Origin of the sequence: Actinophytocola xanthii, from assembly GCF_001921205.1 — a bacterium.
In the GTDB taxonomy this organism is placed as follows: Bacteria; Actinomycetota; Actinomycetes; order Mycobacteriales; family Pseudonocardiaceae; genus Actinophytocola; species Actinophytocola xanthii.
The window spans coordinates 1-57,671 of record NZ_MSIE01000050.1; the positions used below are offsets into that span (position 1 = coordinate 1).

Annotated in this window: 42 protein-coding genes (1 of these 42 running past the window's edge); 8 read left to right on the forward strand and 34 right to left on the reverse strand. The window is 72.3% G+C overall.

Annotated features, from left to right (window positions below):
* From BU204_RS40905 to BU204_RS25665, 9 genes are all read right to left on the reverse strand, one after another.
* The coding region (locus BU204_RS40905) for a type I polyketide synthase (protein ID WP_075128310.1) at window positions 1–7,692 on the reverse strand (7,692 nt) is incomplete at its 3' end.
* Between the two features lie 438 nt (window positions 7,693–8,130).
* Entirely contained in the window at window positions 8,131–8,712 is a 582-nt protein-coding gene (locus tag BU204_RS25630; protein ID WP_075128311.1) for an RICIN domain-containing protein, read from the reverse strand.
* A gap of 179 nt (window positions 8,713–8,891) precedes the next feature.
* A complete protein-coding gene (locus tag BU204_RS40245; protein WP_075128312.1) occupies window positions 8,892–9,278 on the reverse strand; it encodes a DUF6545 domain-containing protein in 387 nt (128 codons plus the stop codon).
* Window positions 9,266–10,057, reverse strand: coding sequence for an MAB_1171c family putative transporter (locus BU204_RS25640; RefSeq protein WP_075128313.1), 792 nt, complete (start codon window positions 10,055–10,057; stop codon window positions 9,266–9,268). Before BU204_RS25640 ends, BU204_RS40245 begins: the two co-directional genes overlap by 13 nt.
* Before the next feature lies 1 nt (window position 10,058).
* Window positions 10,059–10,556: an ImmA/IrrE family metallo-endopeptidase gene (locus BU204_RS25645; protein ID WP_158073512.1), complete on the reverse strand. Its 498-nt coding sequence runs from the start codon at window positions 10,554–10,556 to the stop codon at window positions 10,059–10,061.
* Window positions 10,557–10,627: 71 nt separating this feature from the next.
* Window positions 10,628–11,083 (reverse strand): helix-turn-helix domain-containing protein, encoded by a 456-nt coding sequence (locus BU204_RS25650; RefSeq protein ID WP_075128315.1) that lies wholly within the window; start codon window positions 11,081–11,083, stop codon window positions 10,628–10,630.
* A 171-nt stretch (window positions 11,084–11,254) separates the two neighbouring features.
* Window positions 11,255–12,523 (reverse strand): methylaspartate mutase, encoded by a 1,269-nt coding sequence (locus BU204_RS25655; protein ID WP_075128316.1) that lies wholly within the window; start codon window positions 12,521–12,523, stop codon window positions 11,255–11,257.
* The gene (locus BU204_RS25660) at window positions 12,510–12,989 is read right to left on the reverse strand and encodes a cobalamin-dependent protein (protein WP_075128317.1); all 480 of its coding nucleotides are present in this window, start codon (window positions 12,987–12,989) and stop codon (window positions 12,510–12,512) included. Before BU204_RS25660 ends, BU204_RS25655 begins: the two co-directional genes overlap by 14 nt.
* Window positions 12,983–14,209: a cytochrome P450 gene (locus tag BU204_RS25665; protein ID WP_143229736.1), complete on the reverse strand. Its 1,227-nt coding sequence runs from the start codon at window positions 14,207–14,209 to the stop codon at window positions 12,983–12,985. The genes BU204_RS25660 and BU204_RS25665 overlap by 7 nt, the downstream gene beginning before the upstream one ends.
* Before the next feature lie 46 nt (window positions 14,210–14,255).
* On the opposite strand from BU204_RS25665, the gene BU204_RS25670 reads away from it, so the two are divergent.
* Complete coding sequence (locus BU204_RS25670) at window positions 14,256–15,614, forward strand: hypothetical protein (protein WP_143229737.1); 1,359 nt, start codon at window positions 14,256–14,258, stop codon at window positions 15,612–15,614.
* Here BU204_RS25670 and BU204_RS25675 read toward each other — a convergent pair.
* The 14 genes from BU204_RS25675 to BU204_RS25740 are packed head-to-tail and all read right to left on the reverse strand — an operon-like array spanning window position 15,611 to window position 34,187.
* Window positions 15,611–16,825 (reverse strand): ATP-grasp domain-containing protein, encoded by a 1,215-nt coding sequence (locus BU204_RS25675; RefSeq protein WP_075128320.1) that lies wholly within the window; start codon window positions 16,823–16,825, stop codon window positions 15,611–15,613. The two genes, BU204_RS25670 and BU204_RS25675, sit on opposite strands and share 4 nt — an antisense overlap.
* Window positions 16,822–17,919: an amidohydrolase family protein gene (locus tag BU204_RS25680; protein ID WP_075128321.1), complete on the reverse strand. Its 1,098-nt coding sequence runs from the start codon at window positions 17,917–17,919 to the stop codon at window positions 16,822–16,824. Before BU204_RS25680 ends, BU204_RS25675 begins: the two co-directional genes overlap by 4 nt.
* Window positions 17,916–18,311, reverse strand: coding sequence for a tautomerase family protein (locus BU204_RS25685; RefSeq protein WP_075128322.1), 396 nt, complete (start codon window positions 18,309–18,311; stop codon window positions 17,916–17,918). The genes BU204_RS25680 and BU204_RS25685 overlap by 4 nt, the downstream gene beginning before the upstream one ends.
* Before the next feature lie 4 nt (window positions 18,312–18,315).
* On the reverse strand, window positions 18,316–20,394 hold the full coding sequence (locus tag BU204_RS25690; protein WP_075128323.1) for an AMP-binding protein: 2,079 nt from the start codon (window positions 20,392–20,394) through the stop codon (window positions 18,316–18,318).
* A complete protein-coding gene (locus BU204_RS25695; protein ID WP_075128324.1) occupies window positions 20,391–22,337 on the reverse strand; it encodes an FAD/NAD(P)-binding protein in 1,947 nt (648 codons plus the stop codon). The genes BU204_RS25690 and BU204_RS25695 overlap by 4 nt, the downstream gene beginning before the upstream one ends.
* Entirely contained in the window at window positions 22,334–23,878 is a 1,545-nt protein-coding gene (locus BU204_RS25700; protein WP_075128325.1) for a PLP-dependent aminotransferase family protein, read from the reverse strand. The genes BU204_RS25695 and BU204_RS25700 overlap by 4 nt, the downstream gene beginning before the upstream one ends.
* A complete protein-coding gene (locus BU204_RS25705; protein ID WP_075128326.1) occupies window positions 23,875–25,194 on the reverse strand; it encodes a glutamate synthase-related protein in 1,320 nt (439 codons plus the stop codon). The genes BU204_RS25700 and BU204_RS25705 overlap by 4 nt, the downstream gene beginning before the upstream one ends.
* 42 nt (window positions 25,195–25,236) lie before the next feature.
* A complete protein-coding gene (locus BU204_RS25710) occupies window positions 25,237–26,352 on the reverse strand; it encodes a scyllo-inosamine-4-phosphate amidinotransferase (RefSeq protein ID WP_075128327.1) in 1,116 nt (371 codons plus the stop codon).
* Between the two features lie 28 nt (window positions 26,353–26,380).
* Window positions 26,381–27,358 (reverse strand): phosphotransferase, encoded by a 978-nt coding sequence (locus BU204_RS25715; RefSeq protein WP_075128328.1) that lies wholly within the window; start codon window positions 27,356–27,358, stop codon window positions 26,381–26,383.
* Between the two features lie 10 nt (window positions 27,359–27,368).
* Complete coding sequence (gene sbnB / locus BU204_RS25720; RefSeq protein WP_075128329.1) at window positions 27,369–28,382, reverse strand: 2,3-diaminopropionate biosynthesis protein SbnB; 1,014 nt, start codon at window positions 28,380–28,382, stop codon at window positions 27,369–27,371.
* On the reverse strand, window positions 28,379–29,368 hold the full coding sequence (gene sbnA, locus BU204_RS25725; protein ID WP_075128360.1) for a 2,3-diaminopropionate biosynthesis protein SbnA: 990 nt from the start codon (window positions 29,366–29,368) through the stop codon (window positions 28,379–28,381). The genes sbnB and sbnA overlap by 4 nt, the downstream gene beginning before the upstream one ends.
* A complete protein-coding gene (locus BU204_RS25730; RefSeq protein WP_075128330.1) occupies window positions 29,365–31,797 on the reverse strand; it encodes a lantibiotic dehydratase in 2,433 nt (810 codons plus the stop codon). The genes sbnA and BU204_RS25730 overlap by 4 nt, the downstream gene beginning before the upstream one ends.
* Window positions 31,797–33,266: a pyridoxal phosphate-dependent aminotransferase gene (locus tag BU204_RS25735; protein WP_075128331.1), complete on the reverse strand. Its 1,470-nt coding sequence runs from the start codon at window positions 33,264–33,266 to the stop codon at window positions 31,797–31,799. Before BU204_RS25735 ends, BU204_RS25730 begins: the two co-directional genes overlap by 1 nt.
* On the reverse strand, window positions 33,267–34,187 hold the full coding sequence (locus tag BU204_RS25740; protein WP_075128332.1) for a TauD/TfdA family dioxygenase: 921 nt from the start codon (window positions 34,185–34,187) through the stop codon (window positions 33,267–33,269).
* 198 nt (window positions 34,188–34,385) lie between these two features.
* On the opposite strand from BU204_RS25740, the gene gntA reads away from it, so the two are divergent.
* Window positions 34,386–35,123: a guanitoxin biosynthesis heme-dependent pre-guanitoxin N-hydroxylase GntA gene (gene gntA, locus BU204_RS25745; RefSeq protein WP_075128333.1), complete on the forward strand. Its 738-nt coding sequence runs from the start codon at window positions 34,386–34,388 to the stop codon at window positions 35,121–35,123.
* Here the strand turns inward: gntA and BU204_RS38540 are convergent.
* Both BU204_RS38540 and BU204_RS25755 read right to left on the reverse strand, forming a co-directional pair.
* A complete protein-coding gene (locus BU204_RS38540; protein ID WP_158073513.1) occupies window positions 35,065–36,273 on the reverse strand; it encodes an MFS transporter in 1,209 nt (402 codons plus the stop codon). The genes gntA and BU204_RS38540 overlap by 59 nt on opposite strands.
* Before the next feature lie 143 nt (window positions 36,274–36,416).
* On the reverse strand, window positions 36,417–37,355 hold the full coding sequence (locus BU204_RS25755; RefSeq protein ID WP_143229740.1) for a ParB/RepB/Spo0J family partition protein: 939 nt from the start codon (window positions 37,353–37,355) through the stop codon (window positions 36,417–36,419).
* 377 nt (window positions 37,356–37,732) lie between these two features.
* Between BU204_RS25755 and BU204_RS25760 the strand changes: the two genes are divergently transcribed.
* From BU204_RS25760 to BU204_RS25785, 6 genes are all read left to right on the forward strand, one after another.
* Window positions 37,733–38,608, forward strand: coding sequence for an LLM class flavin-dependent oxidoreductase (locus BU204_RS25760; protein ID WP_075128335.1), 876 nt, complete (start codon window positions 37,733–37,735; stop codon window positions 38,606–38,608).
* A 177-nt stretch (window positions 38,609–38,785) separates the two neighbouring features.
* Entirely contained in the window at window positions 38,786–39,733 is a 948-nt protein-coding gene (locus BU204_RS25765) for a phytanoyl-CoA dioxygenase family protein (protein ID WP_075128336.1), read from the forward strand.
* Between the two features lie 23 nt (window positions 39,734–39,756).
* Entirely contained in the window at window positions 39,757–41,367 is a 1,611-nt protein-coding gene (locus tag BU204_RS25770) for a condensation domain-containing protein (protein WP_075128337.1), read from the forward strand.
* Window positions 41,364–43,151 (forward strand): ABC transporter ATP-binding protein, encoded by a 1,788-nt coding sequence (locus BU204_RS25775; RefSeq protein ID WP_075128338.1) that lies wholly within the window; start codon window positions 41,364–41,366, stop codon window positions 43,149–43,151. The genes BU204_RS25770 and BU204_RS25775 overlap by 4 nt, the downstream gene beginning before the upstream one ends.
* Window positions 43,148–44,950: an ATP-binding cassette domain-containing protein gene (locus tag BU204_RS25780; RefSeq protein ID WP_075128339.1), complete on the forward strand. Its 1,803-nt coding sequence runs from the start codon at window positions 43,148–43,150 to the stop codon at window positions 44,948–44,950. The genes BU204_RS25775 and BU204_RS25780 overlap by 4 nt, the downstream gene beginning before the upstream one ends.
* Window positions 44,951–45,129: 179 nt before the next feature.
* A complete protein-coding gene (locus BU204_RS25785) occupies window positions 45,130–45,918 on the forward strand; it encodes an AfsR/SARP family transcriptional regulator (RefSeq protein ID WP_075128340.1) in 789 nt (262 codons plus the stop codon).
* A gap of 5 nt (window positions 45,919–45,923) precedes the next feature.
* Here BU204_RS25785 and BU204_RS25790 read toward each other — a convergent pair whose 3' ends face one another.
* The 9 genes from BU204_RS25790 to BU204_RS25830 all read right to left on the reverse strand — a co-directional run.
* The gene (locus BU204_RS25790) at window positions 45,924–46,157 is read right to left on the reverse strand and encodes an MbtH family protein (protein WP_075128341.1); all 234 of its coding nucleotides are present in this window, start codon (window positions 46,155–46,157) and stop codon (window positions 45,924–45,926) included.
* A 2-nt stretch (window positions 46,158–46,159) separates the two neighbouring features.
* Window positions 46,160–47,704, reverse strand: a complete 1,545-nt coding sequence (locus BU204_RS25795; protein WP_158073514.1) for an amino acid adenylation domain-containing protein — start codon at window positions 47,702–47,704, stop codon at window positions 46,160–46,162.
* Window positions 47,698–49,809, reverse strand: coding sequence for a penicillin acylase family protein (locus BU204_RS25800; protein WP_075128343.1), 2,112 nt, complete (start codon window positions 49,807–49,809; stop codon window positions 47,698–47,700). The genes BU204_RS25795 and BU204_RS25800 overlap by 7 nt, the downstream gene beginning before the upstream one ends.
* On the reverse strand, window positions 49,806–51,383 hold the full coding sequence (locus BU204_RS25805; protein ID WP_075128344.1) for a condensation domain-containing protein: 1,578 nt from the start codon (window positions 51,381–51,383) through the stop codon (window positions 49,806–49,808). The genes BU204_RS25800 and BU204_RS25805 overlap by 4 nt, the downstream gene beginning before the upstream one ends.
* Window positions 51,380–52,120, reverse strand: coding sequence for a thioesterase II family protein (locus tag BU204_RS25810; RefSeq protein ID WP_075128345.1), 741 nt, complete (start codon window positions 52,118–52,120; stop codon window positions 51,380–51,382). The genes BU204_RS25805 and BU204_RS25810 overlap by 4 nt, the downstream gene beginning before the upstream one ends.
* A 7-nt stretch (window positions 52,121–52,127) precedes the next feature.
* Entirely contained in the window at window positions 52,128–53,462 is a 1,335-nt protein-coding gene (locus BU204_RS25815) for a condensation domain-containing protein (RefSeq protein WP_075128346.1), read from the reverse strand.
* A gap of 7 nt (window positions 53,463–53,469) precedes the next feature.
* Complete coding sequence (locus BU204_RS25820) at window positions 53,470–55,131, reverse strand: condensation domain-containing protein (protein ID WP_158073515.1); 1,662 nt, start codon at window positions 55,129–55,131, stop codon at window positions 53,470–53,472.
* A 90-nt stretch (window positions 55,132–55,221) separates the two neighbouring features.
* Window positions 55,222–56,436, reverse strand: coding sequence for a cytochrome P450 (locus tag BU204_RS25825; protein ID WP_075128348.1), 1,215 nt, complete (start codon window positions 56,434–56,436; stop codon window positions 55,222–55,224).
* On the reverse strand, window positions 56,433–57,671 hold the 3' portion of the coding sequence (locus BU204_RS25830; RefSeq protein WP_075128349.1) for a non-ribosomal peptide synthetase. Its footprint extends 546 nt past the window's final position; only the last 1,239 of its 1,785 coding nucleotides appear in the window; its start codon lies beyond the right edge, outside the window; it ends in the stop codon at window positions 56,433–56,435. Before BU204_RS25830 ends, BU204_RS25825 begins: the two co-directional genes overlap by 4 nt.

Below are 57,671 nucleotides of genomic sequence, written 5' to 3' on the forward strand. Positions count from 1 at the left end.
CCCCGTCCCATCGGCCCCGGCCGCGAACGCCTTACACCGCCCGTCCGCGGCCAACCCGCGCTGGCGGCTGAACTCCACGAACACGCCGGGGGTGGCCATGACCGTGACGCCGCCGGCCAGCGCCAGCGAGCACTCGCCCTGCCGCAGCGCCTGGGCCGCCAGGTGCACGGCCACCAGCGACGACGAGCAACCGGTGTCGACGGTGATCGCGGTGCCCTCGAAGCCGTAGGTGTAGGCGATCCGGCCGGACAGGACGCTCCCGGTGCCGCCGGTCAGCAGGTAGCCCTCGTAGTCGGCCGGTGCCTCGTGCAGCCGGGGCCCGTAGTCCTGGGTCATGGCGCCGACGAACACCCCCGTGTCGCTGCCCCGCAACGACACCGGATCAATCCCCGCCCGCTCCAACACCTCCCACGACGACTCCAACAACAACCGCTGCTGCGGATCCATCGCCACCGCCTCACGCGGCGACACCCCGAAGAACTCCGCATCAAAACGATCAGCGTCGTACAGGAACCCGCCGTCGCGGGTGTAGGTGCGGCCCGGCGTGCCCGGCTCGGGGTCGCAGAGGACGTCGAGGTTCCACCCCCGGTCGGTGGGGAACGGTCCGACCGCGTCGACCTCGTCCAGGACGAGCCGCCACAGGTCCTCCGGCGAGCGCACCCCGCCGGGCAGCCGGCAGCTCATCGCGACGATCGCGACCGGCTCGTCGAGGGGCCGGTTCGCCACGCTGGCCGCAGGGACGGGTCGGGGGCGGCCGGTGACCCGATCGCGGAGGTGCGCGGCCACGGCGGCGGGGGTGGGGTGGTCGAACAGGAGCGTGGCGGGCAGCGGCAGCTCGGTCACGGCTCGCAGGCGGTTCCGCAGCTCGACGGCGGTCATCGAGTCGAACCCCGCGGCGCGGAACGCGCGGCCGGGGTCGACGTCGGCGGCGCTGCCGTGGCCGAGCACGGCGGCGGTCTCGGCCAGCACGAGCGCGGACAGGGCCCGGTCGCGCTCGTCCGCGGGCAGGGCAGTCATCCGCTGGACGAACGCGGACTCCGTCCCGTCCTCGTCGCGCTCGTTCCCGGCCTCGTCCGACAGCGCGGCCAGCAGCGGGCTGGGACGGGTCGCGGTGAACGTCGCCACGAACCGGTCCCGGTCCAGGTCGGCGAGCACGACGTCGGTGTCGCCGCGACCCACCGCGTCGGCGAGCGCGGCCAGCGCGCGCCGCGGTGCCATCGGTACGACCCCGACCCGCCGCGGGTCCAGGGCCGTGCCGCCGGCCATGCCGGCGCCGGCCCAGGCGCCCCAGGCGACGGCGGTCGCCGGCAGGCCGAGGGTGCGCCGCCGTCTGGCAAGCGCGTCGAGCGCGGCGTTGGCCGCACCGTAGGCTCCCTGCCCGCTCGCCCCCCACACCCCGGAGCCGGAGGAGAACAGGACGAATGCCTCCAGGGCGCGGTCGGCCGTGAGCTCGTGCAGGTTCACCGCACCGACCGCCTTGGCCCGCGACGCCGCCGCCAGCCGGGCGGGGTCGAGGTCGGCGACAGCGCACTCGTCGAGCACGCCGGCCGCGTGCACGACGGCGGTGAGGTCGGGCAGGTCGGCGAGCAGCGCGGCGAGCGCCTCGCGGTCGGCGATGTCGCACCGGGCGAGCGTGACCGTGCCGCCCAGCTCCTCGGCCAGCTCGACGGCGCCGGGGGCGTCGGCGCCGCGCCGCCCGGCCAGGACCACGCGGGTCGCGCCGGCATGTGCGAGCCAGCGGGCGAGGTGGGTGCCGAGCGCCCCGGTGCCACCGGTGACCAGGACGGTGCCGCGGGGAGCCCAGGGAGTGGCCGGCCCCGGGTCGGGATCGGGCACGAGCCGCCGCCCGTGGATCCCGTCCGGACCGATCGCGACCTGGTCCGCGCCGTCCAGGCCGGCCAGCACGGCGGCGAGTCGGCCGGCCGCGGCGGTGTCCAGCCGGTGGGGCAGGTCGACCAGGCCGCGCAGGCGCTCGGGTTGTTCGAGTGCGAGGGCTCGACCGAGACCCCACACCATGGCCTGCTCGGGGTCGGTGTCGACGCCCTGGGTGACCAGCCACAGCGGCGCGTCGGTGGCGCGGGCGAGCGCGACGGTGCCCGCCACGTCGAGCAGCGAGAGCATGCCGGCGACCGCGCCGGTGTCCAGCGGGCTCTCCGTGTCCCATTCGGCGGAGCGCACGTCCACGCCGGCCGCGGCGAGCGCCTCGGCCAGCGGCGGGTGGGGACGGCCGGCGGGCGCGACGACCAACCAGCTGCCGGTGGGCGTGGACCGCCGGTCGGGTAGCGGTGCCCACTCGACGCGGTACCGCAGCCGGCCGAGGTCGGGGAGGACGGCGGTTGGCGTCGGGTCGAGCCAGAACCGCGTGCCCTGGAACGGGTAGGTGGGCAGCGGGACGGTCCGGGCGTGCGGGAACAACGGCGACCAGTCCACGGGCACCCCCGCGACGTGCGCGGCGGCCAGCGCGGCGCTGAACCGGTCGGGGCCGCCGTCGTCGCGGCGCAGCGTGGCCAGGACCGGCACGTCCCGCCCGGCGTCGTCGACCGTGTCCTGCAGCGCACCGGTCAGCACCGGGTGTGGGCTCACCTCGAGGAAGGCGCCCCGACCCAGCACGGCACGGGCGGCGGGGGCGAAGCCGACGGTCTCCCGCAGGTTCCGGTACCAGTACTCCGCGTCCAGCGTGGACTCCAACTCGCCGGTCACCGTGGAGTGGAAGGGGACCTCGGGTTCCCGCGACGTGACTCCGGCCAGGTCCGCCAGCAGCCGGTCACGCACGCGTTCGACCTGCGCCGAGTGCGAGGCGTAGTCCACGGGGAGCCGCTTGGCCTCGGGCACTCGGGCCAGTACGGCCTCGATCGCCGTCAGGTCCCCGGACACGACGGTGGACCGTGGGCCGTTCACCGCGGCGACGGAGAGCCCCTCGATCGGGGGCACCTCCTCGGCCGGCAACGGCACCGACACCATCCCGCCCAGCCCTGACAGCTCCCGCAACGCTCGGCTGCGCAGAGCGACAACCCGCGCACCGTCCTGGAGCGACAACGCACCCGCGACACACGCCGCGGCGATCTCGCCCTGGCTGTGGCCGATGACGGCCGCCGGCTCCACCCCGTGGTGGCGCCACACCTCGGCAAGCGAGACCATCACCGCCCACAACGCCGGCTGCACGACATCCACCCGCGCCAACGCGGTCTCGTCGCGCAGCACCTCACGCAGGTCCCAGACCACATAGGAGGACAAGGCGGCAACGCACTCGTCGAACCGGGCGGCGAACACCGTATTTCCCAACAGCTCCACGGCCATACCCACCCACTGCGACCCCTGGCCCGGGAACACGAACACCACGTCCCGCGCGGTCTCGGCCGCGGTCCCGGTCAGCAGGGCCGGGTCGGGTCGGTCCTCGACGAGGGCGGTCAGGCCGGCACGGAACCCGGCGACGTCGCGGGCGAGCACGGTGGCGCGGCGGGCGAGGTGGGCACGGGTGGTGGCCAGGGAGTGGGCTAGGTCGTCGGCTCGGCCGTCCACGTCGAGCAGGCGACGAGCGGTGGCGCGCAACGCCTCCGCGGTGTGCGCGGAGAGCACCCACGGCAGCGTGGCCGGCGCGGGCTCGGGTCGCCGCGGTACGGGCTGGGGCTGGGGCTGCTCGAGCACGACGTGGGCGTTGGTGCCGCTGATCCCGAACGAGGACACAGCGGCCCGCCGCGGACGGTCAACCTCCGGCCACGAACGACGCTCAACCAACAACTCCACCGCACCAACAGACCAATCCACATGCGACGACGGAGCATCCACATGCAACGTCCTCGGCAACACCCCCTCCCGCATCGCCATCACAACCTTGATCACACCCGCCACCCCAGCAGCAGCCTGAGCATGACCAATATTCGACTTCACCGAGCCCAGCCACAACGGCTCGTCCCGACCCTGCCCATACGTCGCCAGCACCGCGTTGGCCTCGATCGGGTCCCCGAGGGTGGTCCCCGTGCCGTGTGCCTCCAGCATGTCCACGTCGGCGGGTGACAGGCCGGCGACGGCCAACGCGCGGCGGATGACCCGCTCCTGCGCGGGCCCGTTGGGGGCGGTGAGCCCGTTGGAGGCGCCGTCGGAGTTCACCGCCGAGCCGCGCAGGACGGCCAGCACCTCGTGGCCGTTGCGCCGCGCGTCGGACAACCGCTCCAGCAACAACACACCGACACCCTCGGCCCACCCCGTCCCATCGGCCCCGGCCGCGAACGCCTTACACCGCCCGTCAGCGGCCAACCCGCGCTGGCGGTCGAACTCGTGGAACACGCCCGGCGAGGACAGCACGGTCACGCCGGCGGCCATCGCGAGGCGGCACTCACCCGCGCGCAGTGCCTGCGCCGCCAGGTGTACGGCCACCAGCGACGAGGAACACGCGGTGTCCACGGTGACGGCCGGGCCACGCAGTCCCAGGGTGTAGGCGATCCGGCCGGACGCGACGCTCACCGAGGTACCGGTGAGCAGGTAGCCCGAGGTCCCGTCGGCGGCCTCGTGCAGCCGGGGCCCGTAGTCCTGGGTCATGGCGCCGACGAACACCCCCGTGTCGCTGCCCCGCAACGACACCGGATCAATCCCCGCCCGCTCCAACACCTCCCACGACGACTCCAACAACAACCGCTGCTGCGGATCCATCGCCACCGCCTCACGCGGCGACACCCCGAAGAACTCCGCATCAAAACGATCAGCGTCGTACAGGAAACCGCCGTGGTGCCCGCCCGGGTCCCAGCCCCGGTCGGTGGGCGGCGCCCCGACCGCGTCCACCTCGTCCGCCACGAGCTGCCACAGCTCCTCCGGCGAACGCACCCCGCCCGGGTACCGGCAGCTCATCGCGACGATCGCGACCGGCTCGTCCGCGGCCGCGGCCACCACCTCCTCCCGCTCCCCCGGCTCGGCCAGGAACGCCGCGAGCGCCTCCGGGGAGGAGTGGTCGAACAGGACGGTGCTGGGCAGTCGACGCCTCGTGGCCGTGCCGATCCGGTTGCGCAGCTCGACGGCGAGCAGCGAGTTCACGCCGAGGTCGCGGAAGGTCGCCGAGGCCGGCACGGCGTCCGGTCCGGCCAACCCGACCGCGAGCGCGGTCTCGGCACGCACGACGTCCAGTGCCGAACGGTCGAGCCGGGAGACGGCCGGGGCGGACGCGGCGCCGTCGAGCCAGAACCGGGTGCGCTGGAAGGGGTAGGTCGGCAGCGGCACTCGCGGGGCGCCGCCGTGCACCGACGACCAGCTGACCGGGACCCCGGCGACCCACGCCTGCGCTAGCGACCGGACGAACCGGGCGTGCCCCTCGCCGCGGCGCAGGGTGCCGAAAACCACGGCGTCGGCACCGGCCTCGTCCACGATCTCCTGCACGCCGACCGCGAGCACCGGATGCGGGCTGATCTCCACGACCACCCTCGGGCCGGTCAGCAGCCCGCGGAGCGCGCCGGCGAAGTCGACCGGCCGGCGCAGGTTCTGGTACCAGTACTCGGCGTCCAGCACGTCGGCGGGCCAGTCCGGCACCGTCGAGCGGATCGGCACCGTCGCCGGACGGGGTCGAACCGGGGCCAGGTCGCGCAGCAGCCGGTCGCGGACCGGCTCGACCAGGGCGCAGTGCGAAGCATAGTCGACCAACACCCGCCGGGCGCCCTCCACCAGCCCGAGCACCTCGTCCAGGGCGGCCGGGGCGCCGGCGACCACGGTCGACCGCGGGCCGTTGACCGCGGCCACGGTCACCCCCGGCAGGTCGGGGAGCTCCGCAGCGGGCAACGGCACCGAGACCAGCCCGCCGCTGCCGGCGAGCGTGGCCAGCGCCTTGCCCCGCTGCGCCACCACGCGAGCGCCGTCCTCGAGGGACAGCGCGCCCGCGACGCACGCGGCGGCGATCTCGCCCTGGCTGTGTCCGACGACCACGTCGGGCACCACGCCGTGGGCCCGCCACAGCTCGGCGAGCGAGACCAGCACCGCCCACAGCGCCGGCTGCACCACCTCCACCCGGCTCAGCGCGTCCTCGTCTCCGAGCACCGCGATCAAATCGAAGTCCACATAGGACGACAAGGCGGTGGCACACTCAGCCATCCGCCGGGCGAACGCCGGTTCCGCGGCCAGGAGGTCCAGCGCCATCCCAGCCCACTGCGAGCCCTGTCCGGGGAAGACGAACACCACCTCGGGTGCGCCGAGCGCCGTCCCGGCCACCACCTCACCCACACTCTCCCCGCGCCCGAACCGGGCGGCGCCCTCCACCAGGTCGTCGCGTGCGCTGCCCAGCACCACCGCTCGCTCGTCGAACGCGGTCCGGGTGTCGCTCAGCGAGCGCGCCACGCCGCGCGGGTCGAGCTCGGCCGCCGCGCCGGCCACCCGCGTGACCTGCTCACGCAGGGCCGACGGCGTCCGGGCCGACAGGGGCCAGGCGACAGTCGAGGGCGGAACCGCCGGGTCCGGTCCGACGGGTGACGGCGGTGCCTCGGCCACGACCACGTGGCAGTTGGTGCCGCCCATGCCGAACGCGCTGACACCGGCGAGCAGCGGCCGGTCCGGGTGCGGCCACGCGCCCGTGGTCGTGCGGACCTGGAGGTTCAGCACGTCGAGCGGGATGGCCGGGTTGGGCTCGGCGAAGTGCAGGCTGGGCACGAGGGCGCGGTGCCGCACGCACAGCACCGCCTTGAGCAGGCCGGCGATCCCGGCGGCGCCCTCCAGGTGGCCGATGTTGGTCTTGACCGACCCGACCTGCAACGGCGCGTCCCGACGCGGGGTGCCCAGCGCGGCGGCGAGCGCGCGCGCCTCCACCGGGTCGCCGGTGGGGGTGCCGGTGCCGTGCAGCTCCACGTACTGCACGTCGGCCGGGTCCACGCGGGCACGTTCGTACGCCGCGCGCAGGACGGCCTCCTGGCCCTCGGCCAGGGGTGCGGTGAGGCTGTCGCCGCCACCGTCGTTGTTGACCGCGCTGCCGAGGATGAGGCAGTGGACCGGGTCGCCGTCGGCGAGCGCGTCGTCGAGCCGTTTGAGCACGAGCACCGCGCCGCCCTCGCCGCGGACGTAGCCGTTGGCGCGGGAGTCGAAGGTGTGGCAGCGCCCGTCCGGGGACAACCCGCCGAACCGGTCGACCGCGGCGGTGCTGTCCTCGGCGAGGATCAGGTGCACCCCGCCGGCCAGCGCGACCGAGGACTCCCCCGCCAGCAGGCTGGCGCAGGCAAGGTGCACCGCGACCAGCGCGGAGGACTGGGCGGCGTCCACGGTCATGCTCGGCCCCCGCAGGCCGAGGGTATGCGAGACGCGGTTGGCGAGCATGCCGCGGTTCAGGCCGGTCAGGCTGTGCGCGGTGAGCACGGCGGGACCGCGCCGGCGCGAGAGGGTGGCGTAGTCGTCACCGATGGCGCCGACGAACACGCCGGTGTTCGAACCGCACAGTCGCGCGGGGACCACCCCGGCGTCCTCGAGCGCCTCCCAACCCAGCTCGAGCACGAGCCGCTGCTGCGGGTCGAGCACGGCGGCCTCGGCGGGCGAGACCCCGAAGAAGTCCGCGTCGAACTCGTCGACCCGGTCGAGGTAACCGCCGCGGGAGCCGACCGGCCCGGGGTGACCAGCCGGGAGGGGCCGAACGGCGTCCACCCCGTCGGACATCAGCCGCCAGAACGCGGCCACGTCCGACGCCAGCGGAAACCGGCACGCCACCCCGATGACAGCGATCGCGCCGGCTGTCATCGGGGCACGCTCGCGCCACACCTTGGAATTGCGCTCATGTTTTCCCCACAGCCCCGACGGTGATCATCCTTTTCGACGCTAGCTCACGTCCGACCACAATCCAGGGTTGACAGCTGTGGGGTAGTTCAACTAGTCAAGAAAGTCAAACCAGCGCAGCGACCGCACGATCGACCTCAAAGGACATTCCGCGACCTGCCGAAACCGCGCCGAACACCGCGACGCGCGCCGCTCGAACGAAACCACGTCAGGGTCCGCCGGAACGACGTCGTTCTCCTCCCACGTTCGTCCCGGGCTTGAGCACGGACCGAGCACACCGCGCTCGAGGTGATCCGCGCGATTCCTGTCCGGGCGCTGCTCGAGCCGGAACGAAACCTGGACGCGCGCTTGTGCGGTTGCCCCTGGGCAGGGACAACCGCACAAGCGCGGGACAGGTGTGGATCAGTACCAGTGCTGCAGGTTGTTCCCCGGCGCCACGTACGTCCACAGGCCGACCGGGCTGCCGTTGCCATGCCAGTAGTCGCCGAACGCGTCCATGGCGACCACGAAGCTCGTGGCCTCGAAGGTGAACGTCAAGTCACCGTTGCTCTGAATGGTGACGTGGAAGTTCTGCCCCGGCGCGGCGCCGTTCTTGCAGTCGTAGACGTTGAACTGCCAGCCGATGTTGTTGCCGGCCGACGACGGGTAGTCCAGGCACCGTCCACTTCTCTCGTTGACCAGGTTGTAGCCGTAGTAGTGGCCGCTGTTCCACACCCGGAAGCGCCACCGCTCGCTGATTCCCCCGTTGCACTCCCACAGGCCGACCGGCGAGTTGTTCGCACCGCCCCCGTTGGCGAAGTTGTCCAGGCAGTAGCGGTCGCCGCGGCCGGCGACGCGCAGGTAGAACGGGGCGGAGTCGCGCACCGCGGCGGACGTCCTGGCGTTCGCCGTGAACTGCTGGAAGGCCTGTGCCGCGGTGACGGTCGCCTCGTCCGCACTCGCGGCGGGGGTCAGCACTCCCAGGGCCAGGAGCACGGACAGCATGACAGTAAACAATCTTCGCATGACTACCCCTCGAATCGCGTGGTCGCCCCAGAATCCGACGACGGATGAGTCCCCAGTACGCGTAAACTGAGGTTAATCCAAGATCTTTTTCTATCATTACCAGTTTACGCGATATCAGTAAAGCCGAGGCATATCCGACTGTCAACGGTATGTGCGTCCTAGCGCAAAAACTGGGCCACCACAGGGCTTCGGCGGTAGGCGTCAGCCACGCCGGTCAGCCAGCGCGCCTCCTCGTCGATGTCGGCGGGCCGCACCGCGGTGGGAGGAGCCGCATCCCCGTTGACCCGGTTGTCGGCCTTGGCACGGAGTGCCGCGGCCAGCGTCGCGGCCTCGACCACCGCTTCCTGGCCGTCCCGGTCCAGGCCCGCTGCCGCCGCCGACTCCCGGGCGGTGTTCGCGACCTGCTCGTCCACGTACGGGCGCAACGTGAGTACGGCGTCGCGGATCTCGATGATTCTGCGGTACAGGCGAAACTCCACGGTCTGCCACCGGGCGGGGCGCGACCGCGGCAGAACCAGCGCGATGTGCGGCATCACCTCGTACACCGCCGCCAGAGCGGGTCGAGTCGCCGGTATGCGTGGTACCGCCGCAGCCGCAGTCGCAGCCTGACGAGCTTCGGAGCCCATCCGGCGACGGTCGCCCCGACAGCGAGCAGCAGTGCGGCACCACAGACCAAAGTCGTGGAGACCGGCCCCTCAGACCACGGCGGCTCGAGGCCGAACCGTCTCGCCAACGCGTAGCCCGCCTTGTGCAGGGCGAACACGATTCCGACGAGGCCGGCCGAGGCCAGCAGCCGCAGTCCGGTCGGCAGGCAACGCCGCCGCGTCAGTCGCGCGTGCCGGACCGATCGAAGACAGACCGCGCCGAGGGACAACACGGCGAAGGTCAGGAAAACCAACAGGTACTCGGTGACGAACGGCGCCGCGGCGTACTGGTTCACGAAGTCGTCCGCGTCGGTGCCGACCGGTGCGAGTACGAAAAGGACGACCATCGCGACGAGGGTCACGACCGTATAGGGCACCCAGAACCGGTAGACCGTCGCCGTCGCCCCGGCCACGTGCCCTCCCAGTACCTGCATCGCCAGCCCGGCCAGCACCGCCAACAGGTGCTGAACGAGCCGAACGCCGCTCGGGTACCACATCAACGGTGGGATGCTCTGGTACACCGGTGGCAGCCCGATGGTGACCGCGATGGCGAAGGCCAGCAGCAGCGCGCACAGCGCGCGGAGCGCGGGGTTTCTCGGGTTGTGCCACAGGTCGCGCAGCTTGTAGGCGAACCCGCCCCAGGACAGCACGATGGCGGCGATGATGATGCCATAGCGCATGTCAGCTCCGCCCCGGTGAACCGAGCACCGCCCACACCCGACGCACCAGCTCGGACATCTCCTCCGGCGGCTCCGGCACGCTGAGCGGCACGACGGCGAAACCGGTCTCGGACAGGATGAGGCTCGCGAACAGCTCGGCCTCCTGCTCGTCGCTGTCGGAGTAGTGGGACCTCGCGAGCGTGCGGCGAACGAGGGCGGGGTCGAGGTTGGGCAGGAGCAGTCGGGCCGTGCTGTCGCTGAGAACACCGCCGCCCGTGTGGCCGAAGAGGAGGTGGCCGATCTCGTGGAGGATGATGTGCTCGCTGTGCAGCCGGCTCGTGTTCTGTTCGTAGAACACGTAGTCCGCCGTCTGCGAGGCGATCCAGATGCCGGACGGGTCTGTCGGCCGCGCGGTCATCGGCAGCGGGTGGATGGGTCGCCCCCGCTGCTCGCCGAGCCGTGCGCACAGGGCGCCGATGTCCAGCGGCGGCCTCAGGTCCAGCCGGCGAACCTCGCGCACGCACCTCTCGTGAACCCGCCGCAGATCCATGCTCTCCCCCAGAGCTCGGTTACCCTCCGGCACCTGAGAGTTTACTCGTCGGGGGCAGGTGAATCGGGGTCGGTGGGCTGTAGGCCCTCGAGTTCGCGGATCCGGCTCAGGATCTCGTTGACGGTGTCGAGGCTCGCGGGAGAGAGGTGCGCGGCACGCAGCGCGACCCGCCGCACCGACCCATCCCGCAGCGCCGCCAGCAGGGCCAGCTCGGTGTCGATCTGCTCGGCGGTCCGGTCGTCGAAGAAGTAGGCGGGAGAGACGCCGAAGAAGGCGGCCAGCCCCTCGAGGTGTCGTTTCGTCGGGTTGGTGCGCACGCCCTTGCGGAGCTGCCACACGTAGGTGTGCGAGATCGGGACGTCCTGCTCGCGGATGGCACTGGCCACCTCGTCGTAGGTGTACTCCTCGCCCGTGGGCGACCGGACGGTCTGGAAGAGGCGGTTGAGCTTGTCGGCCAGCGTCCGGGCAGCGTCGGCGTCATCGCCTCGGTCAGGCATGCCCACCTCCCCCGTCAACACCTACCGACGGAGTCCACCGACCACGTCCGCGTTGTTCAGCCTATCAACTCAGCTTGATCTCGGAAGATCTTCCCGATCGACAGTTGATGACGTATCAACCGACCTGCGGAACGACATCGCGGGAGCACATCGTGTCGGCGCCCGCGCCGATCACGGAGTTGTAGAAAGACCGGCCTCCTCGGGACCGGTCGCGGCCGTGTCGTAGCGCGTGCGGACCAACGACAGCGCGTCGAGCAGTTCGGCGCTGGTCGGGGTGTGTCGGGGACGCACGTCGGCCGTTCCGCGCAGGGGCAGCGAACCGAGGTCGGACCAGAAGATCGTGCCGTCGGGGGCGACGCCGCTGCGGGCGCGACCGGCGTTGTCGTCGTGGACGCAGTACGGGACGTCCAGGATGCCGGCGGCGAAGGCCGCCACCAGGGCCTCCCCGATGTCATCGTGCAGGTCGAGCGTCGCTTCCAGCAGCGACCTCGCCTCCCGGTAGACCTCGTTGTCCCCGTCGGCCGGCGCGGCGGGGGGCGGCACCACCGACCCGGCGTGCTCGAGAGCCTGCACGTTCTCGGCCGCGGACGGAATCCTGGACGCCTCCACGGCGGACTTGACGATCAGCCGGGTGGCGCCGGCCCGGCTCGCCAGGTGGACGGCGTCACGCACGACGGCTCGGGACCCCGCTGCCGTGCGCGGAAACAGGCCCATGTACGTGTACACGACCAGGTGCCAGCCCGGGGGCGGCCCGAGCCGCTCGGTGGCCAGCCGCCGCAGCGCGGCCAGGGCCAGCAGGTCCTGCCGCGTGTTCGACTGTTGCGCCAGGCTCATCGACACGTCGCGGACCCCGTTCTGCCGGAAGAACAACGCCTCCAGCACGGTCAACGCGACCAGCAGCCCCGGCGGGCAGAGCTGTCCCATCATGCAGCCGCCGAAGCTCTCCAGGTGCGGGTTGGCACACCTGTCCGCCAGCTCGCGGCAGGACCGGCGCCAGCTGTCGACGGCCGTCCTGAGCGGGACCCGACCGTAGGGCAGGCAGTACGAGACCGGCCCTCCTTCGGTGGCATCGAGGCCACACGCGACGAGCGCCGCGACGACCTCCTCCGCCTCGGCCGAGCCATGCCGTACCTGGACCGGGAACCCGGCGTCGAGTACGCCGTCGAGCATCGCCCTCGTCGTGGGAACGCCGTGGGCGATGATGGGATACCCGTTGAGCGGCCTGCCCGCGGCGACCGCCCGCGCGGCGGAGGAGAAGTCCCGGACCCTCGTGTAGCTGTCCAACGTGATCGTGCCGACCGTGTTGGCTCGCGCGGCCTTCGTCGCCAGCAGACCCGCGCGCATGAGCGCCGGATCGCTGAACCCCATGCGCGGCTGCACGATCAGCTCACCGGAGCGCCGCGCCTGCTCGACGCGTCCGGCGAAGCTAGGCCGAGTCACGGACGTGCCCCGCCGGCCCGGCCGCCGTGTCCAGCGCCCGAGCCAGGAACTCGTACGGCGTCTCGGGGTCGGTGTCCTCGTACACAGCACGGTATCCCGCCGCGAGCAGGTCGCGGCGGCACTCCCCCGCCGCTCCGCCGATCCCCAGCTTTCCGCCGATGACCGCCGGGACCGCGCGGGTGGCCGGGTCGCGGTACAGGGACCGGACCAGCTCGAGGCCGTCGGCCGCCCCGTGGCCGTTGACGGTGCTCACCACGAGGAGTGCCGGCGGGCGCCGCCGGCAGCTTTCCACCACTGTGGACACCGGAACGCAGGGGCCGAGGTTGGTCACCTCCCGGCCCAGCTCGACCAGCAGCAGCTCCAGGTACACCAGGTTCCAGGTGTGGGCGTCCGAGGCCACGGTGGTGAGCAGGACATGGCGGGCCTCCGGCTGCCGGAACCACCCGTTGTGCAAGGGAGTCAGCATGAGAACACCACCGGGTACCGCGACCACCTGGTCTCCCGCGTCGAGAACCGGTCCGGCACGGGGGTGGCGGCCGGGTCCCGTCGCACCCCCCTGCGCAGCAGTGCCTGCACCATCAACGGGACCACCCCGTGCAGGTGGTCGTCCGGTCGTTCCTCCGGGGCGGGCACGGGCAGGCCGACGGCGAGGGTCCGGCCGATACACGCGTGCGCGCCGCTGCCGAAGGCGTGCGCGTACCTCGGCACCTTGGCCGGCACCTCGCGCCACGGGTTGAACTCGCCGGCGTCCGGCCCGAACACGGCCACGTCCCGGTTGGCGGCCTCGGCGTCCAGCTCGACGACGGTCCCGGCGGCGACCGGTCGCCCGCATACCGACGTGTCGGCCGACGCCCTGCGCCGGATCTGGGGCACGGTGGGGCGCAGCCGCACCGCCTCGTGGACGAAACGCTGGATGAGGAACAGATCATCGGCCAGCCCGGCCGCCGAGGACGGGTCGGCCGCGATGTGGTCGAGGATGAAGTCCATCGAGTTGGTCAGCGCCTGCGCATTGGTGTCCGCCCCGGCCTCGAGGTAGAACGCCGTCTCCCGGGCGATCTGGTCGTCGTCGAGGCCGTACCGCTCCTGGTTGCGCAGCAGCGTCGTCAACAGGTCCCGCGGCAGGTCGTGCTCCGCCAGGTCGCCGGCCGCCACCCGGTCGAGCAGCCGTGCTCTTCGCTCCCACGAGGGCCGCAGAAAGGTGTCGGTGAACTCCCGGAGCGCCCTGGCCGACGCGGCCCGGATCTCCTCCTCGCCGGTCACGACGACGTCGAGCGCGACGGCTCTGGTGAACGCCGTGGCGAGCTCGATCAGCTGCTCGCGCTCCTCGATGGAGTCGTCGTCGACGTCCACCCCCGCGGTGCGGGCGGAGAGCACGATCGCGAGCAGCGACCCGGCCTGGACCAGATCGGTGGAACCCGTACCGGCGATGGGATCGAGGGTCGCCGCGATGATCCGCGGGAACAGCTCGCGTTCGTAGTAGGTGAGGATGTCCCGCCGGAACAGGGCGTTCTCCAGCGCGCGCCGCTCACGGTGCGGGGCGCCGTCGAGCATCAGGACGACACCCTCCACGACGTTGTCCCGCTCGTACCGTGCGGGGTCGATGCTCCTGGTGAGCGTTCGGCTGGCCAGTCCACGGTGTACGTCCCGATAGGTGCTGAACACCATCGTGTCTGTTGTAGCGTGCACTCGTTCCTCCCTCTTCCCTACGGCACAACGGATCGGATGCAGCGCGGTGGAGAGTTTCCTTGTGCAGTCGGCGTTCAACGACTACCTCGGTCCGCCGGGTCCCGCGCCCGAGCTGGCCGCGCTGCGGGAGGCCCTGGACGCGACGAAGGCCGTCCGGACCCGCGACGACATGTACTTCACCCCGCTGCCGGCACCACTTCTGCTCGATCGCGAGCAGAACGCCTATCTCCGGCACGCGAGTGAGCGGCTCGTCGCGCTGCTCACCACCGAACTGGGCACGTACGTGGCCGACGAGGCGGAGCTGCTCGACGTACTGCGGATCGGCCCGGTGCTGCGGCCGTTCGTCCGGGAGGCCCTCGCGGCGGACGTGACGGTGGCGCGCTGCGACTTCCTCTGGTCCCGGGAGGGCTGGCGGGTGGTCGAGGTGAACATCGGCGGACCGGTGGGCGGCCTGGACGTTCGGGGGTACAACGACCTCGCGGCGAAGAACCCGCTCGTCGGACCGTTCCTGACCGAGAACGGGCTCGACGCCGGGTCGCCCATCGACGCGCTGGCGGAGGCGACCCGCCGAGCCTGCGAGCGGCTGGGTGTCGCCGCGGCCCGGCCGGTGATCGCGATCGTGGACAGTCCGGAGTTCGAGCCGATCTACCACCTGGCTTACCGCAGGCTCGTGGAGCACTACGCGGCCAACGGGTTCGACGCGGTCATCTGCCACCAGGGCACGCTCTCGGTCCGGAATGGACATCTGTTCTCGGGTGAGCTCCACATCGACGCCGTCCACCGCCAGTTCATCCTCGAGGACATGCTGACCGAACCCGAGCTCGCCCTGCCGGTGCTCCAGGCCGCCTCGGCCGGCACGACCGCCCTCATCTCGGGCTTCCGCGAGGAGCTGCTGGGGTGCAAGGGAATGCTGGCGGTGCTCCGCGACGCGGCGGTACGAGGTCTGCTGTCCGCCGAGGACGCCCACCTGGTCCTCGACGTCGTCCCGGAGACCGTTCTGCTGCACCGGCCGGACCGCGCGGGCTTCTCCGGCGCCGGCGACCCGCAGGTCCTGCGGGACGCCACCGCGGCCGACTGGGTGGTCAAACCGTCCATCGGCAGCTCCGGTGGCGGGGTCACCCTCGGCGCCGGTGTGGACGAGGGGACGTTCCGCGACGCGGCGAGGGCCGCGACCGGCTCCGACGACGCCTGGGTCGCCCAGCGGTTCGTCCGTAGCGACCCGGTGACCCTGCCGCTCCTGCGCGACGAGGAGCTCACGTTCGGCGGGTGCCAGATCCATCCCAGCTTCTTCGTGACCGAGGGAAGGGCGACCGGCGCGTGGACGCGCGCCCTCCCGGGGCAGGCGGCGCGGCTCGTGGCGATGGTGAACGGGGCGCTCTTCGGCGGCGTCTACGCGCCGCACTAGTGGCTCCCGTCGGTGGTCGCCACCGCCAGGTGGTTCGTCATCTCCGTCACCCGGGCGAGGGCGTCGGACAGCGCGGGAGCGCGGGCGACCACGAACGCGACATGGTCCATGTTGTCGCGCGGCTCCCGCAGGCGAGTGCCGACGGTCGCGGCCAGGCGCACCTCGACAGCTCCGTCGACGGCGGCGGCCTGTTCGATCCCGCGCAGACCGGTGAGCGTGCCCTCCTTGCCGCAGAGGAAACGCATCGCCTCGTGGTGTGTCCATTCGAGACTCACCGACGGGGTGGCACCCAGCGCCATGTCCAGTGCCGCCAGGTAGGGGTTGAACCCGGAGCAGTGCCAGATCATGTCCATGATCACGTCGCCCGGCGTCCTGGCGTTGATCTCCACCACCTTCGGGCCGCTCTCGGTGATGATCAGCTCGGTGTTCGAGAAGCACCGGTCGACGCCGAGCGCCGCGAGCCCGGTGCGCACCGCCGCCTCCGCCGCCTCGGCGTGGGCGTGCTGGTAGGGCAGCGCGTGACCGTTCACGATCGGGGACTCGCCCGCCACAACCTCCTTGCGGACCTGGCAGAGCACGGTCGTCTCGCCGTCACAGGTCAGCGCCTCGACGCTGATCTCCTGGCCGCGGACCTGCTCCTCCACCAGCAGCGGCGCGTTCGCACGCAGCCGGCTGTGCCACGCCCGCCGCGTGATCTCGCCCAGCTCCTCGGCGGACCCGGCCAGGCCGACCCCGATACTGCCCGCCTGGTCGACCGGTTTGACGCACACCGGGAAACCAAGCTCCTCGACGGCCGCGCGCACCTCGTCCAGCTCGTGGCAGATCCGGAACCTCGGCTGGGGAACCCCTGCCTCGGCCAGCACGGTCCGCTGGACGCTCTTGACGGTCGCGGCCCGGGCCGCGTCCGCGGACATGAACGGGATGCCGAACTCGGCCGCGAGGGTGGCGGTCAGGACCATGCACTCGTCGAAGAACGTCATCACCGCGTCCGGCCGGTCCGCGCCGAGCACGTCGGCGACCGCCGAGCGCACCTGCCGCTCGTCGAACAGGTCCCCGACACCCCGGTACCGGTCGGCGAGGCGCAGGTGCGGCGCGTCGACGAAGTCCACGAGCAACAGCCGCACCCCGGCACGCAGCAGGGTGCGGATCGCGAACTCGCGGTTCTCGACGATGCCGATGACGAGAACCGTCCGGCCCTCGGTAGAGCTCACATCTTCTCCTTCGGGGTGTGCCGCGCGCCGCCGCGCAGCACCTCGGTCACCTGGACGCGGCCGTCCACCAGCTCGAACACCGTGATGTCGGCCGGGGTGCCCACCGCCCACGGCTCCTGCCACCACGGTCTGCCGAGGATCCGCGCACAGGTCGTGGTCACCGCTGCCACGGCCCGGCCCAGCGGCATCCCCAGCGCGAGGAACTCCGACACCAGGCCGGGCAGGTCCGGGACGACCGCGCCGTCGTCCGGGCGGTAGGCGTCGGTGCTGATGGTGTCCGGCCAGAGCCCGGCGTCGGCGGCACGCCGCGCCACGTCGGTGCTGAACAGGGTGCCGGCGTGGCCCACGTCGAACAGCACGCCCCGGTCCCGCGCGTCCGCCACCCAGGGGTGGAGGCGCCCGGCGGCGGTGAGGATGCCCGCCGGCCCGCCGTGGAAGGCGTGCGTCACCACGTCGCCGGGGCGGAGCAGGTCGTACACGTCGGGCATCGGCGCGGGAGGGTCGGTGATGTGTGCCATCACCGGCAGCCCGGTCGCGGCGGCCGCCTCGATCGCTCGGCGCAGGATCTCCAGTGGCGGAGCCGGGACGCTCGAGGTCAGCCGCACCTTGATCCCGACGATCTCGCCCGGATGCTCCTCGGCGCACTTCACCGTGCGCTCGACGTCCGCGTAGCGCAGGTCGGACAGTTCGCCCACGCCCGCGGCCAGCGGCTGCAACCCGATTCCGCAGATGTGCAGGAACGCCAGCACCCTCGTCCTGGACCGTCTCATCTCCAGCTCGCGGAACGCCGGGAAGTTCGCCCAGCCGGTGGAGCCCGCGTCCACGACGGTGGTGACGCCGACGTCGACGCCGACCCGGTCCGGCTCGATCGCGATCGGGAAGCCGTGGGCGAAGTAGTGGCCGTGGATGTCGGTGAACCCCGGCGACACGTACGCCCCGCGCGCGTCGACCACTCGCGCGCCTCCCGGGTCGATGTCGGTGCCGACCGCCGCGATCCGCCCCGCCAGGATCGCCACGTCACCGGGGACGACCGTGTCCGCATGCGGGTCGATCACGCGTCCGTTGACCAGGACGGAGTCGTAGGTCGGGGTCACGGCTGCCGCTCCCCCGCCACGAGCTGGGCGACGCCGTCGCCGAAGGACCAGTCGCAGAGCTGGTTCTCGGTGATCGTGACCAGCACGTTGCGCGGCTCGATCCCGGCGCGCTCGGCGGCCAGCTCGGTGATCCGCCGGTACAGCGCGCGCTTCTGCTCCACCGTCCGACCCGCCCGCATCGTGATGGCCACGAACACGACGTCGTCGTCCCGCTCGATCCCGAGGTAGCCGGGGTGGTAGCGCAGGTGTCCCGGATCGTGTTGGTGCAGCACCTGGAACAGGTCGTCGGCCGGCACGTCGATCGTCTCCGTCATGGCCTGGTGCACGGCGTCCCCCAGGGCGGTGAGGTCACGCCCGGGCCGCCGCAGCGCGTGGATCTGAACTAGGGGCACGGGGTCACCCGGCGACCGGACGGGTGGCGGCCTCGCGCACCACCAACAGCGTGCAGCCGTGCTCGGAGCTGACCCGGTGCACGCTGTGGGGTTCCTCCACGACCAGGTCGCCGACCCCGTAGCGGTCGCCGTTGTCGTTGCACAGCTCGCCGTCGAGCACGAACATCAGCTCGTAGTCGAGATGTTCGTGCAGGTCCCCGTGGGCTCCCGGGCCGAACCGCACGAGGAAGGCGGTGGCCTCGGTCTGCTCCACCCGGTAGAGGCGGTGGATGTCCACGCCGGCCCGTCCCGGCTCGACCCACCGCTGCCAGGGCACGGCGTCCCGGCCCGCGCCCGTCAACAGGTCCTTCCACACCGCGACACTGCGCTGCTGAACGTCCATCTGGCTTCTCCTCGGTCGCTCGAACGATCGGGTTTCGGTACTGGGTCCCGCGCTGGTCCCGGCGACGATCTCCGCCCGGAGGTCCGCCCGGCGGACCTTGCCGGAGGCGGTACGCGGCAGGCGCCGGCGGAGGTCGACCGACCGGACCCGCAGCTCTCCGGCGACCCGGGCCGCGACGTGGTCGAGGAGCTCGCGCTCCAGCTCGGGCCCGCCGGCCTCGGGCTCGACCGGCTCGACGACGGCGTGTGGGACCGCGCCGCCGACGGGATGCGGGCGGGGCACGACGGCCGCGTCGGCCACCGCGGGATGACCGCGCAGCACCGCTTCCAGCTCGTAGGGCGAGATCCGGTGGTCGAACGACTTGAACACCTCGTCACGCCGACCGTGGATCCGCAGCCACCCGTCCGCGCTTCGCTCGCCGAGGTCGCCGGTTCCGTACCACCCGTCCGGTCCCGCCGACGGCGCGTCGGAGCCCAGGTAGCCGTGCATCACGCCGACCGGCGCCGGGTCGAGGTCGACCCCCACCTCGCCCTCGTCGCCACGCTCGCCGCTGCCGGGGTCGCGCAGCGAGATCCGGTACCCCGGCAGCGCCTTGCCGAGCCAGCCCGGGCGGGACGGCAGGCCGGGGGTGGTGCCGACGAGGCCGGTCGTCTCCGTCTGCCCGTACCCGTCGCGGACCCGAACCCCCCAGGCGCGACGCACGACCGCCGCGGTGTGCGCGTCCAGCGGCTCACCCGCGCTCAGCGCCTCGCGCAGCCCGGGGCGGTGCGCGGGCACCGCCGGGAGCATCGCCCGCCACACGCTCGGCGGCGCGCAGAACGTGGTCACCCGGTGCCGGTCCAGGAGGCCGGGCAGCCGGGTCGCCGCCACCTCCCGCGCGGGCAACGCCACCACTGTCGCCTCGGCGTTCCACGGCGCGAACAGGCTGCTCCACGAGTGCTTCGCCCAGCCGGGGGCGGCGACGTTCAGGTGCCGGTCCCCGGGCAGCAGCCCGGCCCAGTACATGCCCGAGAGGTGACCGACCGGGTAGCTGAGGTGGGTGTGCGCGACGAGCTTGGGCGCCGTGGTGGTCCCCGAGGTGAAGTAGCAGAACGCGACCGCGTCGCCGGAAGTGGGCTCGGTGGGGACGAACCGGCCGCCCGCGCGTTCCCCGTCGAGCAGGTCGTGCCAGCCCGGCGGCGACGCTCCCAGCGTGGTCCGCGTGCGGACGTGGGCGCCGCCGGCGAAGTGCGGGACGAGCCGCGGCTCGCACACCACGTGGCACACCTCGCCACGGTCCAGCCGGTCGGCGGCCTCCGTGGCGGTGAGCGTGGTGTAGGTGGGTATCACGACGACACCGGCCTTGAGACAGGCGAGCAGCGTCACCCACAGCTGCGACCGCTGGTCGAGTGCCACCAACATCCGTTCCCCGCGGCGGACCCCGAGCTCGCCGAACCAGTGCGCGACCGCGTCCGAACGCCGCGCCAGGGCCGCGAAGCTCACCTCGGTCTCCCCGCCGGCCGCGTCCAGCAGCACCAACGCCGGCGCGTCGTTGCCGTCGGCCACGACGTCGAACCAGTCGAGCGCCCAGTTGAAGTACCGTGGGCGAGGCCACCGGAACAGCTCGCAGGCCCGGTCGTGGTCCTCCCGCAGCTCGATGAGCAGGTCCCGGGCCGCTCGGAACTCCTCGTGCGCGGGGGTGCGGCCGCCTCCACCGCTCATCGGGCCTCACCGGCGCCGGCCGGGGTCTGGTGCCGCGTGCCGGACGCCACACCGGACAGGACGTCCTCCGCGATCGCGTCGGCATCCCTGGTGAACGCGGTCCACCGTCCCGGTCTTCCGCTGCCGACCTGGGTGAACCAGCGCGTGTGCTCGGTGGGGATGCCCAGTACGTAGATCCCCGGGTCGGCCTGTCCGTCGGTCCCGACGGGGTGGTACGGCGCCTGGGTGACCGCGGCGCCGCCGGTGTCGAAGGCCGTGCCGCCGTCGGTGTTCACGAAGCTCGTCAGCAGACCCCTCGCGTGCAGCCGCCGCGTCAGCTCGGCGGTGTCGCGCCACAGGCACTGCTGGGGGATCCGGGCGTCGAGCACGCCGTCGAGCAGGACCCTGCTGCCGCCGACCCTGGGCGACCAGGCCGCGAACCGGCCGGCCGCCGGGTCGGTGCCGAAGCGGACCGACGGTCCGAGGACGCGCAGCACGCCGCACTCGATCAGCGCCCTGACCTGGCGCAGCCGCACCAGCGGCGGTCCGGCGGCGAGGAACGAGGCGAGCGGGGTGAACCACTCCACCAGGTCGAACCGGTGCGAGGCGGGGGTCAGCCCGGCGAAGTCCACCGCCTCGCGCAGGACCTGCCGGGTGTCGCGGAGCACGTCGCAGGCCGCCTTGCGCGGGCCGTCGACGGTCCCCGCCTCGGCGTCGCGGAGGTCGGCGTCGATGAGGTCCAGCAGCTCGGCGTGGAACAGCTCGGGGTCGGCGAACCAGCGGCCCTCGAGCGGTCGGCTCCACTCGTGGAGGTCGAGCTCGGGCAGGTCGTCGACGCCGAACGCGGCCGCCAGTCGTGCCGTCGTGTCCCGTGCCGGCCCGTCGCCGGCGGCGGCCACCGCCTGCTCGGTGAACCGTTCGGCGACCTCGGCTCCGAACCGCAGGCGCAGCGCGGTGGCGTAGTACACCAGCCGCATCTCCGTCTCCAGGAGCCCGATCAGGTCCGCCCGCAGGTCGATCCGGCCCGCCCGGCGCAACTCACGGACCCGGTCGGTGGTGAACACCCTCGGCGTGTACGTGTGCGTCGCCGTCTTCTGGTTGCGGCCGCGCGCCAGGATGGGCACGCCAGCGCGCGAGCCGGCCACGAGCACGGGCTCCTCCCCGCTCGGCACGAACCGCAGCCTGCCCTCGCCCGCCGGCTCGAACCGCCCCCCGCGCCCGATCGTGAGCGCCACCATCACGTCGTAGAACGAGAGCCCGAGACCGACGACGCCGACCGTCTCCCCCGGCTGGATCTCCCCCAGCGGCATGTCCGACGCCGAGTCCCCGCGGAGGTAGCGCAGCCCCGGTCTGGTCGCGGCGAAATCGGCCAGGCGTTGTTGCTCGGTGTCCAGGCGGGGCCTCGGGTGGCCGGTGGCCAGCAGCACCCGGTCGGCCCGCACCCGGGTGCCGCCCGCCGTCGCGAGCAGGTACCCGTCGTGGTCCGGGACCAGGTCCACCACCTCGGTGCGCAGCCGGTGCAACGCCACCGACGCCGGCAGGCCCGCCTCCACGGTGTCGAGGACGAACCTCAGGTAGCGGCCGTAGAGGGCCCGGGGCGCGTACCCGTCGGGGCCCGGGCAGTCGGGGTCCACGCTCGCCCACCACTGCGCCAGCGTCGGTCCGTGGCCCGGCCGCGCCCGCCGGCCGTCCGCCGGCCCGGAGAACATGGTGACCTCGCCGGCCACCGTGTTCATCATGAACCAGGACGGCTGGTCGGTGCGCCAGATCCGGCCGCAGCCGACCTCGACGGCGTCGAGGACGTGGAGCTCGACCGGTCGGGCGGGTGGCCGCGCCGCCAACCGCGCGGCGAGCCGCTCCAGGACCGCGATCCCCCGCGGTCCGCTGCCCACGACCGCCACCCGGTACGGGTCGGCGTCGCCGCGCGCCCCGACCTCCTCCGGTGCGGGCCCCTCGTCGATCATCGTCCGGTCACCTCGGCCGCCGGACCGGTCACGGTGAGATCCGCGGTGAGCTCCACCGCCGCGGGCACCAGGTGCTCGGTCAGGGCCGCGGCGAGGTGGCGGGCGATCCGTCGGACACAGGACTCGGGGTCCTCGCCCACGCTCACCCTCAGGAACGGGTTGGTGAGCCGGGCACCGCCGGTGGCGGCGACACCGATGTGAGTGGAGTTGAACCCGAAACTGGTGCTGTGGTGCAGGACGGTGCCCTCGCGCGCGCACAGCTCGAGCGTCGTCGCGATCACCCGCAGCAGCACGTCCATCCCGACCTCGCGCCCGAAGCTCAGCGGGACGACGCCGCCGAGATACCGGTACGACCGCCGGTACACCTCGTGGTCCTGGTGCGTGGCGGCGATCGGTGTCGTGAGCGAGACGTCCTCGCGCAGCTCCGGGGGCAGCGCGTCCCGCAGCTCCGCGCAGAACACCTCGCCGTTGTGCTTGATCCGGCGCATCCGGCGGTCGTGCCCGCTCCCGCCGTGGGCGAGCATCTCGAAGGACTGCAGGTCCGGCAGGAACGCGCCGCAGCGCTCCCGCTGGACGAAGACCTCCCGTGCGAACCGGCTCTCGACCAGCACGACCCCGGCGTTCACCCGGTCCAGCCCCTGCTGGCGGTACTTCAGCAGGCTCTCGATCTGCACGAGGTGCAGGCGCGGGTTGCGGCGGAGCTCCTCGATGTCGAACAGCCTGCCCTCCCCACCCGCCGACATCGAGGTGTCCACGACGAGGTAGGTGTCCCGGTCCAGGCGCAACCGCCCGAGACCGCGCACGATCTCGTCGAGGGGCACGAGCCGGGTCAGGTCCTCGTTGTTGACCGGCTCGACGACGAAGACGGCGGGCCCCGCCGCTCGGACGAAGTCGACGACGTCCGCCGCGCACGTGACGTCCACGGCACGGGTGGCCACGCCCTTGAGCTTCGCCAGCTGGTCCCGCGACTCGAAGTAGGTCCGCGCCATGTAGGCGACGAGATCGCCGTCGTCGAGCCGGTCGCGCACGAGCCAGTTCTCCACCACGGTGAAGGCGCCCATCCCGGAGCTCGTGAGGTAGCAGGCCAGGTCGTCGCCGGTGTAGCCGAGCTCCGTCCGGTACCGGAGCTCGAGCTCGGTCAGGATCGGGTGGTGCACCCGCCGGTAGCCGAGCAGTCCCCGGTAGCCGTGGTCCCCGGTGTGGAACACGTGCGGCCGGGTGCTGCTCTCGTAGGCGGGCGACTGCCAGTCGTGGGTCGTCGCGAGGTTGGCCAGCTCGCGGACGAGCACCCGGAAGACCTCGCAGCGGTCCAGGTAGTCCTGCCAGCCGACGGCGCCCGTCGAGGCGCGGAACTCGTGGATCTCCTCGCCCAGGGCGGCGATGCGGGCCTCTGTCGCCGGGACGACGAGCGGGTTGGTCCGCATGCCGGTGCGCTCGCACAGGCCGCGGTAACCGCGCCAGGCGTCCAGGACCCAGCGGTGCAGGCGGCCCAGCTCCTCGCCCAGCCCGTCGAGCTGCTCGGTGTAGTAGTCCGACCTCATGCCCGGCCCGCTTCCCGCTCGTCGTGCCGGCGCAGGCAGGACAGGTCCAGCTCGCGCGGCGAGCGCCGGCCGAGCAGCCAGGTCAGCAGCCGGACGTCCTGGTCGAACCGCTCCGCGTAGGCACGCACGCCGACCGCGGTCCGCGCCACGTCGATGGTCGCCAGCGTCTCCTCGTCGTGGTGGGTCAGCTCGAACGGCGAGACCCCGAGCCGCACGGCCACGTCGTTGACGGCGGCGGCGGCGTAGAGGAACCCGCGTGCGACGAACACCGCGTCGGCGCCGTGGGCGAACGCCGACACCGCGTGGGCCGGCACGTGCAGCGAGCCGGACGCGCACACCACCACCCGGTCGCGCAGCCCCGCCGCCCGCAGGACGTGGTCGACGAGGCGGACGCTGTCGTGGACGTCGCCGTAGCCGACGTAGTTGGCGATGCACGCGTTGGCACTGGACGTGCCGCCCCACGCGCTGTCGACCGTGATGAAGTCCGGGGCACTGCCCGTGCGGGCGAACCGGTCCACCATCGCGGTGAGCTCCTGGGGGCGCCCGACGCACAGCTTGATGCCGACCGGCAGGTGGCTCACCCGGCGCACGGCGTCGATCCAGGCGCACAGCCTGTCGTACTTCTCCTCCCTGGTCGGCGCCAGCAGTTCGTAGTGCTGGGGTGGTGACACCGCGTCCTCGCCCGCACGCACGCCGCGCACCTGGGCGACGAGCGGGGGCACGCGTGTCCCCGGCAGGCTCACCGTCCCCGGCTTGGCCCCCTGCGAGAGCTTCAACTCGATCAGCCTGATGGTGTCGTTGCCCCGCACGAGCTCGGCGAGCCGGTCGAGGTCGAGCCGCGCGTAGGTCCTGCCACCCGCAAGGATCGGCGTGCCCAGCCCGAACTTGGCGGTGCCGACCTGCAGCACGGAGTCCGCGCCGGTGGCGAGGTGGACGTCCGGCCCACCCTCGCCCGTGTTGACCAGCCCGAGCCCGCGCAGACCCGATCCGATGGCCGACACCAGCTTGTGGTTGATGCCGCCCAGGCTCATCGCCGAGACGTTGACCAGGTGCCGCAGGACGAACGGGCGAACATCCCGCTCGGCGTCGCCGAAGACGACCCGGTAGTCGACCGGGTCGTCGAACGTGTCGTCCGGCGGCAGGTTCTCGTGCAGGAGCTGGTAGGGAAACACGGGATCCGGGTCCGGTCGGGTGGTACCGAACTGGACCATCGGCATCCGGCCGTGCGCGGCCTGGACGATGTAGTCGATGTCGGCGAGGGGGAACGGAGACCCGACCGCTGGCAGCGTCTCGTCCGCACTCTCCCGTATGAGCATGGTCGTCCTTTCCGCCGGCGCGGCTCGCACCGGGACGCTCAGTCAGGCCAGGTAGTTCTCACAGGCCCCGTCGCGGGAGATGTCGAGCGTCACGCAGTGGAACCCGCCGCCCAGCACCCGCGCGTGGCGCAGGCGGCGCGGGACAACCGTGATACCGGCCTTCTCCAGCGCCCGGAGCAGGTCCGGCTGGTCCGCGTCCACGATCGCCGTTTTCGGGTCGACCATGAGCAGGTTCATGCTGATCCAGGGCTCGCTCAGGGTGTGCGGTAGGGCGGTGGGGTGCTGGGTGATCTCCGGGCACCAGATCTTGTCCCAGGTGTCGAACGGCGCGGGCACGGTGTCCGGCTGGATGCGGGCCGGGTTCAGCAGGACCAGACCGGGGCGCAGGATCGCGATCGTGCTGTCGATGTGGGTGTAGCCGTAGACGTCGCGCAGCGGGTGCAGGCGCAGGTCCGACCCCAGCAGGCGCAGCACCGACGCCAGCCACCGCATGCCGGCCTCGTTGCCGCTGCGGGAGACCTGGTAGAACAGGTCCCTGCCCAGCCGCAGCACGTTGGCCGCGTCGAACACCGGCTCCGCCTCGCCCAGCAGCGGACGCCCCTGTTCGTCCTGTTCGAACAGCTCGTCGCGCAGCTGCGGCCGCGGCGCCGAGATCCACGTCGCCCCCTGGTCCAGGTACCGCTGGAACAGCGGCCGGAGGTTGAAGATCTCGAAGTAGCGAGACCGCATCGGGCTCGGTACCTCGATGATCGTCGAGCCGAGGATCAGCGTGATGTCCCTGGGGCAGTAGGAGATGTACCCCTCACCGGTCCAGTGCGGCGAGCGGAAGTCGCGGGAGTGGTCGACCGAGGGTGGGCGGTGGGTGACCACCCCGAGCTCGCGCAGGGTGAGCGCCAGCTCCTCGAGGTCCTCATTGGACTCCTCAATCACCTGCGCGGGGAACTGGCCCTGGTGCACGCCCTTGATCTCGGCCGGGGTGAGCGTCGGGTAGCACGCGAGCCAGGCGGAGGGGTCGGTCATGCTCGGCACCCGCGCGCCGGTCGCGTCCCCGACGATGACCTCGCGGAGCGTGGTGAACTCGTCCCAGGAGTTGACCGGGGAACGAGCGTCGGCCGGCGCCGCCTCGGTACCGCTGTGGGTGGCGAGCTCTGATGTCATGTCGTTCTCCCCTGGCAGGTGTTGGCTGTCATCGGTCGACGAGGCGGGCCGCGGCGTCCACCGCGGTCCGCCCCAGCTGGATCAGGTAGTCGTTCTCGGCGCTGCGGTTGCCCTTCCGCACGGACTCGCGCACGGAGCCGAGCAGCTCCATTGCCGCCGTGGCGTACACGTAGACCGGGAGTGCGTCCAGCTCGCGCGGGCTGAGCGGGTCGGCCACCGCGTAACGGCGGACCAGCTCCGCGAGCCGCGCGTCGTATCCGCGCGGGTCGCCGTGCATCAGGTTCACCGCGATCATGGCGAGTTCGTGGACCCGGGGGTACCGGTTGGCGACGGCGAAGTCGATGACCGCCACGGTGTGGTCCGAGGTCGGGATGACGTTGGCCTTGGTGAGGTCGCCGTGCACCAGGGCGTGGGGCAGGGTGGCGAGGTCGAGGCGGGCGAAGAGCTCGACGGCGCCGCTCACCCTCCCCCGGTCGTCGTCGTCCAGCAGCGGGAGCACGTCCCGGGCGAGCGCGGCGATGTTCGGGGTCGCCCACCAGTCGTGGACGGCGGGGAACTCCCGCTCGACCGCGTGCACCCGGCACACCTGACGCATCAGGTCGTCGAGCTGCGCGTCGTTGGGGTGCTCGCCGCGTTCGAGGAAGTCGCCGTGGTCGAGGTGGTCCATCACCACCAGCTGGTTGCCCGACGCCGGGTGGTGCAGCAGGTGCCCGCCCGGGGGGCCGTGCAGGGCCGGGTGCGAGACACCGGCACGCAGCACGCATTCCAGGACGTCGACGTAGCGCCGGGTGAGGTGCGCGGGACGGGCGGTGGTGAACACCTTCACCAGGAACCGGCCGCGCTCGGTCACCACCGTGAGGTTGCAGTCGTCGTACCCGCTCTCGCACACGGTGTGGCCGTGCACGGCACCGAGCCCGCACACCTGCGCTGTCCACGCGAGGAGCAGGTCGACCTGCTCCGGGTGGTGGATGCGCAGCAGCGGGTTGGGCGGGTTGTCGATCAGCATCGGTACCCCCTCACCCGTGCTCGCGGCGCACGTCGCCGAGGAAGTCGGGGATCGGGACGGCTCCGCCGGAGGCGATCGCCTCGTCGAGGACGTGACCGGCAACGGCGACGTCGAGCACGCCGAGGCCGAACGGGGACACGACGACCGGTCGCGTGTGGTCGGGTGCCGGCCGGCCGGCCAGCAGCTGCCCGATGGTGGCGGAGACGAACGCGCGGGAGCCGCTGAGCTGTTCGGCGAGGTGCGGGGAGGTGTCTGCCCGAAGGCAGTGGTCCACGTCGTCGACCACGTTGTGGGCGTCGAGCAGGAGCTCGGGCGCCAGGTCCCGCAGGGAGATGTTGAGCACCACCTGACCGGGTCGCAGCACCGTCTCGGTCCCGATGTGCGGCGCCAGCGCGCTGGTCGCGAGCACGACGAGGTCCGCGGCGAGGGCCTCGGCCTTGGCAACCGCCCGGGCGGGGACACCGGCGGCGCGCGCGGCATGGCGCGCGAACGCCGCCGAGCTCGCCGCGTCCAGGTCGTGGCAGACGACCTCGGTGACCGGGACGGGGGTCCGGAGCACGTGGTCCAGGACGGACGCCGCGATCGGTCCACTCCCGACGAACCCGACCGTGCCCCCGGTGAGCCGGTCGCCGAGGACCAGGCGCGCGGCGACCGCGGCCGCCGCGCCGGTCCGCGCCGCGCTGATCCGCGCGCCCTCCAGGCAGGCGACCGGGCGACCCGTCTCGTGGTCGTTGAGCACGATCACCGCCGAGGCGCGGTGTTCCCCCCGCGCCACGTTGTCCGGGAAGCTGGAGATCCACTTCATCCCGACCCGGCGCGCGTTCCCCTCCTTCAGGTGCGCGGACAGGGCGATCACCCGCGCGTTCGGGCGGTCCGGGAAGCGCAGGAACGCGCTGGGCGCGATCGTGGCCTCGCCGTTCTCGTGCGCGAGGTAGGCATCCGCGACCGCGGACATCACCTGCTGGTGTGAGCGGGCGAGCACGTCGGCGACCACCGGGCCGGGCACCACGTGGAACTCCGTCATCCGGTCCGCTCCTCACGCGTGGCCGCGGCGCCGCCGGACAGCTCCAGGTCGCGGGCGGCGATCCAGTCGTCGCTGTACACCGTGTCGAGGTAGCGGTCGCCGAGGTCGGGGCTGATGGCCACCACCGTCGCTCCGCGCCTGAAGGTCGCCCGCAGCCGTCGCACCGCGCAGAGCACGCTGCCGGTCGAGCCGCCGACGAGGACGCCGTGCCGGGCCGCGACCTCCCGGCACACCGCGACGGTCTCCTTCTCGGACACCACGCAGGTCTCGTAGCCGCCGCCGGTCGGCACGATCTCCGGCACGCGGCTCGTGCCGAGCCCGGGGATGTGCCGTGGACCAGGCGGGCCGCCGAAGGTGACCGAGCCCTCGACGTCCACACCGATGACCCGCGTGCTCGGGCTGCGCTCGCGGAAGTACTCGACGCAGCCGGTGAGCGTGCCCGTCGTGCCCGCTCCCACCGCGAGCACGTCGACGTGCCCGAACTCCTTGTGGACGCTGTGTGCGGTCTGCCGACGGTGGGCGTCCGGGTTGGCCGGGTTGGCGTACTGGTTGAGCCAGACGAGCCCGGGGTCCCTGGCCAGTGCGCGCCGGATGTAGTCGATGCGGCCGTGCAGGAAACCGCCGTTCGCGTCCTCGTCCCTGATGATGACCAGCTCGGCGCCGAGACCGCGCATCGTGGCGACAGCGGCCGTGGTGGCCCGGATGTCGGTCACGATGGTGAGCGCGTACCCCCTCGTGGCGCAGACGACCGCCATCGCGATGCCGAGGTTTCCCGAGGAGGACTCGATGATCCGCGACCCCGGTGACAGCCGCCCGTCGCGCTCGGCGGCCGCGACCATCGACTGCGCGGTCTTGAGCTTGAGCGAGCCGGCGACGTTGAACGCCTCGATCTTGAGGTACAGGTCGACGTCCCGACGGTCGAGGAACCCGGGCAGGGTGAGGAACACGTCGTCGATGACGATGTCGGCGGCCGAGGAGTAGATCATCCGTCCGTCCCCTCGCCGCCGGCCGGTCTCGCCCGGCCCCGGTCGCGCCACAGCTGGACGCGGATCTCCGCGGTCAGCCTGCCGGTGGGCGTGGTCAGCCAGAGCTGGTCGGGTGTCGGCAGCGCCTCGGTGAGGACGACCCCCTGGGCGGCGGCGAGGCAGCGGGAGAAGTTGCGCACCGAGGTCACGGACGCGAGGTCCAGGTACATCGGCTTCTCCTCGGTGTCGACGGTGAAGTAGAGCCGTCGCGGCAGCCCGAGCCGGTGTCGCCACCTCGTGATCGCCAGCCACTCCTTGGCCGTCGGCTGGTTGCCGCGCGGCGCGGGGACGTCCGAGCGGGTGAGGACCCAGCGGCGGCGTTGCACGACCACCCCGTCCAGGACGATGCGCGGGGTGTGCGTCCCGGTGGCCAGCCGGGGCAGCTCCAGGGCCGGCAGGGCGCAGTTCATCAGGCCGCCGACCGCGACGTAGGTGTCCTCGTACTCGGGCAGCAGCCACAGGTCGCGGTCGTCGCCGGGGTCGTGCAGACCGACGAAGCCGTTGGGCCACCGGCGCACCTCGAGCCGGTCCACGGCGACCGTCCGGGTGCCCGGCACGGGGATCGTCGTGTCCAGGCAGAGCACCCGGTGGCCGCAGGGTGAGGAGTCGGTGCCCTTCTGGTCGCGGCGGATCTGCTGGAGCGTCGGCACCGCGGGTGCGAGCTCCCGCGCGACGACGTCCCACAGTTCCTCGACGCCGAGCTGGCCGTCGTCGTAGAGCGCGCGGATCTGGCAGGCCGTGGTCGGCCAGATGTGGTGCAGCTCGCTGAGGATGACCTGCGCGGGGTCGTCCGGCGCACCGCCGGCCAGCATCAGGTCGGCCGCGCCGAACAGCGGCCAGGCATGCAGGTCGTCGCGAATCAGACCGGCCGCGACCAGGTCGGAGCGGGTGAGCTCGACGACGGGCTGGGCGGGGTCGACGAGGTCGGCGAACCGGCGCATCGAGCGCTCGACCGTCCCGGCCCCGTCGCGCGGCATCCCCCGGACCTCGGTCGCCGGCAGGGTGTCGACGCCCCGGTCACGCAACGCCCTGGTGAGCACCTCCTGCCCGGCGAGACGCTCCTCGATCGCGACGGAGGCGAGGAAGTCCATGACCGTCGAGAGGCGTTCGCCCAGCCGCTCGGCGCCCGCCCGCGTGGCCGCCGCCCCGAGCACGTTGTCCTGGGCGTCGTCGTAGAAGACGGCACGGTCGCCCATCAGCACACCGCCCCGCCGCCAGGGGGCGTGGTTGGTGAGCTCGGTGAACCGCGAGGCGATGTCGCCGACGAGCGCGGGCCTGCCCGCCTGGTCGGTCTCGGGGTAGGCGGCGATCCGGCGGAGCAGCTCCGTGGCCAGCGCCGCCCGTGGGGTGTCCAGCCGGCGCACCAGGTCGGCCAGGGCCGATCCCGCGTCGACGGTGAAGTCGGGGATGTACCAGTCGTCCAGGACGAGCCCGAGGGCGGTGAGCCGCGCCAGGCTCGCCTCGACGACGTCGCGGGGCAACCCGAGCGCGGCGGCCAACGAGGCCCGGTCGGCCGCGGTGTCCAGCCGGGCGAGCACCCGCGCGTCCAGTTCGGACAGCCCCGCGACCGCCGCCGGCGGCGCGGCGATGACCCGCCGCGGCGTCCGGTGCGCCGCGCCCGCCGGCAGGTCCTCGAGCAGGGCGTTGCCGACCGCGCTCGCCGCCCAGTACGCCATGAACGTGCGCCGCCGGGCCGCGCGGCCGTCACCGGCCGCGGTGTAGGACACCGGCCCCAGGACGGCGTCCCGGTGGATGCTGCCTTCCGTGACCTGGTCGCCGTCGAAGGTGAACAGGTTGAGCGGGCCGGTGTACCCACCGGTCTCGTTCTTGCCGCAGAACCGTTGCAGGTACCGGTAGGCGAGCAGCTCCCGCCCGCGCCGGAACCTCTTGTGCTCGGCGGACCAGCACATCTCCGGGTAGGCGTTCGGACTGCTCAGCAGTACCGCCTCGGTGAAGTAGTCCTCGCCGACGTGCTCGACGAGCAGCCGGACCTCCCGCGCCGACGACTCGTACAGGGCGACCGCGAGGCTGTCGGTGGCGGCCGAGATGGCACCGAACGCCTCACGCCACGAGGCCAGCAGCGGTCGGGCGTCGTCGTCGAACTGCTCGTCCGGGACATCGTGGTAGCGCGACACGCGGTTCACCGCCCAGCGCAGGCGCTCGTCGTCGCTGTGCGCGGCGAGCGCCCGCAGGCCTCGGACGACCTCCCATCGGGTCTCGTACAACCGGCCGCGGGCCTCGAGCGCTCGATCCGTCAGGTCGTCCAGGGCCGGCTCGGCCAGTGCCTCGAGCCAGTCGAAGGGCAGCCCGGCCGAACGCAGGAACCCGGTTCGGAACACCTGCCAGCCCTGCCCACCCGTCGCGTGCCGTTCGTCGGGAGCCACCGGCATCAGACCTCCCCACTCGTGCCGGCCGGCTCCGAGAGCCCGGCCGGCACCCGGTCGTGCCGCCCGCTGGCGCCTCCGGTGAGCTCGTCACAGGCGGCGGCCAGCCGCTCGAGCCCACGTACCCACTGCGGTTCGGGGAGCGCGAAGGACAGGCGCGTGTAGTAGCCGCGGCGTCGCCACCAGCCGGGGTCGTGCCCGAACGCCGGTCCGGGGAGGGTCTGCAGACCGAACCGACGGAAGAGGGTGTGCGTGGTCTCCAGGTAGTCGCGGCCGTCGAGGGCGGGCACCCGGACCAGGGTGTTGAAGTCGCCGCGCCAGCGGGGGAACCACCCGACGAGGTCACCGAAGTCGCGGCGCAGGACGGCCTCGTTGGTGGCGAGCACGTCACGCAACGCGGTGCGCCACGCGCCGACCGACGCCGTGACCCCGGTCGAGCGCACCTCGTCCACGATCCGCGCGGCGAAGTCCACCAGCCCCGGGAACGTCCTGGCGTGCGGGGTGAGCAGGGCGAGCAGGGTGTCGCGGGCCGAGAAGCCCCCGTCCTCGAGCCGCTCGGCGTCGATCATCGCGAGCCGGTCGAGCACGAGCGCGGGCGACGCCAGGCCGGGCGAGGACGGCGCGATGAGCTCGTTCACCCGCGCCGCCGCCCTGATGGTGGCCGTGTCGCCGATGAGCCAGGCCACGCGAAAGCCGGGCAACGCACGGGACTTGGACAGGCTGCCGACGGTGAGCACGCCCTCGGCGTACCGTTCCTCGGCGGCGATCGACGGCAGGTGCGGCAGGTCCCCGTCGCGGGCGAGGTCCGAGGAGACGATGTCGTGCAGGATCACCACGTCGTGGTCCCGCGCCCAGGCGACCAGCCGCCGCAGCTCGTCGTCCGGGTAGAACTCCCCGGTCGGGTTGTTGAACGTGTTGACGTACAACACCGTCGTGTCCTGGCCGGCTCCGGCGGTGAGCTCGTCGACGGTCGGCAGCCAGCGCCGCGGCAGAGCGGAAGTCACCTCGGTGAGCTCGAAACCGGAGTCGCGCAACGCCGCACCGACGAGCGGGAACGTCGGTGCCGGTAGCACGGCGTGCGGCCGGCGCCCGCGCGCCTGTCCGGCCGCGGCCAGCGTGCGGGCCGCCAGCCCGACCGCGGCGCTCGCCCCCGCCGTCACGATCACGTTCTCCGGACCCGGCCGGGTCCGGCCGCCGCTGCGGGCCGCCTCGTAGGTCGCCACCGCGGCGCGGGCCAGCAGGTGTCCGTCGGGTCCGTCGTAGTCGTGCCACAGCATGGGGTTGCGGGCGGCGGAGAGCACGAAGTCGACGAAGTCCCACGGCGGGTCGGTGAAGTTGACACCCGAGGCGAGGTTGACGATCGGCGTGCCCGGGTGGCGGGACAGGAAGTCCGCCTGCTCGTCGAGGTCGTAGTTCACCTCGTCGACGGTCAGCATGAACCGCCACGGGGCGAACTCCGGGACACAGCTCGACATTCAGATGATCCGGGAGCCGTGCCGGTGCAACCGGGCGATCGACGAGCAGACCATCGTGCGCAGCAGCCACCGGTCGTGCCCGTCGTAGGCCGCGCGGAACGGCGTGCGGGCGTGGACGACGCGACGGTTGTCCAGCATGATGAGATCTCCCGGCTCCAGCACGTGGCCGGCCTTCGCCTCGTCGAGCGCCTCCTTGAGCTCGGCGAGCGCCTCTTTCGCCTCGTCGTCGCCGTCGACGGGGCGCAGGTAGTGGTCGTCGTAGCAGATCTCCAGCGCGTGGTCGGGTCCGAACAGCACCGGCGTGACCGACTTCGTGACCGACGGCGAGACGTGCGCGGAGTCCGCGTGCATCTCGAACCGCGGCTCGGCGAGCACGCGCCGGACCTCCGCCGGGAGCCGCAGGTCGCGGGCCGCGGCATAGCGGGTCACCGCGTTCTCGGCCCCCCGCAGGCACAGCAGTCCGAAGTAGTCGCACCGGTCGGGGCTGAACCCGTCCTCGACGTGCCAGTCGAGGGTTCCGCTGCTGCTCTCGCTGGTCTGGGTGTTCTCCATCCGGGGCACCGGAACGACGTGCTGCACGACCTGACCGTCATAGAGGCTGCGGAAGTTGAACGGTTCGCCGAGCAGCAGCGCGACCGCGAGCAGGATCATGGCGCCACGCTGCGCCTGCTCGGTGTCCAGGGGTGCGCCGGACGCCATGGGGTTCGGTCCGAACTCAACGGACGGCAGGAGACCTCGCAGCAACAGCACGTCGCTGTGCGCGCTCCGTACCCGGTACTCGTGGACGCGGCGATGCACCTCGGCCGGGAGCTCCGCCACGAGCGGTACCGCCGCGGAGACGAGCTGGTCGGCGGACGCTCGCGAGAAGTCCGTCGAGCCGAGACGGTCACCGGCCGCGCGCCAGAGATCTGCCGCGTCCACCGACGAGAGTTCGACACACTGAAAAGGATGAGAAACAGTCAACGCCATGAGTTCCAGCTCCTGCCCGATGATAGCCAGACGGTAGCCACGGGAATCGCGGGAACGCAATCGTTCGACCCTTGTCGCCGAACTGGACAGTCGTTAATGGACGACGCGTACAGTCCAAGCATCGACGACCGCACCTGACTGGGGATTCGCATGGACCGGTTCGACGGGTGCGAGGGCACGGCATTCGGCAGGCGTCCCACCGGCACGGTCCCGGACCCGGTCAAGGACCTCGTCCAGGACCAGCTCCACGGGCTGGTGTCCGCCAGGACCTTTCCCTGCCTGGGCGCACGTTCGGCCCTCGCCAGCGGCAACTACCTGTTCAACGTCTACGAGGACATGGAGTCGGCGGACAGCCTGCTGGCACTGGCCGAGGACCTGCGTCACTTCGCCGGCGTGCGGCTCGGGATGGGCGACTTCTACACCCATGTCGCCGCTTTTCTGGAACCGAGGATGATTCAGGACGAGAGCGTCTGGGAACGTCAGCTCTGGGGACTGCTCCAGCGTTTACACGATATCGACGAGTCGCCGTGGGACGACCGTTTCTCCACCGATCCGACCAGCCCTGAGTTCGCGCTCTCCTTCGCCGGTCTCGGCCATCTGGTGGTGACCCTCTACCCCGGTGCAAACCGGTTCGCTCGCCGTTTCGCCTGGCCGACCCTGGTGTTCAACCCGCTGGAGCAGGACCGGGCGAAGTTCCCGGAGGACGAGGCGCTGCTGCGGTTCCAGGGCAGGATCCGCGCGCGCGACGCCCGGCTGCAGGGCGAGGTCAACCCCGCCCTGCCGAAGACGCTCGACGACCCGCAGGCGCCCGGGTTCTCCGGTGCACCGGTCACGTCCGACTGGCGGTGTCCGCTGCGGGTTCGGGCGAACCCGCCGGAGAAGCCCTGAGCACCCGGATCGCCCAGACGCTGGTGGCGAGCACCAGGGGGATTCCCAACACGAACGGGGCGCGCACGTCGATGGCCTGAGCCAGGACACCGCCGAGGACAGCGCTCACCGCCGAGGCCGCGGAGACCACCGTCCTGGAGATGCCCATCACCCGGCCGAGCTCCTCGGGGCGCGCGACCCGCTGGCGGACGGTCACCGCGGCGATGTTCCACACCGCGAGCGCCATGCTGCTCACGACGAGCAGAGCACCGACCGTCACGGCGTCGACGGCGAAGACGAGCCCGAGCTGTGCGGCGATGACCCCGGTCGTCGCGACGACCAGGGTCGTGGGCTCGCCGACCCGGCTGCCCACCCGCTCCATCACCAGCCCGCCGACGATCCCGCCCACAGCGCTCACGGCGAGGAGGACGCCGAAGGACGACATCCCGGCCCCGATCTCCTCGGTCACGTAGATGACCAGCACGGCGTACCAGGCGCTGTCCGCCGCCGCGACGGCCGCCCCGGCGAGGACGATCGACCTGAGCACCCGGTCGCGGAGCACCGCGCGGAACCCGTCCGCGAGCTCGGTCCGGATCCGCCGGCGCTCCGGGCGCGCCGGTGGCCGGTCCGGCACCTCGACGTCGCGGGTCCCGCGTCGGCGGTCGATCAGGAGCACGGCGGAGAGGTACATCGCCGCCGAGTGCACGAGGAACGGGAGCGACCTCGCCAGCTCGAACAGCCGTGCGCCGAGGAACGGGCCCACGAACTCGTTGAAGGTGATCCACGCCGAGGAGAGCAGGCTGTTGGCTCTCGGCAAGGCCGCCGGTGCCACCACCCGGGGGACCGCGACCTGGGTCGCGGTGTCGTACAGGCACTCGCCGACGCCCAGCACCACCGCCGCTAGGTAGAGCGTCCACAGCTGGGCGCCGCCCAGCAGGACCATGAGCGTGACTCCGGTCAGCACCACCGCGCGCAGCCAGCTGACCGCGAGCATGAGCCTGCGGGGGTCAACCCGGTCCACGACGACACCGGCGAACGGTCCGAACACGACCCACGGCACGAACTCCATGGCCGCGAGCCCGGCGACCGCGACCGGGTCCTTCGTCAACGTGAGCGCGAGCAACGGGAACGCCGTGATGCGCACGCCGTCCCCCAGGTTGGCCAGGCTCACCGATCCCAGCAGCCGCCAGTACCTCGGTCCCAGCTTGTCCTCAGCGGGACTACCAGCTCGTGAAATGTGTCTCACCTCTCTGAGATGCCGCCGCCCGCCGGTGGGGAAGTTCCCCAGTCGAACAGCCCTTGACGACGGCTCGCCTACCGCCCCGCACCCTTGTCCAGCTGCGCGGCGAACTCCTCCCACCCCACGGCCAGCTCCCGCGCCAGGTCCGCGACCGTCGACGCCCAGTGCACCGGGACGCTGTCGACCAGGCTGTTCCACTCGCGTGCGGCGAGCGAGTGCGTTCCCAGCACCCGCAGCAGGACCCGGCCGGCCTCGGTGAAGCGGAGTGAGGGATCGACCCGCATCCGCTCGATGACCTGGGCGAGCGACACGCTTTCGGGCCCTCGCACGGACAGGCGGGGGGTGCCCTCCCCCGCTCCGCCGTCGCGGTCGCCCCGTCCCCCGCCGATCGCCACGACCGACCCGCCGCCCGGCCCGACTCCTTCGGCGGCACGCGGGTCGGCGTGTCCCACCAGGTTCATCCGCCGCCGCACGTCGTGCGCGGTGCTGACCGAGATCCCCGCGGCCGCGGCGACCTTGCGCAGCGAGATCCCAGGATGCCGGTTGATGAGCTCCTCCGCCAGCGCCCGCCCATGCCCCGCGACCGGGCGGACATGACCGTCCATCCCGATCCGAACAGGGGTCTCCGCCACTCGTTCGGACAGTCCCCGGCGGATCCTCCCCACCGTCTTGTGCGCGATCCCGGCGACCGCCGCGATCGTCCGGTCCGACCAGAACGGATGCGAGATGAGGATCCGGCTCGCCGCCGCCTTCCGATCAGCGAGCGACAGCGGCAACCCGTGCGCGACGTTGGCCCGCACCGACTCGACGAAGATCTCGCCGCGCGAACAGTCGAGGAACCTGGCCGCGATGACCTCCTCGCCGCGACGCTCCGCGGCCCGCAGCCGGTGCACGCCGTCGACCACCACCATCGTGGCGCGGTGCACCAGGATCGGGGGGAACATCCCCTCCGACTCGACCAGCCGCCGAACGTGCTCCTCGTCCGGCCCGTTCAGCCGAGGCGACTCCGACACCACGAGATCCTCAAGCTGGACCAGCTCAACGGCATCGCCGCCGATCGACCCACCTTCCACCGCCTGAGAACGCAACACCAGCCTCTTTCCACACCCACGACGTCGGTTTAGGACCAGGTATAACCCTCATACCGATGTCCAGCACCCTTCCCGGCCACTGAACAAACCCCAGCTCCCGCGACGCCGACGACGACCGCGTGGGCTGAGGAAACGGATCGATGTCCAGCCGCACCCGTCTTCCTCGGGACAAACAGCTCCGCACCAGGGAGTACCGGCCGATAACCGAGCCTCGCTACCGTCCCGCGCCAAACCCGGAAGGGAGCCGCGATGGCGACGAGGACGAGACCACACGACGCCGACCACCGGTGTGCCCGGGGATGACCCGTCCCTTCGAGTTCGCGCTCGTCAGCGAGGGCGAGCAGAGCCCGGCCGAATGGCGAGGACTGCTGCGGCAGGCGGAGGACCTCGGCTACGGCGGCGTCTTCGTCACCGACCACTGCGGTCAGGCGCTCTCGCCGGTCGCGGCGTTGTCGGCCGCGGCCGCGACAACCGACACGCTGCGGGTCGGCACCTTCGTCCTCAACGTCGACCTGCGCAACCACGCGCTGCTCGCCCACGAGCTGGCGACCCTGCAGTTGCTGTCCGGCGGCCGCACCGTCGCCGGGCTCGGCGCCGGCTGGCTGGACGCGGACTACCAGCACACAGGGATCGCCCGTCGGGCCGGCCACGCCCGTCTCGCCGGTCTGCGGGCGGCCGTGGCGCGGCTTCGCGAGGACCTGGCGGACAGGGGCGTTCCGCAGCCGACGATCCTGCTCGGCGGGGCGCGGCGGCGCATGCTCGAGTACGCCGCCGCCGAGGCCGACATCGTCAGCGTGATGTCCACGATCGACGGGCAGGGCGCGGAGGGCTACCGGGACATGCTGCCGGGGCGGACCGACACGAAGGTCGGCTGGGTCCGCTCCGCTGTGCCGGCGGGCCGGGCTCGTCCCGTACTCAACCACGTGGTGTGGGAGTGCTTCGTGACCCCGCGGCCCGCGGCCACGGTCCAGGCGTTGGCCGGCGGGCTGGGCTGCACCGTCGAGGAGGTCGGCGAGCTGGCCGGGTTCCTCGTCGGCACGGCACGCGAGGTGGCAGACGTGTTGTTGCGACGCCGCGAGCGGTGGGGCTTCTCGCTCGTCACCGTGCCGTCCCGGGCAATCCGCTCCTTCGCACCGGTCGTCGAGCTGCTCTGCGGACCGGAAGGCCGTGCGTAACCGGGGACTAACTCCACCCTCCTAGTGTTCGCCAACGAGGAGGTCACGCCATGCCCAGTTCATTTTCGCGCTTTCTGGATGAGACCGAGCTGAGCAACGTCCGATCGGCTTACCTGGAATCACTGGCCGCGCTCGAGCTCGAGGAGAGCGCGCAGGACGACACCGAGAGGAGCCACGATGGAGACCCGCTTTCTGTCGATCCACGACCCGGAGATTCCACGGGCTCTGGATCGTGACGGTGTTGTCTTCCTGAGCGACGTTCTCGACCCACACACGGTCGAGGAGGCGCGGGACCGCCTCGACAAGTACGAGTCGGACGTACTGCCGACCATTCCGCGGTCGAACTACGACCTGCAGGACGACGGGAAGCTCCACCAGTACCGCGACGTCGAGCGGTTCGACGAGTGGTTCCACGATCTGGTGCACCGGCCGACGATCACGGACGCGGTGCGGCGCGCGGTCGACTGGGAGCCGCGGCTGTTCTACCTCGAGGTGTTCCCCAAGCCGCCGGGCGCGGCCGGGGCGGACCCGCACCAGGACCTCTACACGGCGCCGGTGGAGCCGCCGCAGTTCCTGCACCTGTGGATACCGCTCGTGGACGTCGGCCCGCACAACGGCGGCATCTTCTTCTACCCGGGCACGCACCGGCTTGGCATCGCACCACACATCGAGCGGGCAGGGAAGCCGCCCACCGTCGATCCGCAGGTGTTGGAGAGGTTGGCGAGCTACCGGATCCAGGTCGCCTGCCCGGCCGGCTCGGCAGCGCTGTTCGGCGGAGACATGATCCACTACAGCGAGCGCAACACCAGCGACCGCTCGCGCCCCGCGCTGGTGATCGGTTTCCGCGGGGTCCACACCGTCATCAACGACGAGGTCGACATCGTGACCAGCCTGGTCGCCCGGCTCTACCGCGAGGAGATCGGCCTCACCCGCTGCCGACCCGACGACGACTTCTACCAGCTCGGCGGCGAGGACGCGGCACGTGACCGCATCCTCGACCGGCTCGCGTTGGACTACGGCGTCACGGTCGCGCCGGAGGACCACCGGGAGTTCGCGTCGCCGGAGGCGCTGGCGAACCTGGTCGTCGGGCGACGGGACGACCGCCTGCGGCAGACGTCGCGCTGAGGCGTGGAGAGTCGGAGCGACTGGTGAGCACAGCTTCCTCGGAGTCCGACCGGTCCGCCGCCGACGGGTCGGAGGCCGTGGCGACCATCGTGGGGCTCTTCCGCGACGAGCTCGGCGTCCCCGGATGTCGTCCCGACGACTCCTTCTTCCGGCTCGGGGGCGACTCGCTCGCGGCGAGCCGTGTGCTCGCCGCGATCAGGCAGCGTTACCAGGTCGTCGTGCCGCTGGCCGACATGTTCGCCACGAGCACCCCGGCGGGCCTGGCCGCTCTCCTGGTCGAGCTGCGACGGGCCGGTCGACCCCGACGCCGTTCCATCAGCGACAGCGCACGACGACACCGTGGCGAGTACTACCCCCTGGCACTGAGCCAGGACGGGATCTACCGCATGGACCGAGCACTGGGTGGTATCGGCATCTTCAACAGCCTGACCCGCCTGGAGTTCACCGGTGACGTCGACCCACGGGCGCTGTGCGAGGCGATCGAGCTGACCGCCCAGCGTCAGGCCGCCCTCCGAACCGTGTTCGGCGTGGCCGACGGACAACCCGGCCAACGCCTGCTGTCCGCACCGCCGAGAGTCCGGCAGATGGATCTCGGCCCCGACGGCGAGGCCGCCCTGCGCACCCTGATGCCGCGGCTCCGCGCCGAGGCCTTCGACCTGCACGAGGAACCAGCAGCCCGGTTCCACCTGGTGCGCACGGCGCCGAACAGCTGGTCCGTGCTGGTGACCAGCCACCACATCGCCTTCGACGGCATGTCCGCGTCGATCCTGGCCGACGAGCTGGTGCACGGCTACCAGGTGTGCACCGGCGCGGCGACCGCGCTGCCACCGCTCCGGGCGGACTACCTCGACTTCACGCAGTGGCAACGCGAGACGTTGCGGGGAGACCGGCTCGAGGCCCACCTGTACCAGCTCCAGGAGCTGCTCGACGAGCCGGTGGCTCCGCTCGTGCCGGCCGCGGAGACGCCCGGGTACCGGTCCAGGGCCGAGACGTTCGAGATCGAGCCCGCGATCCTGACCCGCCTGGACTCTCTCGCGACCGACCGCGCGGCGACCCTGTTCGTCGTGCTCGTCGCCACCCTCCTGGAGTTCTCGCGGCGATGGACGGGGACCGGGCGGCAGCTGCTCACCATCCAGGCGGCGAACCGCACCTGGCCAGGCAGCGAGGCACTGATCGGGTGCTTCTCCAACCTGCTGCCCGTGGTCGGCGACCTCAGCTCCGCGACCGAGCCCGCGGAGCTGGTAGGCCAGGCCAGGGCGAGCGTCGAGCGTGCCCTGCGCAACGAGGAGATGCCGTTCGAGCACGCGCTCTCGCTGCTGGCCGAGCGGAGCGGGGACCGGTCCGGTCCGAACTATTCCCCACAGCTCGGTTTCGTGCTCCAACCGCCGCTCCGGGGCAGCTGGCAGCTCCCCGGATGCGTGGTCAGGACCGAAGCGGTGCTGCCCGCGGGGGACAATGTGGACGCGACGGCGTTCCCCTTGGTGCTGGAGTTCTTCCGGAACGGCGACCACCTGCGGGTGCTCAGCCAGCGACTGCTCTCCGTGTGGCCTACGGAGCTGTTCGAGCGCGCGGTCGGGGAGATCAGGTCGGTGTTGCGTGACCTGGTCGGTGACCCCGCGGCGATCGGCCGGTGAAGCCGACCGCTCCGGTCGTGCTGCTTACCAGGCACGCCTTTCGCACCGCACCGGGATCCACGACCGGCCTGGCCCTGCTCGTACTGCTCGCCTCCGCGCTTCCCGCCGGGCTGGCCATCGCCTCCGGCGCCCTCGTCGCGACGGGCACGACCCTGCCGGACGCGAGTGGTCCGCTGCTCGGCACGGCGTTCGCCCTGGGCATCCTCTTCGTACTGCAGCAGGTCCTGCTGCCCGTCGCGCAGGTCTTCGCCGAGAGCGTCGGCCGGCGGCTGGACCGGGAGGTGGCACAGCGGGTCCTGGCCGCCCTCGACCGGCCACGCGAGCTGGCCGCGCTCACCCACTCCCGCACGACGGAGCTGGTGAGCGCGATCAACGACGGCCTCGCCGGCGCGACCGCGCGGGACGCGCTGGTCGGCGTGGTCAACATGGCCGTGGCACGGCTCGGCTCCGCCGCCGGCGGGGTCGTCCTGTGCGCCTACCAGTGGTGGCTGGGCGTCCCGGTGCTCCTTGTGCACGCATACGTGATGGTGCTCGTGTCCCGTTGCTACCAGCGGGCACTGGCCTCGGCCGAGGGCGCGCCGGCGCGGTTCCGGCGGGCCCGGTACCTCAGGGACCTGTTGTGCACCGCCCCCGCGGCCAAGGAGATCCGGGTTTTCGGCCTCGCCGCCTGGATCCTCGACCGGTACGCCGAGGAGTCGAGCCGCGCGCTGGAGCAGGTCAGGAGCACGCGCATCGGTGCGGGACGGGTCGGCGTCCAGAGCGCACTCCTGCTCCTCGCGGTACACACCGCGACGTTCGTGATGCTGGCGCTCGACGTCCGGGACGGCGGCCTGTCGGTCCCGATGTTCACCACGTTCGCCGTCGCGGCGACCGGTCTGCTCGGCATCACCACCGTCTGGCCGGACCTGCTCAACATCGCGGTCGGCGGCGGGACCCTCCTGCTGGTCGACCAGCTCGAGGACCGGCTCGCCCACGAGGACGCCCTCGGCTCCCCCGCTCCCCCGCGGCCGTTGGGGACGATCGTGTTCGAGGGCGTCGGCTTCCGCTATCCGGGATCGTCGACCTGGGTCGTCCGCGGGCTCGACCTCACCTTCCGCCCGGGCAGGACGACGGCGATCGTCGGGGTGAACGGGGCCGGCAAAACGACGGTAGCCAAGCTGTTGTGCGGCCTCTACCGGCCTACGGAGGGCCGGATCACGGTCGACGGCGTGGACATCCGCACGCTCGACACCGCCCAGTGGCAACGCCGGTTCGCCGGCCTGTTCCAGGACTGGGTCCGGTGGTCGCTGTCCCTGCGGGACAACGTGGCCTTTCGGGCCCCGGCCGGCCCCGCCACCGATGCGGAGTTGACCGCGCTGGCGCGGTGGTGCGGGCTGGCCGAGGTGGTCGACCGGCTGCCGGCCGGGTGGTCGACCCCGTTGAGCCGGGCCTTCGGCGGCGTGGACCTGTCCGGTGGCGAGTGGCAGCGGGTCGGCCTGGCCAGGGCGCTGTGGGAGCTTCGTGCGGGAGCCGAGGTGCTCCTGCTCGACGAGCCCACCTCGGCGCAGGACGTGCGCAGTGAGACCGGGTTCTACGAACTGCTGAGGTCGGCGACCTCCGACCGGTCGGTGGTCCTCATCTCACACCGGTTCAGCATCGTGCGACAGGCCGACCACATCGTGGTCCTCGCCGGCGGAGCCGTCGTCGAACAGGGCGACCACATCAGCCTCATGTCCGCGAACGGGACCTACGCACACATGTTCACCCTCCAGTCCGCGCCCTTCTCCGAAGGGGTGCGGTCATGACGAAGCCGGCGAAGGCGCACCGGAACGCCCTGTACGCGGCGATCGCCCTGTCCTGGACGGCCGACCGGCGCGCGACCCTGTTGACGTTTGTCGGCTTCGGACTGCGCCCCGCCCTCCCCGTCCTCATCGCCTACCTGGTCAAGGTCATGGTCGACGCGGCGGTCGTCGGCGACACCGACCTCCTGGTCAGGGCCGCACTCGGCATCGGGACGGCCGCCGCGCTGTCCGCCGGGAGCGTCCCCTACGCCGTCGAGCTGTCCACCCGGATGATCGAAAGTACCGCCGTGCTGGTGGACCGGAAGCTGATGACGTTGACCGGCAGCCTGCCGACGGTCCAGGACCTGGACGACCCGGAGGTGCTGGACCGGCTGGAGGTACTGCGACAGGAGCGCGTGCGCCTGTCCGAAGGCGCGGACGCCGTCGCCCTCGTGCTCGGAGCGGCCGTCCGCGCGGGGGTGACCGCGGTCGTCCTCGCCGTCGTCGACCCGTTCCTGTTGCTCACCCCGTTGCTCGCCGTCCCCGCCGTGGTCGCGGCGAGTCGGATGCAGGCGCGCCGGACCGCTGCGCTGGACACGGCCGCCGCGGACGCGAGGCTGGCACGGCACCTGTACGAGGTCGGCAGTGCTCCCCGCTGGAGTTCGGAGACTCGGCTGTTCGGTCTCGGACCCGCCATCAGGCGGCGGTACCACGAGGCCGCGGAGCGCGCGGACCGGCACGTGGTCGGGGCGCTCGGCCGCGCCCTGCTGCCCGTGACCGCCGCCGGGGTCCTGTTCGCCGCGGGGTACATCGGCGCGTTGCTGCTCGTGACACGTCAGTTCGCCGCCGGCGGTGCGACCCTGGGCGAGGTGGTGCTCACCCTCAACCTGGTGACCCTGATCAGCATCCAGGTCGGGCAGGCGGTCCAGTTCCTGGCGTTCCTCCACCAGACCGTCGACGCCTCCCGCCGGTTGCTGTCCCTGGAGTCCTATGTGGAGAACTCGGTCGCGCGGACCGGCGGGGACCGGAGCGCGCCCGCCGTCCTCCGGTACGGCATCAGCCTGGCCGGCGTCGGCCTGCGCTACCCGGGAAGCGGACGGTGGGCGCTGCGCGACGTCTCCCTCCACCTCCCGGCCGGTTCGGTGGTCGCGGTCGTCGGGGTCAACGGTGCCGGCAAGTCCAGCCTGATCAAACTGCTCACCGGCCTGTACGAGCCGACCGAGGGAACGATCACCGTCGACGGCGAGAGCCTCACCGGGTTTCGACCCGGCGCGTGGCAGGCCCGTACCAGCGGTTGCTTCCAGGACTTCGTGCGGCCGGAGTTCACCGTCGCGACCGCGGTCGGCGTCGGCGACCTGGCGACCGCGGACGATCCGGACGCGGTACGCGCGGCGGTCCGGCACGGCGCGGCGGACGGGATCGTCGCCGCCCTGCCCGACGGGCTCGCCACCCCACTGGGCTCCTCACACGCCAACGGAACCGAGCTGTCCGGTGGGCAGTGGCAGCGGCTCGCCCTGGCTCGTGCCAGGATGCGGCCTTCGCCCTGCCTGCTCGTGCTCGACGAGCCGACCTCGGCGATCGACCCGCTCGCCGAGGACGTGACCCTCCGACGCTACCTGGCCGCCGCCCGGCTGACCGCCGCGCGAGCCAACGGCGTCACCGTGGTCGCCTCCCACCGGCTCGCCACGGCTCGGGCCGCGGACCTGGTGATCGTGATCGCCGCGGGCGCGGTCGTTCAGTTCGGGTCGCACCAGCGGCTGATGGCCGACTCCGACGGCCCGTACCGCGAGCTGTACGAAAGGCAGTCCGGCGCGTACTCGTGACCGGCAGACGCACCGCACCGCCGATTCTGCCGGTGGAACCGCGTGGACCGGGCCACGCCGTTTGCGGATCATGGAACCGGATGAGCCGTCGACAGTTGGGGTACATTGTGGACAAGGCGCTACCCACGCATCCTTCCGATGGTATGCAACCGATTCCTCGTCCACGCGGGGAGCGGGACGTGGCGGGCGCCGCTCCGGTCGAGGTCCGTTGTCTCGGCGTGTTCGCCCTCACGATCAACGGCCGGACGGTCGAGCGCTGGCGGGCGGGAAAGGCTCGGGAACTACTTCAGTTCCTGCTCCTCAGGCCGGGTCGAGTCGTCCCGAGGGACACGCTCTGCGACGCACTGTGGCCCGACTCCCCCGGGACGGGGCGGACGCGTGGCTCGCTGAAGGTCGCCGTCCACGCGCTGCGACGCATCCTCGACGACCACCTCGGTCTCGACGGCCGGGACGTGGACACCCAACCGCTGCGGGTGATCACCGTCGAGCAGGGATACCTCCTCGACGTGGACCGCCTGCACATCGACTTCGAGGTCTTCGACGAGCTCGTCGACCGCGCCCACCGGGCGGACACCGCGCACTCGACGACCGAGGCTGCCGCACGGTTCCGAGCGGCGGTCGAGCTCTACGGTGGTGACTTCCTCGCCGAGGTCGACGCCGAATGGGCATGTGTACAGCGCGAGTGGCTGCGCAGCCGCTACCTCTACGCCCTCCAACGCCTCGCCGAGCTCGACCTGGCGGCACAGGACCACCTGTCGGTGGTGCGGTGGTGTCGACGCATGATCGACGCGGAGCCCCTGTGCGAACAGGCCTACCGCACGCTGATGGTCGCCCACGCCGAGCTGGGCCAGCTGAGCCAGGTACACCGGTGGTACCAGCTGTGTGTCCGGCGCCTGCGTGAGGTGCTGCAGGCGCCGCCGGACCCGGTCACCGAGCAGGCGTACAGCCGCGCCCTGCGGCGCGGCTGAGCCGGCTACTCCTTCCCGGCTTCCTCGCTCCGGCCCTCCATCGCCACAACCAGCGAGCGTGGGCGCATGTCCGTCCACTCCCGATCCACGTAGTCCAGGCAGGACGTACGGGTGTCCGGTCCGTGCACGAGCACCCAGCCCGGTGGGACGTCGGCGAACTCGGGCCACAGCGAGTACTGGTCCTCCTCGTTGCGCAGCACCAGAAAGGTCCCGTCCTCCTGGTCGAAGGGATTGCTCATCATCACCCTCCCGTGGTCGAGGTCAACAACGCGGAGAGCGCGCGTCGATCTCGTTTTCCGTTGGTGTTCGTGGGCAGTTCCCCGACCCGGACCACCCGCGCGGGCAGCAGATGGTCCGGTAGCCAGGTGGCCAGCTCGGCACGTACCCGGCCACGGAGATCGGCGCCGGCCTCCGGTGTGACCACGAAGAGCACGAGCACCGGCTCCCCCCGCGCGGAGGTGTCGACCACAGCCGCGGCATCCGTCACCCAGGACAGCGCCCGCGCCGCGTGGTCCAGCTCCCCCAGCTCGATCCGGAAGCCCCGGATCTTCACCTGGTCGTCCCGTCGCCCGTGGAAGCGGATGTCCCCCTCCGGGTCGAGGTGCCCGAAGTCGCCGGTCCGGTACCAGCGACCGGGCCGGTCGGGCACCTCCAGAAATCTCGACGCGCTCAGCTCCGGGTTGTTCACGTACCCGCGAGCGACCTGGCGGCCACCGACGAAGATCTCACCGACGGTGCCGTGCGGTGCCGGGCGGTGGTCCTCGTCGAGCACGACCACCGGGCTGTGCCGGTAGCCCTGCCCGATCGGCGTGGCCGGGTCCGCCCTGGTGAGCTCGTGCGGGGCAATCTCGGCGAAGGTGTTGTACACGGTGGTCTCGGTGATCCCGTAGACGTTGTACCAGGCGGGCGCCATCCCCGGGTGGGCGTCGACCCAGGTACGCATCGCCCGGTAGTTGAGCGGCTCTCCGCAGAAGGTCACCCCGCGCAGCGGCACACGCAGCCGCTCCTCCGCGACGGCCTCGGCCAGCTGGGCGAACACGCTGGGCACGACGTGCAGCCGGGTGGCACGGTGGCGGAGCATCAGCTCGGCGAGGAGCTCGGGGTTGCGGCCGGCTTCTCCCTCCACCGCCACCAACGTCGCCCCGACGGCGATGCCGGCCCACATCTCCCACACGCTGACGTCGAAACCGTGCGCGTGCTGGAGTGGCCACACCTCGTCCTCGCCGAAGGGGAACAGCGGCACCGCGTCGCTCAACAACGCCAGGACGTTGGCGTGCGTGATCGCCACTCCCTTGGGCCTGCCGGTGGACCCGGAGGTGTACATGACGTACGCCTCGGGTCCGGGGGTCGCCTCGCGCGAGGCCGGCAGCCGGGGCCCGCCGGGGAGCAGGTCGTCCTCGTGGACGTCGACGAGGTCGAGCGAGGTGTCGGTGAGAGCGCGTCGGCCGCCGGCGTCGCACACCGCCGCGGCCATCCCGGCGTCGGCCACGATGTGTCGGATGCGGTCGACCGGGTTCCGCGGGTCCAGCGGCACGTAGGCGCAGCCGAGCCGCATCAGGGCGGCCGAGGCGACCAGCGGGAGCGGGCCGCGTTCGACGCACAGGCCCACCCGCTGTCCCGGTTCGGCGCCCGCCGCGCGGAAACGGCCGGCCAATGCGTCGACCCGCGCGTCCAGCTCGGCGTAGGTGAGCGCGGTCCCCGCGCCCGTGAGAGCCGGCCTGTCGGCGAACCGGCGCGCTGATCGGCGCAGCAGTCCGGACAGCGACCCGAGGACGGGACTCACCATGCCCTCCCGGAGGCGATGGAGCGTTCGGCCGGCAGCGGGTCCGCCTCGCCGTCGGCCCAGGCGGACCATTGGCTCACCGTGCTCGCACCGCTCGGCGCACCGGGCACCGCGAGGGTCCCGTCCCCGGGGCGGGCCAGGTCGACGACGAAGCGCACGGCCGCGCCGAAGTCGGGCTCGGCGACCAACAGGCTCTCCGCGCAGCCGGAGAGCTCGATGCCGAGGAGGTGCGGCGCCACCGAGAGCCTGTTCACCTGGCCCCACCGGACCGGCTCGGCGCTGCCGGTGCGGCGCGTCAGCAGGGCGCGGGCGGCGACCAGCTGCGCCAGGACGAACTGGCGAGGCCGGGTCCAGGGCGCCGGCACCAGCCCCGCGTCGAGCGCGCCCAGCATCCGGCGCAGCGGCCGTTCGTGGCCGTGGAAGCAGTAGGTGAACCGGTCGTCGTATCGCACGCAGCGGTCGGTGACCGCGGCGAACATGCGCTCGCGCACCAGGTCGCGGAACACGACCAGCAACGCGAGACCGACCTCGTCCCGGTGCGCCGTTCCCCGCCACGCCGCGATCTCGGCCGCCAGGGCGGCCACCCGGTCGTCCGCGCGTCCCGCGCCAAGCTGCCGCAGCGCGAGGTCGCGGTAGAACGTGTAGTAGGAGGCGTCGAGGTCCAGCTGCAGGCGAGCCGACGCCGTGAGGTCCTGCCCTCGCCCCGCGGCTAGCCCGATCCCGGCGCGGCGAGCGCGGCAGCCGGGGAAGAAGTTCCACGCCAGCCCTGCCTCTCGAGTCTCGGCGTTGCCGTTGTTGCAGTTGACGATGAAGCCTTCGGGCGAAGCGACGCGACGCGGAAGGTGCTCCGGCGGCAGCAGGAGCCCACCCTCGCCGGTGGTGAAACCGTGCGGGCCCGGACCGGAACGGACGGGGTAGCGTCCGGCGGCGGTCCAGAGCACCACACCTCCCGCGTCCGCCACGACGGCGTTGAGAGGCGGCAGGCCACTATGGACGATCACGTCCGCGGCCGCGTTGGCGTCCCCGGCGGTGGCGATGCGAGCCAGCGTGAAGTCGAGCGCCCTCGGGTCGGTCAGGGTGGACGAGAAGGCGACCGGTCGTCCGGCGAGCTCGCCGGTGACCGGGCCCCAGCGGGTCTCGCGAACCGCCAGGACGACGTCGTCTCCCCCGCGCACCCGGATCACCTCCCGGCGCACGCCGAACTGCTCGACCCCCTCACCCACGCGGTAGCCGCCGCTCGGGACCTCCTCGACCTCCCGCAGCTCGCAGACATCGCCGGGCAACCGGGTGAACCCCCAGGCCACGCGGCCGTTCGTGCCCATGATGAGCATGGGCAGGCCGGGTACGGTCACACCGGTCAGCTCGGTGCCGGGCAGGACGAGCCGGGCGGCGTAGAGCACCGACGGGTCGGTCAGCTCCAGGTGCATGTCGTTGGCCAGCACGACCGAGCCGGCGCGTGCGACAGCCCAGATGTTGCTGCCGACCGGCGGCCCGTCGTGGACCACGACCCGGGTACTCGGCTCCACCGCTTCGGACAACAGCCCGGCGAGCAGGTCGACCGGCATCGGGGCCGGCGTCGAGTCCGGGGTGGGGTCCGGTGGCGTCCCGTCGAGCTCGGTGGCGAACTCGTCGGTCGCGTCGAGCAGGAACGTCACCACCTCGGCGGGCAGCGTCCGGCGCATGACCTCGACCATCCGGGTGTCGGCGCCGTCGGAGACGAGGGCCTGGAACAGGTGCTGCGCCACGGCGACGGTGTCGCGTGGCCGCCAGGGCGACGTGCTGGTACCGGCGAGGTTGACACCGGCGGTGTGGAACTCGAGGAGCCGGCGCTGGTCGGCGGGCAGACCTGCCAGGCAGCGGTCCGCCACACCGGCCAGGTCCAGGGTCCGCTGTCGGATGTCGCCCTGGACGGCCGCCGGGCCGACCCGTTCGGCCAGTCGGCCGTGGCTGCGGCGACGCAGCAGGTCGAGCTGCGCGCGGCGGTGCGTCGCGCAGACCCAACCCAACCCGAACGCCGCCGCGTCCAGGGTCGGCGCCTCGATGGATGGCCGTCCGGCCGCGTCGAGGGTGATCTCGACCGGTCCGTCCTCGGTCGCCAGTACGGTCATGGAAGTGCCACCTCGCTCGGCGCGAAGGGGTGGTCCGCCACGGCGAAGTCCCGCGCGGCGGCGCTGATCGCACCCGCGACGGCCGCCGCACCCGGCCGGTGGTCGTCGGCGGCCTCGACACCCACCCGAACGGCTCCGTTCTCCGCCACGTGGAGCGCCACGGTGAGCGAAGCGCCGACGATGGTGTCGACCAACGGTTCACCCTCGTCGGAGACCTGCACGAGAGTCGGGGACGCCCCCGGCTCCGAGCGGTACGGTTGTTCGAGCGTCGTCACCACGTCCACCAGGTCGCCCGGCTCGAACCCCAGTTCCGCGCACGGACCGTCCAGCATGGCGCCGAGCGGCGCCGCCGCCCAGCGGCGGGCCGCGACCAGTTCCGACCGCACAGCGCGGACCAACTCACGCGGGGTGGACGCGCCCGCGACATCCGCGACGAGCAACGTGCTGGTGCCGAAAGGGCCGATCGTGCGCTCCAGGCCGGCCAGCGTCCGGTTGTCCACCAACGTTCCGAGGCCGATCCTCGCCCTGCCGGTCACCCTGGACAGCCCGTGGGCGACGACCGACGAGAACGCCACGAAGTCGGTGACACCGTCGGCTCTCGTCCAGCGCCGCAGGCGAGCCGTCGTCTCCGGCGCCAGGGTGAGGACCTCGCGCCGACAGCGGGTGGCACGCCCTGCCGGCCCACCCGGTGCGCGGTCCCGGGTGAGGTCGCCGACCACTCGCCGCCAGTGCTGGCGGGACCGTGCGACCAGGTCGTCCAGGTGGGCCCGCTGCCACCGCGCGTAGTCGAGATAGCTCGGTCCTTTCTCGGGCGGGACGGGATCGATCCCGTCCCGCAGCTCCCGGCACGCGGTCGAGAGGTCGTCCAGCAGCACGGCCTGGGACACGCCGTCCACCGACAGGTGGTGCAGGTGCAACACGAGCAGGTCCCGCTGTTCGGAGCGGAACAGTTGGGCGCGCACGAGGTTTCCACTCGTCAGGTCGTGCGGACGAAGGTGCCGGCGTCGCACGGCCGTGCGGACCGCCGCGGGGGACGATGCCCCTTCGACCACCTCGAAGACCACCTCGGACAGGGCGAGCGGCGGGCCGACCACCTGCTGGCCGTCATCGGAGAAGCGCAGGCGAAGCCCGGGGTGCCGGTTGACCACCCGGTGCAGGGCACGCCGTAGGAGCTCCGGCTCGACGCGAGGCGTGACCTCGACCGCAACGACGACGTTGTGCACGGGTGAGGGCCCCAGCACCGCCTCCACCCGGAGCAGCTCCTCCTGTTGGGCGGACACAGGCCCGGTCTGCCGGTCGGTGGCGACCGGACCGGACCGGTCGGTCGCGCCGGCCAGGCAGACCCGAACCTGGTCGACGAAGTCGCCGAAGACGGGATGTTCGAAGATCAGGCCGACGGGCAGGCCGGAGCCCAACTCCCTGCGCAGTCGGGACATCAGCCTGCTCGCCAGCATCGAATGGCCGCCCAGGGCGAAGAAGTCGTCCCGACCGGTCACCGTGGACGCGCGAAGCAGCTCCTGCCACGCACGCCGGACGGTCGCGGCCAGGTCGGGTGGCGGTGGGCCGGCGGTCAACGCGACCGCTCCGCGACCGGACCCGCGACGGCCAGGGCGCTTCGCACCGCGTCCAGCACCGCCGCGCGGTTGTGTTCGACAAACATGTGCCCTCCGTCCACCTGGAACTCCCGGATCGGCTGGTCGGTCTCGGCGGCCCAGCCCGCCATCGTCTCGGGAGCCGCGTCGTCGTCCTCCCGGCCGGCGATCGTCGCGATGGGTACCGGCAACGGCGGAGCCGGGCGGTACCGGTAGGTCTCGCCGAGCGCGGCGTCCGCACGCAGAACCGGTAGCAGGATCGACAGCAGCTCGTCGTTGTCGAGCACGTCGGGCGGCGTCGCACCCATGGCTCGTACCCACGTGAGGAACTCGTCGTCGGGAAGCGTGTGGACCCCGTTCGCCGGGCGCGGCAGGCTCGGCGGCTCGCACGCCGCGACCACCAGAAGCCTCGGTGCCCGGCCCGCCGCCACGAGCCGCCGGGTGAGCTCGAACGCCAGCAACCCGCCAAGGCTGTGGCCGAACAGCGCGAGGGGTGTTCGGGGGTCATCGACCAGCTCCTCGGCCAGGTCGTCGGCGAGCTGGTGCAGGTTCTCGGGCAGCGGCAGGTGCCACCGGTCGGCGCGGCCAGGCAGGCTGATCGCCTGGACGGTGGCCAGGCCGCCCAGCTCCTCCTGCCACCCTCTAAACGTGGTCGCCGATCCGCCCGCGTACGGCAGGCACACCAGGTGTGTCGGGCGAGGTCGCACGGTGGAGCTCATCTCCTCCTCAGGCGGCGAGCACGGTGGTGGTCTCGACCACGAGCGCGGTCAGTTCCGCGACCAGCTCGTCGAGGCCCCCGCCCGACCAGCGGGCGCTCGGGTACAGCAGGGTCGCGGCCTGGTCGGGCTGGCTGGGCACGCTGAGCGTGAGGTCGTGCCGCAGGCGCACCTGGGTGCGCGGCGTCGGCGTGACCCGCAACTTCCCGAACCGCACCTGCCCGGTCGGCGCGTTCATCTCCTCGATGCCCACGTTGGTCAACGGATCGTCGCCGGCGGGTCCCCAGCCGGCCGCCCGGACCACCTCGCGGTACGGGACCTCGGTGTGGCGCAACGCCGTTCCCACCGCCGCCGTCCCGGTCGCCACGACCGCGCGGACGGCGGAACCGGCGACCGCGGGGACCACGATCGGGACCACGGAGATCAGGCACCCGAGCAGTGCGGCGCTGCCGCCCGACCGGTCGGCCACGGGAGCGGACAGCACCACGGCGCCCTGCCCGCTCACCCGCCCCAACGCCAACGCGAACAACCCCGTCAAGCCCATGAACCTGGTCGTTCCGAACCGCCGGCAGGCCGCATCGAAAGCGACCCAGCCGCCAGGACCCACCGGAATCGGGAGCTCGGCGGCAACGCGGTCCGGGTGGGTCGGGTCCAGGCCGGGTACCCGCAGCCGGTACGGCACGTCGCTCAGCCGCGAGGCCACCTCGCTCGCCCGGCCGGCCGCGACCGCCTCGCGCTCGCGGCGCACCCGCGCGGCGAGCCACGCCGGGTAGCCGGGCTCGCCGGGCGGAGGCTCGCTCCCCTCGGCGAGCAGCGGGTACCCACGCGCCAGGGCTCGCAGCAGGACACCGTGCGACCACCCATCGGTGATCAGGTGGTGCAGCACGACGACGAGGACGTGGTCGGTCTCGGACAGGCGCACCAAACGGGCTCGCCACAGCGGGCCGGTCGCCAGCTCGAACGGCTCCACGGCCGCCACCGCCACCAACCTGTCGACCCGCGCCCGGCGGTGCTCCTCGGGCACCCCGGAGAGGTCGACGTACCGCCAGTCGACCGCGTCCACGTCGAAGAACTGCCGTGGTTCGCGGTCGGTGTCCACCACCCGGGCGCGGAGGGCGTCGTTGCCGGCCTGGAGGTGGGCGAACACCAGCGCCAGCAGGTCGGGGTCCAGTGGTCCCTCGATGCGCAGAACGACGGTCTCGTGGTAGCCGGAGGTTCCCGGGTCGAGCTGCTCGGCCAACCAGATCCCCTGCTGCGTGGCGGTCAGCGGCGACCCGGCCGGTCCCCGGGCCCGGAGAGCGACGAGTAGCCGCTGCCGATCCGGGCTGAGCCCGTCGTGGTTCACGGCGTGCTCACACCCTGGCCGGTGGCCGCACGGCAAGGACCTCGAGGACACCGTTGACGGACCCGGCGTCGAACAGGTCGACGAGGGCGACGGTGATGCCCAGTGACTCGCGCATCCGCAGCACCAACCGCGCTCCGGCCAGCGAACCCCCACCGATCTCGAAGAAGTTGGCGTCCGGGTCGACCTCGGTCAGCTCGAGCATCTCGGCCCAGATCGCGCACATCCGGTCCCGCAGCTCGGCTGCCGGTCCGGACGCCCAGGTAGCCGCGGCGGCCCGGTCGTCGCCGGGTGCGGGTCCCGCCTGGCCGGCACCAGCCGTCGGCACCGGCGCGGTGGACCTGGTGGCGACCTCGACCGTGCCGACCGGCGTGCCGGGTCGCGCCATCACCTGTTCGAGGACGCCGAGGTAGCCGTCGACCATCCACTCCATCGTCGAGCGGTGGAACAGCTCGGTGGCGTAGCGCACCACCAGGTTCGCGCCGCTGTCGTCGGTCACGACGTCGACGACGAGGTCGAACTCGGCGAACACCCCGTCGTCGTCGACCATCTCGGCGAAGCGGTCGACCACCTCCAGGCCGGGCAGGCGAAGCGGCTCGCCTCCCGGTACGACCTGGAACGTCACCTGGAACAAGGGATGGCGGCTCATGTCCCGCACCGGGTTGAGGCGCTGGACGACCTGGTGGAGCGGTGCCTGTTGGTGCGCGAGCCCGTCGGACACCAGGACGGCCACCCGCCGCACGAGGTCGTGGAACAGCTCGGTGCGACGGCAGTCGACCCGATGCACCACGGTGTTCACGAAGTGTCCCGCCAGCCCGGCCAGCTCCGGCTCGTCACGGCCGGAGACCGGGGTACCGACGACGACCTCGTCCTGCCCGGCCCAGCGCGCCATGAGCACGTCGAACGCCGCGAGGAGCACGACGAACGGGGTGGTGTCCAGGGAGCGGGCGAACCGGGCGACTGTCTCGAACAGGGCGGGTTCGACCCGTCGCTCGCACACCGCGACCGCGAACCGGCGGGTCGCGGGGCGCTCGCCGTCCGTCGGCAGGGCGAGCACCGGGAGGTCGGCGAGCTGTTCGGTCCAGTACGCCAGGTCCTCGGAAAGGAAGGGCTCGACCTCCAGCCGCTGCCAGCGCGCGTAGTCACCGTACTGGACCGGCAGGTCCGGCAGGTCCGGATCCCTGTGCTCGAGCGCCGCGCCGTAGTGCTCGGAGATCTCCGTGCGCAGTACCGCGTGGGACCACTCGTCGGAGAAGGCGTGGTGGGTGACCAGGACCAGGATGTGCTCGGCCGAGCCGAGGCAGAACAGTTCGCCGGTCAGCTGCGGTGCCCTGGCCAGGTCGAACGGCTCGTCGAGACACCGCCGAACACGGCGCCGGACCTCCGCTCGCGCCGCGTCCGCCGGCAGCGCGGACAGGTCGGTCCTCGCCAGCTCGAACCGTACGTCCTCGCGAACCCGCTGGTACTGGCCCTCGGCGCTGGTCACCAGCTCGGTCCGCAGCACCTGGTGCCGGTCGACGAGCCGAGCGATCGCCTGCTCGAGGGCTGGCACGTCCAGCTCGCCGCCGATCGACCAGCAGAACGGCAGGGTGTAGGCGGACAGCCCGGGCACCAACGCCTCGGCCAGCCACAGCGACTCCTGGCCGAACGACAACGGGGTACGCGTGGTCAACGAGCTTCCTCCCATATCGCGACGGAAGTGCACCGAACGTATCCGGACACGGTTCAGACCCGGTTATGTGTCCCAAATGGACGTTCGTGGTCACCCTGACCCGACTCGAACGGTCACTGGAAGGCTGGTGTGACCGAGCATGAAGTTGGATCGGAGCCGAGTGGCCTCCCCCGCCATCGCGAACCGCAGGCCTCTGGTCAGGATCTCCTGCAACAGCAAGGAGATCTCCAGCTTGGCTGCCGCCATCCCGATACACCGGTGGCCACCCACGCCGAACGCGAGGTGGCGGTTCGGTGACCGGGTGAGATCGAACGAGTTTGCCGCCGGGAACTGCGCCTCGTCCCGGTTCGCCGACGCGTTCCAGAGGGTCACCGCGTCCCCCGCGGCGATCCGCACTCCGCCGAGCTCGACCGCCCGGGTCGCCGTCCGTTGCACGTAGGCGTTGGTCGACGTCCAGCGGAAGATCTCCTCGAGCGCGGACGGCAGGATGGAGGGGTCGGCGTGCAGCCGTTCGAACTGGTCCGGGTGGTCGATGAACGCGTGCACGGCGGCGGTCGCCGTGAACGGGGTCGTCTCGTTGCCGCCAACCGCGACGTTGAGGCAGTTGTAGAGGATCTCGGCCCGGCTCATGCGCCTGCCGTTGACCTCGGCCGTGAGCAGGATGCTCACCAGGTCCTCGCCCGGCGAACGCTGCCGGAGGCGGACCAGTTCGGCCATCAGGTCCAGGATCTCCACCTGAGTGGCGGCCAGGACCTCACGCCGCGTCGCGGCGTGGTAGGCGGGATCCTGGAACCCGATCATCCGCCTCGTGAGGCCGAGCAGGTGCAGTGCGTCCGACCGGTCCAGGCCGAACATCACCGCGAGCAGCCCCGCCGGCAGCTCCGGCGCGACGTCCTCGGCGAAGTCACCGCCCCCGGACCCGACGAACCGGTCGAGCGCCTCACCCAGGTAGGCCGAGACGACCGGCCCGACCCGGTCGAGCACCTCCGGGACGAACGCCCGGTGCACCTGCCTGCGCAGCAGCCGGTGGCGCGGGTCGTCGGAGGCGATCAGCATGCGACCGGAGGCGGTGTCCGACTCGTTGCGGAAGGAGCCGCCGAGGACCGTGCCCTGCCGGGAGGAGAACGTCGCCGGGTCGGCGTAGGCGTCGTGGACGTCGCGGTAGCGGGTCAACGCCCAGAAACCACCGTCCTCGGTCGGGTTCCAGTACACCGGCGCCTCCCGGCGCAGCACCTGCCACGCCGCGTGCGGGTCGCCGTCGGTGAACAGCCGGAGGTCGTTGAGGTTGATCAGGGCGGCCGTCATCGCACGAGGTCTCCCGTCCGCAGTCGGTCGATCATGCTCGCCTGTTCGGCCAGCACGCTGTGCTCGAACAACGCCTCCGGCTCGACCGTGGCACCCAGGTCCGCGCGCACCAGCAGGCGCAGGTGCGCCGCGAGCAACGAGTGCCCGCCCAGCTCGAAGAAGTCGTCGCCCACCCCGACCGACTCCACCGCGAGCAGGTCCTCCCAGGCCCGCACCAGGTACCGCTCGGTGTCGGTCCGGGGTGGTTGGTAGGCGCGGCGGCGCGCGGTGCGGGCGTGCAGCAGGTCCAGCAGGGCCGCCCAGTCCCGCTTCCCGTGCGCGTCGGTGGGCATCGCCTCGACCACGACGAACTCGGCGGGCACGAGGTGGGCGGGAACGGCACCGGCCATGAACTCCCGCAACGCGCGCAGCACGAAGTCCTCGTCCGCCGGTACGACGAAGGCCACCAGCCGGCGCAGGTCCTGCTCGCCGACGGCGACCACCGCGGCCTCGGCGACGGCGACCGAACGGCACAGGAACCGTTCCACCTCCCGCGGCTCAACCCGGTGCCCGCGGATCTTGACCTGCTTGTCCTCCCGGCCCAGGTACTCGAACGCGCCGCCCGGACCGCGCCGCACGACGTCGCCGGTGGCGTACATACGGGAGCCGTCGGCGGCGAACGGGTCGGCCACGAACCGGCTCGCCGTCTCCGCCGGCATCCCGAGGTATCCCCGTCCCACCCCGGCGCCGGACACGTACAGCTGGCCGGGCTCGCCATCCGGCACCGGTCGGAGCGCCCGGTCCAGCACGTACACCCGTGCCCAGCGGAACGGGCGGCCGATCGGCACCTGGTCGCCGAGCTCGGCGACGGCCCGCACGACGTGGCCGGTGACGGCGACGGAGGCCTCGGTCGGGCCGTACAGGTTGAGCAGCTCTCCGGCGAACCCCCCGGCCAGCAGCTCGGCGCAGGTCGACGGCAGCAGGACGTCCCCACCGGAACACAGCACCCGCAGCGTGGCGAACGCCTCCCGGTCGTGCCGGACCACGTGGTTCAGCGCGATCGCCGGCGCGAGCATCGCCGTGATGCGTTGCCTGCGCATCTCCCGGCCGAGGTCCGCACCCATCAGCTCGGGGAGGCTCGGGAGCACCACGAGCTCCGCCCCGCCGGCCACCGAGCGCCAGAGCTCGAAGGTGAACGTGTCGAACGAGATGCTCGAGGTCTGCGCCGTGCGGTCACCCGGCCCCAGCACCGGGAT

Coding starts and splice junctions, on each gene's coding strand:
- BU204_RS25705 (WP_075128326.1), bottom strand. CDS start 25,194: ATGCTCATACGGGAGAGTGCGGACGAGACGCTGCCAGCGGTCGGGTCT.
- BU204_RS25650 (WP_075128315.1), bottom strand. CDS start 11,083: ATGCCTGACCGAGGCGATGACGCCGACGCTGCCCGGACGCTGGCCGAC.
- BU204_RS25700 (WP_075128325.1), bottom strand. CDS start 23,878: ATGAGGTCGGACTACTACACCGAGCAGCTCGACGGGCTGGGCGAGGAG.
- BU204_RS25765 (WP_075128336.1), top strand. CDS start 38,786: ATGGAGACCCGCTTTCTGTCGATCCACGACCCGGAGATTCCACGGGCT.
- BU204_RS25710 (WP_075128327.1), bottom strand. CDS start 26,352: ATGACATCAGAGCTCGCCACCCACAGCGGTACCGAGGCGGCGCCGGCC.
- BU204_RS25630 (WP_075128311.1), bottom strand. CDS start 8,712: ATGCTGTCCGTGCTCCTGGCCCTGGGAGTGCTGACCCCCGCCGCGAGT.
- BU204_RS25640 (WP_075128313.1), bottom strand. CDS start 10,057: ATGCGCTATGGCATCATCATCGCCGCCATCGTGCTGTCCTGGGGCGGG.
- BU204_RS25825 (WP_075128348.1), bottom strand. CDS start 56,436: ATGACGGCCGCCCTGATCAACCTCAACGACCTCCGGCTGTTCACCGAC.
- BU204_RS25695 (WP_075128324.1), bottom strand. CDS start 22,337: ATGATCGACGAGGGGCCCGCACCGGAGGAGGTCGGGGCGCGCGGCGAC.
- BU204_RS25715 (WP_075128328.1), bottom strand. CDS start 27,358: ATGCTGATCGACAACCCGCCCAACCCGCTGCTGCGCATCCACCACCCG.
- BU204_RS25795 (WP_158073514.1), bottom strand. CDS start 47,704: ATGGTGAGTCCCGTCCTCGGGTCGCTGTCCGGACTGCTGCGCCGATCA.
- gntA (WP_075128333.1), top strand. CDS start 34,386: ATGGACCGGTTCGACGGGTGCGAGGGCACGGCATTCGGCAGGCGTCCC.
- sbnB (WP_075128329.1), bottom strand. CDS start 28,382: ATGACGGAGTTCCACGTGGTGCCCGGCCCGGTGGTCGCCGACGTGCTC.
- BU204_RS25790 (WP_075128341.1), bottom strand. CDS start 46,157: ATGAGCAATCCCTTCGACCAGGAGGACGGGACCTTTCTGGTGCTGCGC.
- BU204_RS25760 (WP_075128335.1), top strand. CDS start 37,733: ATGACCCGTCCCTTCGAGTTCGCGCTCGTCAGCGAGGGCGAGCAGAGC.
- BU204_RS25810 (WP_075128345.1), bottom strand. CDS start 52,120: ATGAGCTCCACCGTGCGACCTCGCCCGACACACCTGGTGTGCCTGCCG.
- sbnA (WP_075128360.1), bottom strand. CDS start 29,368: ATGATCTACTCCTCGGCCGCCGACATCGTCATCGACGACGTGTTCCTC.
- BU204_RS25660 (WP_075128317.1), bottom strand. CDS start 12,989: ATGCTGACTCCCTTGCACAACGGGTGGTTCCGGCAGCCGGAGGCCCGC.
- BU204_RS25690 (WP_075128323.1), bottom strand. CDS start 20,394: ATGAGCGGTGGAGGCGGCCGCACCCCCGCGCACGAGGAGTTCCGAGCG.
- BU204_RS25730 (WP_075128330.1), bottom strand. CDS start 31,797: ATGCCGGTGGCTCCCGACGAACGGCACGCGACGGGTGGGCAGGGCTGG.
- BU204_RS25780 (WP_075128339.1), top strand. CDS start 43,148: ATGACGAAGCCGGCGAAGGCGCACCGGAACGCCCTGTACGCGGCGATC.
- BU204_RS25735 (WP_075128331.1), bottom strand. CDS start 33,266: ATGTCGAGCTGTGTCCCGGAGTTCGCCCCGTGGCGGTTCATGCTGACC.
- BU204_RS25800 (WP_075128343.1), bottom strand. CDS start 49,809: ATGACCGTACTGGCGACCGAGGACGGACCGGTCGAGATCACCCTCGAC.